Raw genomic sequence first — 57,671 nt, 5'->3', positions numbered from 1 at the left:
GATGGTCTTAACACCAGCCTGAGCGAAGCGTTAGCGCTACCTAATAATGATGTTGAAATCAGTAATGTTAATATTATCGGCAGTCAAGTTGGTAACGAGATCTACCTAAGCTCAGTCATGTCGATTGTACTCGCACTAGCCTGTATGCTTGGATATGTCGCCTTGCGCTTTCAGTTCAAACTGGCGATTGGTGCGGTGTTGTCCTTGTTCCATGATGCTGTCGTGACCATCGGTGTTTTTGCCTTATTTGGCTTCCCATTTGACTTAACGGTACTAGCAGCCATCTTGGCATTGATTGGTTATTCATTGAACGATACCATCGTTGTCTATGACCGTATCCGTGAAAACTTCCGCCGTGTCCGCGGTATTAGTCCGCGTCAAACGATTGATTTGTCATTGACAGAGACACTACGCCGTACGATTATGACTATATCAACCGTACTATTAGTGGTGTTAGCGATGCTATTCTTAGGCGGTGATGGCTTATTCTGGTTCTCAGCGGCGCTGTTTATTGGTTTACTTGCTGGTACTTACTCCTCTACTTATATTGCAAGCTCGATTCCTCTAGCGATGGGTCTGTCACGTGATGACTTTATCGTCAAAGTAAAACCTGAGTTTGAAGAAGAAATCGTGACTTTCAATGATCCAAAAATGTTTGAACAAGATTGATAATGGCACCCCAGCTCACTTGGTAAATTCTCTACTAAGTGAGTAGATAAGCGTAATCATGACAAAAGCACCTAGACTCTAGGTGCTTTTGTCTATATATGCTGGTCAAGATCAAATCAATATAGTCAGTGAAAAGTAATATCGACACATTATGTACTGCGGGTATCAATTTTTCTTGCTTGCTGTGCCTACGCAGACAGAGGCTGCAAAAAATTTATACCCGCAACACCGTAGCGTTTTTAGAGTATTTTGACTATAGCTAAAAATTTAAGCGCTGCTATAAGTTCTTATCCTTAACACTACCTATGAGCATTCTTAATCTGCCTATCTAAGCGATTGCCTTATGTCATCTACCCTACCGCCAAGTGCTATGCCGCCTATCGACACTCGCTATGCACGTATTATCGCTATTGCATTGCCAGTATTATTGGCAAATCTTGCAATGCCACTACAAAGCGTCATTGATACGGCGATTATTGGCAATATGAATGACACAGCAAAACTTGCTGGTATCGGGCTTGCAGTACAACTGCTATCACTATTGCTTGTCAGTTTTAACTTTCTGCAATATGCCTCATCTGGACTTTCGGCGCAAGCATTAGGACAGTTGGCTAATAAAAGCACTAGTCATAGCGATACTCTAAAAAATAATCCTAGTCAGCAATCACCGCTGTTGTCCATCTTGCAGCGGGCATTGGCTTTGGCATTTATTATTGGCATGGTTTTACTACTGACAAAACCTTGGCTCATTGATATTGGTCTACGGGCGCTATCCGCCAACCCTAATAGCGGTATGGCAGCAAAGACGTATTTAGATGTGCGTTTTTGGGGTGTGATTGCTGAGCTGATGAACTTTGCTTTTATCGGCTGGTTTGCCGGTCAAGGCAAGACCCGTTATATGCTGTATCAACAAGGTTTTATCGCCATAATTAATATCATTCTGACGCTATTTTTTGTCTTTGTGATGGATATGGGCTTGATCGGTGTCGCATTGGGTACAACGATTGCCTTTTGGCTGGGCGTGGTATTGGCATTATGGCTCAGTCGTCTACATTTAAAAATCTCTTGGCAGGCGTTATTTACCGCTGACCCGCAGCATTTTAGCAAGAGTAATATGCTTAGGCTATTTTCATTAAATAAAGATATCTTTATTCGTACGCTTATTTTAACCCTAAGCTTTGCTTGGATTACTCGACTCTCTGCCCAAAGCGGCGATGTCATACTGGCGGCCAATGCTATTTTATTACAAGTATTAAGCATCTCAGCCTTTGCCCTTGATGGGGTGGCAGTCTCTGCTGAGACGTTAAGTGGACAAGCAGCAGGTCGACGAGATTGGTCACGCTTTCGTATTGTTGTGCAGCGTACCGGCATCGTGAGCTACGGTCTCGCTATCTTGCTAAGTGCGATATGGTGGCTTGCCATGCCCACATATTTACAGTTTATGACCAATATTGAACCCGTCTTTACGCTCGCCTACGACTATCACCTGTATGCCGTTTTGCTACCACTCGTTGGGGTTGGTGCTTATTGGTTAGATGGGATATTTTTTGGTTTAACGGCAGGTAGTATCATTCGCAATGCCGCTGTTATCTTAGCGGTTATCTTTTTCCCACTGAGTTGGTTGCTTTATCAGCAGTGGGATATGATGGGCATCTGGCTTAGCGTATGGTGTTTATTATTACTAAGAATGCTGATACTCGCTGGGTTCTTATACCGTGCTCATCGGACAGGCAGCTATGAAAAACTCCAGCTTGACCATTGACCGATCAGCGTTACACTATTAAGCTGCCTTTAACATTTAATAATAAATAAAAATGGTAAACACTAGGACGTGACGTGAATACTCAATCAAATGAGATCAATCAAACTCAGGTACAGGGCTATGACTGGGCAGAAGGCTTTAAAAAAAGCTTACCAGTCGCCATGGGTTATTTGCCAGCGGGCATTGCCTTTGGTGTGCTTGCACAAGTTGCTGGTATACCAGTATGGGCAACGATTATGCTCAGTCTGGTGTTGTATGCGGGTGCCGCTCAATATGCCTGCCTACCGATGCTGAGTGCTGGATTACCGATTGGTAGTATCGCGACCAACATCGCCGCCATTAACTTACGTCATGTATTTTATGGCATGCCGTTATTACAATATCTACCAAAAAACAAAATAGCCAAAACCTATTGCTTATTTGCTCTCACCGATGAGACTTTTTCGGTGATGACCAGTTTACCTAATGAATCGAGGCAAGCATTGATAGTGCCCATAAGCTTATTCAACCAAGGCTGGTGGGTACTGGCGAGTGCGATTGGCGTTTTAATTGGCAGCGCTTTAAGCGACTTAGTGCCACATTTAGATTTTGCCTTGGTGTGTTTATTTGCGATTTTGGCGTATGAACAATTTCAAAGCATCAAACGTTACTTCCCTATTGTTATCGCGGTCATTGCTTTAGTCATCGCCTCATTTTTTACCAGTAACTGGTTATTATTGGTAGCGATTACGATTTGTATGCTGATGATTTTAGTCCGTGGATTTTGGGTGCAGCACAGTGTGCAAGGAGGCAGTAATGAGTAGTAGTTATCTGATTTTTGCAACGTTCGCGATGGCAGCAGTGACTTTTATTACCCGTGCCCTACCCGCCTTAATACCTAAAAAAATATTGGATACGCCTTGGCTGCATCGATTAAATGAAAGCTTACCGTTATCGGTCATGGTACTGCTTATTTTGACCAGCTTGTCTTATCAAGATTTATCACAAAGTACCGGTATCAATAGTGCGGAGATGCATTTACTAATGGCACAAATAGGCGCGTTATTATTGGTATTGTTTGTCTATCATATCAGCCGTCAATTACTGGTCAGCATGGTGGTCGGTATCGCCGCGATTAATAGCTTTTTATGGTTATTTAATGCTTTTTTAATTTAAAAAATCACTCTTAGAATTATATATTTCGACAATAAATTTGATAGCAAAAAGGCTGAACTCATTGAGAATCCAGCCTTTTTTTACTTACTTTATTTTAAGATATTAAGTAATTTAAAGTTCTTCTACACCCATCATATCGACTGGCGTATCTGCAACGATTTGCATCCCTTTCTTACCTATTTTAGCCGTTTCACTACGTTGCTCTTGTAGATGATCAAGATAAGCCTCGTTGATTTGACCGGTGATATAGCAGCCATTGAATACCGCACAATCAAAGCCTTCAACTTTGCTATGCTTGGTATCTTTTACCGCTTCAATCAAATCGTCCAAATCTTGGAAGATTAAACGATCAGCGCCAATAATTTCTCGCACCTCTTCAACGCTATGCCCTGACGCGATCAGCTCACTACGTACTGGCATATCAATACCATAAACGTTTGGATACTTAACCGGCGGCGCTGCACTGGCAAAGAATACTTTGCGAGCGCCTGCATCGCGTGCCATTTGGATAATCTCGTGGCAGGTCGTACCGCGAACGATAGAGTCATCAACCAAGAGTACGTTTTTACCTTTAAACTCTAATGGCACTGCACTGAGCTTTTGACGTACTGACTTTTTGCGCTGCTGCTGACCTGGCATAATAAAGGTACGACCGATATAGCGGTTTTTCATAAACCCTTCACGGTACTTGATATTCATCTTCAGCGCCAGCTCCATCGCTGAGGTGCGCGAGGTATCTGGAATAGGAATGACCACATCGATATCATGATCTTCACCCCATTCAGCAAGAATTTTATCAGCCAATTTTTCGCCCATACGTAAGCGCGATTTGTAGACAGAAATATTATCCATAATCGAATCTGGACGGGCAAAATAAACGTATTCAAAAATACATGGCGTGTATTCTTTTTGCTCAACACACTGATGCGTATGCAGTTTATGGTCTAAGTCAATAAAGATAGCCTCACCGGGCTTAACATCACGGACAATACTAAAACCTGAACCTGTTAGCGCAACTGATTCTGATGCCACCATGTATTCTGTACCGCCATTGGCAGCCATACGCTTACCAAAGATAAGCGGACGAATGCCGTTCGGATCACGAAATGCGAGCAACCCATGACCGGTAATGAGTGCAACAACACCGTAAGCGCCTTCAACACGACCATAAACGGCGGTGACTGCTTCAAAGATATCAGCAGGTGTTGGATGGGTTTTGCCTAGATTTTGCATCTCATGCGCAAGCACATTGAGCAACACTTCAGAATCTGAGTCAGTATTTAAATGGCGGCGATCTTCTTGATAAAGCGATTTTGCTAAGCCCTCAGCATTGGTCAAGTTACCATTATGTGCCAGCGTGATACCGTAAGGCGAATTGACATAAAAGGGCTGCGCTTCAGCACTGCTAGAGGTTCCAGCAGTGGGATAACGTACATGTCCGATACCAAACTTACCGACCAGCTTTAACATATGGCGATTCATAAAGACGTCACGTACCATGCCGTTTTCTTTACGTAGATATAAACGTCCATCCTGTAAAGTCACAATACCTGCCGCATCTTGCCCGCGGTGCTGCAACATGGTTAAGGCATCATACAAAATTTGATTGACCGGCTCATGAGCTGCGACCCCAACGACTCCACACATAGTTGTATCCTATTTTGAATTTGAAACACATATTAAAAACACAATAACGGCATCACTACTGACAGAATCGCTTTAGTTTATGATTTGTCACATGCCGCCAAGCTGATGATGTTTGCTGAGATTACAATCTTATTGAGAAGAAAATTATCTATAAGACAAACGGTTGATGGTTGAGTTAATAGTTGACCATTAATAATTGATGGGTGAGATTTTACGAATATGAGATGCGGCCGGATAGCTTTTTATTCAACCTTTATGACTGATTGACTTGATCCCAAGCCATCCCAAACATATCTGAAACCAAGGCTTTGCCAACGGGCGCATAAGGTAATAGCTCAGGTGCCAGTACTGATGTCTGCCATTGCGGCATTTGTACCAATAGTGGCGCACTAATACTCAGGACAACCAGCACCATCAGCACGTTTTTAGCAGCGCCTAATATGCCACCTGCCATCTTATCAAGCACACCCAAACGCAAAGTTTTTAGCACACCTGAAAAGACAAAAGCCACCAAATGCATGATAGCCAATATAGCAATGACCACCAGTAAAAAAGCACTTGCCATCTGTAATACAGGGTTTTGCACAATACCTGATAACTGCGGAGCCACAGAAGCTGCCAACCTGCTCGCTGCAATAAGCGCAATAAACCAACCAACCAGACCAACTGCCGTCTTAATCAAGCCCACTTGAAAGCCGCGCCATAAGCCAATCAAAACCACAACAGCAATGACAATGTCTAAACCACTCATATTTACCGCCTCGTTACTTTACATCTGCCGTGTCAAACGCTGGATTAAGTATTGAATGAAAAGCCATTATATTCTTAATTGAATTCGCTTCGCTTAACCTTCCATAGCATCATAATAGCCGCCAATAGATTGAATGCAAGACTGCACAAGTCCAGGACCGCGATAGATAAGCCCCGAATAAAGCTGAACCAACTCTGCGCCTGCTTCAATCTTTTTGACCGCTTTAGCGCCACTGTCGATACCGCCCACACCAATTAACGCCACTTTACCATTCAGCTGATCAGAGAATTGTTGTAAAATTTGGGTGCTAATGTGGCTGACAGGGCGACCTGATAGCCCGCCTGCTTGTTCGCCATCAGGTAAATCTTCGACACCAACTCGGCTCAAAGTAGTATTGGTCGCAATCAAACCATCAATCTCAAAATCCAGCAGCTGCTGAGAGATATAATCTACCTGTAGCGGATCTAAGTCAGGCGCAACTTTCAATACCAGCGGCACATAAAAGCCATATTCTGTCGCCAACTGACTGTGACGATTTTTGATCGCATCTAATAGATGGGTTAACGCCTCTCCGCTTTGCAAGTCACGTAAGTTTTTAGTATTTGGTGAGGAGATATTAACAGTGACATAAGAGGCATGCGGGTAAACACGCTCTAAGCAGTAAACATAATCATCAGCCGCCTGCTCAACTGGCGTCGCAGCATTTTTGCCGATATTAATACCGATGTTGCCTTTATACTTACAGCGCTTCACGTTTTCAATCAGATAATCAACCCCTTCATTATTAAAACCCATACGGTTAATAATGGCATCTGCTTGCTTAAGTCGAAACAGGCGCGGTCTATCATTACCAGCTTGTGGCTTTGGCGTGACCGTACCCACTTCTATAAAGCCAAAACCAAGCTCAGCTAAGGCGTCAATATAATCGCCGTTTTTATCCAGTCCGGCAGCGAGCCCAACAGGGTTAGAAAACTGCAAACCCATGCAATCCGTTGGCTGCATAGATTGACCATAGACCAAACCTAAAACACGCGCTTTATGAGCTTTATCCAATAACGATAAAGTCATTTCGTGCGCGTGTTCAGGGTCCATATTAAACAAAAAAGGGCGAAGTAAGGCATAAGACATAGTAATGACAGACCTTGCTTGAAAGTGAAAATAAATAAAAAAACCAATGTGGTCAAGCGCAGCGATTATATCAGCTTAGTAGAAATAAGACCAAAGTTTCATCAGCCAATTTTACTATAGAGAATATATAGTGAATTCAGTATTAAAACGATAACGATACAGCGGGACTGGAATAAATTTTACGCAGCCTCTGTCGGCGTAGACACAGCACGCCAGAAAAATTTATTCCAGTCCCGCGTTGCAATATAGCGTATCTATTTTATTTGGAATCGACTATAGATAGCTACTCTCTACAATAAGATGTAGCTCAATTATTAAGGGACAGGTCGACTATCAGCCAAAGCGATCCAACCACGCACGATACGGTATAAATGCCAAATAAAGGTAACGCCCATAATGATAAAACCAAGACTGGCTAGTAATACTGAACCAACAGCGATATTGCCACTGTCTGCCATCATACTAACGCCAAAGCTACCAAGGGCAAAGGTGATGATGCCGATGCCAACGACGAACCACACAATACTGTACCAAAACGTTTTAATCTGCCAGTCAAAATGCGTGGCAAGCCATGTGCCATCAGCTTCACGACGTTTGGCATAATTCATAAAAATAGGCACAATCCACAGCAAACCGGCAGTAAAATAACTGAGTATATATAATAAATAGGTGATGTGGTTATAAGTTGCTAAAGCGCTGCGCTGATTATTATTATTCATATTATTACCCATAGCGTTGTTTATCTGATCACCAGTTGCGGCATATTATGCTTATCGTACAATCCCATACGCAGATGGGGCGTTATTTTTTAACGTGAATCATTTGTTATAGCTGGTTTATGGTGTCTAAGAAGCACTTTTTCAATAAGGTCGGCTGTACAAGTATGTTTGTTAGCATAAAAGCTATTGGCTACTTTTGAGTAAAATTCATCCCAATGCCCTTGCCACTTTATGATGAGGTAACGGTAGCCTGAACCTGAATCGCTTTAGTGAGCAAATCTTGCTGCATAGACAGCTGAGTGAATTGCCAGCCTTGCTGTTCGAGCTTACCAAGGGCAGCACTCACCACTGCTTGACTCGGATTGTTAAAGCTTAGTTGTACCGTATCACCATTAGCAATCACTTGCGCATCTACAATACCTGAGTTAGTTAGCAGCGCGTTGACACTACTAGCAGCAGGTATCACCTCTGCACCATCAGCAGTATTGGCAGCCGCTAACGCATTACTATCGATATTGCCTGCTTGAGCACGCAACCAAAAATAATCAGCAACCTGCTCTTGGTACTCGCTTTTGCTATTATTGGCTGCCTGATGAATACTATAACCGCCATAACCGCCAATAAATAACAGTAAAAAAGCAGACAGTAATAGTAAGGCCAACTGGTCACGGGAAGACAATGCTTGCCAGCGTATAAATAGCAGGTTTTGATAGCCTGTCATTCGCACTGATAATGCACTTGTCTGCAGCATCGTTGTGCTACGTTTGGTACGGCGCTGTAGTATTTTCATCATTACCCTTTATTGCCGACATTGCTGTTATTGTCTACGATACTGACCGTTACTTGACCGCTAAACTGCCCTTGCTCATTGCCAGTCACTTGCTCTAGTTTTGCCGTTAGACCTTGCGCGACAAGTGTGGCAGTAAACTGATCAAGACTGCCGCGATCAGGAGCAATCAACGTAAAGCTAAGTGCCGAAGGCTGCATAACCAATGCTTGCGCCTTTAATGACGACTGTTTAATCAAAGGGGATATACGCGAAAGCACTGCCATGTGTGACGCCGGTGCTTGGCTATCGCTGCGCAATTTTGGTTGCAGTTGAACTTGTAGTTTGGTGCGTGTGCTAAGTGGCTCATTTGGAAACCAAGACCGATATTGTGTGGCAATCTCAGTCTTAGTCGCAGCCGTTGCCTCATTATATTGATACCACTGCACCGCATCGGTCGCCATCTGCAATACCAGTGCCGATAGCGCCACCATCAACGCCACACGAAGATAAGGCGACAACTGCGAATCTGCTGACTTAACGAAAAAGTTCAGCGCATGACGCTCAGGATTATCAAGGGGTTTTGGCGTCATCGCTAGTGTGGTGAGTAACAGTTGATGCTCCGCTATCATCTCCGCTGTAATAGCAGTAAAGGTGCCTGCTGATATACTAGGTTGTTCGACCTCAGTTAGAGTAGCAAACTCATTATCAGTCGTAATGACATCAGTAGCATTAGCATCAGTAGCAATGGCATCAGAAACGTCGCTGGTAACGTAAACAGCGTTATCAATGGCAGGTACTATCAAGACCTCGCTTAAATGCGGAAAACGCTCAAAGATTAACGGTAAATAGCTGACTGCCATCCCTTGATACAAGGATTGGCGAAGCAACACCGTTTCTTTGTCTTGATATAGGGTGATTTGCTGTCCAGCCCCTTCTTCTGGTAGTGGCAACAATAGAAAATCAGGCAGCAAGGCGACGATGTTCATGCCAGCAAGCTTTGCGCTCTGTTGCCATAACTCGATATCACTTTGTGCCAGCGCATATAGATGGTGCGTGTTGTTATGACTCATTTGCCGAATGGCTAATTGCTCAACAGGCGTTAAAGACGTCTCTTCAAACAAGTACTGTTTGCCACTACTGCCCAACTGCTTAAGCTGAGTGCTATTTAACTCCGTATCGACCTGTAACATATGAGTAGATGGGAAATAAAGACAAATGGCTTTTTGGCTATTTGCTTTATAGCGACTATAGGTATCCTGTAGCTGCTGCCAACCATCGACGAATTGCCAGTGTCGACTGTCTTCATGCCAGACTGCTAGTGGACTGTGCTGCGCTCTTAACCAAACATGTAACACCAAATGTGTCCTCAATTATTAAAGCCATAATATCAAAGCTAGCGTTTAGCTAAAATGCAGATAGTCTATGAGCATCGATAGTAGCGCTATTATTAACCATCAATAATCACTTAGGTTAATAATAATCACTTAGGTTAATAAGGCTGATCCGGTACAAAGCGCGCAATCTCGCGTGCCATACCTGCCATCACAAAATCCATCTCAAACACCCGTGCTTCTGCTAAAGAAAAAGACTCAGGATAGTCGTTGGTCAGTAACCCTGCAATATAAGCAATAATAGACATATGACAAACCACCACCAGACACTCGGCTTCAATATCAGCAATCTCATTTAACGCTTGACGCGCCTCATCAGACGGCGTGAGATTGTCTTGTATGCTCGCTGGCACATTAGGCAATCGCGCCTGTAGTTCTGCCAGTGTCTGCTGCGCTCTCACGTAAGGGCTGACCAAGAAATAATCCGGATGATAGTGGTTGCTGATATATTCTGCCGTTTGCTTTGCTTGCTGCTGACCAAAATCTGTCAGCTGGCGGGCGCTATCAGGACGCGTCTCGTCTTCTGCTTGACCATGGCGCATCAAAATAATTTTCATAAGATATCAGCCTTTTTTATTATTGTTATATCACCAATGCAAAATATAAGTAACTTTCTTTTAGTGACACGCTATTGCTATTGCGCCAATATGCGATAACAACCTCTTACTATTTATTACCCTACTTACTGTTATCATCTTTTGCCTGATTGTTTGCGCTTTGCATTTGCGCGGTCAGTGCAGCATTGCTATGGTCATGCTCCATGACAAATTCAACATCACTACGGAAACCTGCTTCCATCAAATGCAAAGCAACACCAAGCGCTGCTTTGTCTTCATAAATAACGGCATGTAGCGCATGAGTAATAGGCATATAGATGCCTTCTTTGGTGGCTTTTTCGTGTACTTGCTGAATGGTATTCACCCCTTCAGCGGTTTGTCCCAATTTTTTGACCGCCGCGTCAATCGTCATACCGCGACCAAGCATATTACCGATGCGATAGTTACGACTTAACTCCGAGCTACAAGTAGCATATAAATCCCCCACACCTGATAGCCCTAAAAAGGTCAACGGATTGGCACCAGCGTGGACACCAAAGCGACTCATCTCTGCCAAGCCGCGGGTCAATATCATCGCTTTGGTATTTTCACCAACCTCGTAAGCGGCCGCCATACCCATGGCAATGGCATAAATATTCTTTAGCGCACCGCCAAGCTCAACGCCGCGGATATCGTCACTAGCAAACACTCTAAAGAACGCACTGTGTAAAGCCGCTTGTACGGCATGACGGAGTGGCTCAGATTCGCTGGCGATTACCGTGGCAGACGGCATGTTTTTCATGATTTCTATAGCAAGATTCGGACCCGACATAACCCCAAAATTCACTTCAGGTAGCTCGTCTTTGATGATGTCACTCATTAAGGCAAAGGTGTCTTTTTCCATCCCTTTGGTCAAAGAAACAATAGATTGCCCACTAATAAAAGGGGCAATACTTTTAAGCGTTTCACGAAATGCCAATCCCGGTACGGCAATGAAGATAATATCCGTATCTTTGACGGCGGCTTGCAAATCGTGACTGTATTTTAGGCGGTCATCAAGCTTATGACCTGGCAGGTATTTTTTATTCATCTGCGATTTTGCCATCGCTTTAACCGTACGCTTGTTGCGTACCCACAGCGTGGTATCGCAGCCATTACGCGCCGCTAAGTTTGCCATTGCCGTACCAAAGCTGCCACCGCCTAATACCACCAAACGTATCTTAGTTGGATTATTATGAATCTCTGCCATGTTTTTTGCCACGGCAGATTCCACCGGATTTGGATTTAACTTTTTACGCCCAATGCCAGATTTGGTGGCACGTTCAATGATACCAGACAACAATTTATTTTGTTTTTCAGCCATTTTTTGCTCAGCTTGAGTACTGTCTACATTGGTATCTGTGCTTTTGTCATTAGCGCTTGTCATATGCTTTATCCGTATTGACTGACTTTGTGATAAATTGATTTATGCTGAGTATACAGTGAGCGCAGCAAAATGTATGAACAATTATTTGTACAAACTAGCAGTATTCTTTACGCTACTCGCTCTGCCAAATAACCGTTTTCGTTAAGTCATTACTTAGCTATGCTCTTGGTTGCCCACTATATTACGCAATAAAGACTTTTATTGCTCAAAGCGCATCAATGGTTGAATATCAATTGGCTTACGCGTTGGCATATCACAAGGACTGCTGCCGGTATAAACAAAAGCCGTGACATAATCATCTGCGCCCACATCGAAATACGCTTTAACAGCAGGCTCATTACAGAGTAACCCAGTACGCCAAACCGTGCTAAAACCCTGTGCTTTTAGCGCTAAAATAAGGTTCTGCACCGCCGCACCCGCACTGAGCATCTGCTCAAAGGGCGGCACTTTTTTATGCGCTTGCATCTGTGTGACGACAGTAATAATAACGGGTGCACGTAATGGCATGTTATACGTTTTTTGTCGGTCTTTTTCAGACAGAGTCTCGCCCTCAGCTGCCGCTTGGGCTTCAGTTGCTGCCAAAAAGGCGCGGCCCAATTCATGACGAGCATTACCCTGTGTGACGATAAAGCGCCACGGTTGTAGCTTCTTATGATCCGGAGCGGTTACTGCGCAATCGATAGCGGCTTTTATTTGGCTTTCTGTCGGCGCAGGGATACTCAGATTACCGATACTGCGCCTCGATTTGATCCAATTGATCAGTTGTTCATCGGTCACTTGTGAGTTGGTTACTATCGGGCTTTCGGTATTGTTTGGCTCATCGTTTTTATGGTTATGACTCTTTTTAGAGGTACTCATGGTCTATCCTTATTCATTATTACATAACAACTGGTTTTTACTATTTTAGGATCGAATACAAGCTATGCTGCATCCGAATCTTCAGTACGATGCTCCATTTTTAGATAATCTTCTGATTGCATCTCAAGCAGGCGCGAACGGGTACGCTCAATCTCAAACGCCAGTTTTTGTCCTTGATATAGCTCAAGAATCGGCTGCTGCGCGCGCACCAGTAATTTGACACGGCGATCATAAAACTCATCAACCAGATAAATAAAGCGCCGTGTGGGGTCACGCAAATCATCATCTAAGGCTGGTACTGCATTGATTAGTACAGTGCTGAACTGCTTGGCAATTTCGATAAAGTCTGATGCCGACCGCGGCTCCATACATAAATGACGGAAATCGCAGAATAAAATATCATCGGTACGCGCATTAATCCTGATTTCACGACCATTGACAGTGATAGGCTCATTGCTGAATTTTTGATTATTAGACAAGCTGGCAAAACGGTTGGCAAGCCAGTGATGATTGGCCTTGGTCATGGGCGACTCGTATAGCTCCGCTTGTTGCAGTACACGCAAGCGATAATCAATACCAGAGTCTATATTCATAACGCTGGTATGATTCTCAACTTCAGCGATAGCCGGCATAAAACGATCACGATGCAAACCATCTTTATAGAGTCCTGATGGCTCAATATTTGACGTCGCCACCAAGGTAATACCGCGATTAAACAGCATGGTGAATAAATCACCTAAAATCATGGCATCAGAGACATTAGAGACAAAAAACTCATCGAAACAGATAATCACTGCTTCAGCATAGATGATATCAGCGACTTTTTCTAACGGATCGCTCTCGCCGTGCAGCTTATGTAACTCTTGATGTACCCGCTGCATAAAATGATGAAAATGTTGGCGCATCTTGCGCTCAATGGTCAATGAATCATAAAACATGTCCATCATCCATGTTTTACCACGTCCTACCCCGCCCCACATATACAAACCTTTGGGTGCAACAGGCTTTGCTTTCAAAAAACTAAAAAAGCCTTTTTTTTGTACCGCGCTATCATTAAGCTGATGGTAAAGACCATCTAAGTAGCTCATCGCCAGATATTGCTGCTCATCACGAGTAAACTCGTCCGTGCTGATGGCTTGCTCATAACGCTGTAAGGGAGATAAACTCATAATACGACTCATCATTAAACGAAATAAATATCAGAATAAAGTGTTGATACCGACAATCATTACTAACTTATGATTTTTACACTGAGATAGTAGTAACTGGTTTATCAGAATGGCTTATCGCGATCATTCTTTAGGTTAACACAGCTTAAGGTCGTACAAATAATCTGTTAAATCTATCAAAATAGTTGAATGCTGCTTAGTTAAAAGCTAGCTTGATCAGATTGAGACTTATCAAGCACTTTCTCGCTGATACTATGTATCGCCGTTATACGTATGCTGCTCCAAAAGCTTTTTCAGCTCAGACAAGCGCCCATGAAAAAAGTGCCCAGCACCATCAACGATACTGACATCGATCCCTAAGCGCTCCGCAAAATCTTGCATATTGCTTGGGTCGATGACCTCATCTGCATTACCATAAATCTCAAAGGTTTTATCAGCGGGTAAATCTATATCACTGCTGTCATTTTTTTCAACTGATGGAGCAATCAGAGCAATCTTTGATATCTCAAAATCATCCAGTCCCCATATGTGCGGCGACACCAGCACTTGCTCAGCCACTCGCGCCGTCACATAACCGCCAAAGGAGAAGCCACCAAGCCACAATTTTCGTGCAGAAGTTTGCTCAGCAATCCATTGTAGCACGGTCATTGCATCGACTACTTCCCCATCAGCATAATCATGCTCCCCAGTCGACTGCCCTACACCGCGAAAGTTAAAACGGACCACGTGCATACCATTGTCACGAGCAAAGCGGTACATGGTCGTCACCACTTTATTATTCATCGTGCCATCGAACAACGGATTGGGATGACAAAGCAGCGCCACAGTATCCGTATTTGGGTCATTAGGATTGTCTTGTTGCCACAGCGCGTCAACTTCTAACACGCCAGCAGGAGCGGGAATCAATTGCATATAATACTTATTTATTAAGGATGAATAATTCAATTATCCTAGATATGGTTTATATTTCAAGTGATTTGCTGTGTATTGCCACCATCTATTAGATTTTGTATGCTTAATGATAGAAAACTGTCAGCAAAATATAGTAGACAGACATTGGTTATGACTTTTGGGCAAACTCGACCTCTATGACCCTTGACCTCTATGACCCTCTATCGCGGTAGGTAATACAAGCGCAATATCGAACACAATAACCGCCTAGACACTCAATACTTGAATAGGGTAAATTCATCGATTGATAAAAGTTTTAACGTATCTATCTGTCACTTTTAGGTTCACGCTTTCATTTTTAATTTATTGTCATTAGGAATCATTTATGAAGACTTTTAATAAAACCGCCACTTTAGCGGCAACTTTAGTCGCAGCACTTGCGTTAAGCGCCTGTCAATCAACGCCTTCCTCACCAGTTATCCAGCGTGCCAACTCTCTTTATGAGACGACCGGTATCGCTAAGACTAAAGTAGAAGCTCAGAAAAATGCACTGGATAGCGCTAAGAATACTTGCCGAAGCAAACAAGTCATTATCGTTGAGGACCAAGTGAAATATAATGGCATTTTAAATGAGAGTACAGGGCGTATGATTGGTCAAGCGACTGCCGTTCTCGGCACCATCCTTGGTACGGGCTCACCGAATTTATCACGTGATGATGACTATGAATACATGATCAGTTTCCGCTGTCAGTAAGTTATGGCGTAAAGCTGCAATTATATAGTTAAAATATCTCAAAAACGCTACAGTGCTGCTGGTATAAATTTTTTGTAGCCTCTGTCTGCGTAGGCACATCTGAGTAGGCACAGCAAGCAAGAAAAATTAATATCAGCAGTACTTGATGTATCTATATTACTTTTCCCTGACTATAGATAGGCAGTGTATTGACGACAATCTAGAGCCAATAAGCTTGCGATAAAGATACAATATCAATCGCTGCTTGTTGGCTTTGCTTTTTGTGCAGAGCCTTTTGGGTTAAACTACCCTATCTTGTCTTTTACGTCACCTAGCCGGTCTCTAAGTCCTCATTATCTTTGGTCTACTATTATGCGCAAACCCAACCTGTCAAATATTAAACAAGCGAGCACTGAAAAATCTAAGGTATTAGCGCCTGCCAAAGATTTAGCGACCTTGGAGGCGGAGTTGGCAGAGCAAGAAAACAGTCTAGAGGGCAACTTAGAAGATACCGTCCTGCGACTTAGTGATTACTTATCAGCGGTCGATATGGTGATCAAGCAAACCTTTAATCACCGTGTTTGGGTCAAAGCTGAGATTCGAAATTTATCCAGCAAAGGTGGGCACTATTACTTTGAGTTAGCGGAAAAAGATGACGACGGTAAAGTCATTGCCAGCTGCCGTGGCAATCTATGGCGCTTTAAAGCCGCGCGCGTCTTAGCCAAGTTTGAGCGGGCGACGGGTATGCCACTGGATCGTGATTTAACGGTTTTATTAAAAGTATCGGCAGGCTTCCACGCTCAATATGGCTTCTCGCTCACGATTGAGGATATTGACCCCAGCTATACCTTAGGCGATTTGGCGCGTCAATATGCTGAAATGGTCGACCGCTTGGCAGGTGAAGGACTATTGCACCTGAATCAGCAGCTGCCGATACCGTTTGATATCGAGCATGTATTGGTCATCGCGCCTGAAAAAGCCGCAGGGCTAGGCGATTTTCAAGCTGATGCCGATAGACTCGCTAGTACAGGCGCTTGTCATTTCCATTATCATAACGCCACTTTTCAAGGCAATCATGCCCCCGCAGAAATACGCCAAGCCATCATCAGTGCCCAGCAGCAGTTTGAAGCTACCTATCAGCGTCTACCAGATTTGTTAGTGATTATTCGTGGTGGCGGCGCTGTCGGTGACTTGGCTTATCTTAACGATTATGAGCTTGCCGCTTTGGTTGCTGAACAGCCTATCCCTGTTTGGGTTGGGATTGGTCATGAGCGTGACAAAGTTATCTTAGATGAGGTGGCTCATACTAGCTTTGATACGCCATCAAAAGTCATTGCGGCTATCATGGCACATTTAGCACAGCTGGTCACTCAGACACTGCAATATCAAGCGCAAATCAAACAAGCGTCTCAGCGTCAATTAAATAGCGCTGAACAACAAACTGCGCGCCAATTGAGCCAAATACAGTCACAAACCATTGGTCAATTAACGGCGCTACAAAAAGACAGTGCTTATGCATGGCGTAGTATTCAGCAAAGTACTCAGCGCCAAGTAAAGCAAGCTGCAAGGCAAACAAGCGAGCTGCGCACACAAATTCAAGCCTTTGCCTATCAACAGTTCACAGTAGCTGCTAACGGCTGTGAAAAAAACAAAAAAGCGATCATGCAAAGTGCTCAGCAACAAGTGATACAAGCGCAGCGCGACAGCGCACATCTGCGTGATATCGTACTTTTGCATCGACCGTCTCACGTACTGAAGCAAGGTTATAGTATGCTGACTGATGAACAAGACAAACAAATACTGACCAGTAGTCATCAGCTGCATCCTCAGCAAACCGTTCATATCGTCTTAAAAGACGGTAAAGCAAAAGCGCAGATTATTGATGTTAATATTAATGAGAAAACCATAGCATCGGCAGACGTTTCGACCTAACACCATAATATAGTTAAAATGCCCTAAAAACGCTACGGTATCGATATTACTTTTCACTAACTATGATATTGCACAATTACTTAGCTACTTACTTTCACTTTAGATATTAGGAAACCTTATGAGCACCCCTACTCGCAAACGCAAAAAAGCCGCCCCAAAAACTTTTAAGGCGGCTTATGATATTTTAAAAACCAATGCGGCGCAATTGCAGCAACAAGATGAACCTGATATTGATAATCTAATGACCACCGTTGAAGAGTCGATTGCCGCTTATCGTATTTGCGAGACTCGTATCAAGGCGGTACAACAAGCATTAGATGCCGCCTTTGCTGAAGAAGATAAAACCGAAAACACCCACAGCTAAGCTATTTTTCTACTCTGGCTCATCGACGTCAAACACTTGGCGCAGATAGGCAAGATAGGTGTCATTATTGATCATCGTCTTGCCTGGGCTATCAGACAGCTTAGCGACTGGCTGACCGTTACATTCAACCAGTTTTAGGACAATATTTAACGGTGTAATGCCCATGTCATTGGTGAGATTGGTGCCAATACCAAAGCTGGTTTTGATTTGACCTTTAAAATACTGATGCAAATCCCACGCCTTATTCAGATCTAAGCCATCACTAAAGGTCAATACCTTGGTTCTTGGGTCTATTTTTAGCTTTTTATAATGGGCAATCGCCTTATCACCCCAAAGATACGGGTCGCCGCTATCATGGCGCAGACCATCAAAGAGCTTGGCAAAGTACAAGTCAAAATCGCGTAAAAACGCATCCATGCCAACGACATCGGTCAGCGCAATACCCAAATCACCGCGATACTCGTGTACCCAAGCCTCAAGCGCCGCTTTTTGTGAATCACGTAGGCGCACATCCAATGCTTGAAATGCCTGCATAAACTCATGTGCCATCGTACCAATTGGGGTCATGCCAAGCTTTTTTGCCAAATATACGTTGGACGTGCCGCCCACTATATTTGGCTCAGCTTTGTGCAAAGTCTCAACCACATGGGCTTGCCAGTCTTTATTAAACCGTCTACGTGTACCAAAATCAGCGACGATAAAAGGTGGAATATCATGGCTGTTGCCTGCTTGTTCGGCAGCATAACGATGCAATAATTCAACCTTTTTATCTAAGCGGCGCTGCCCCTCTTCAAGCACACTAGCATCCGTTAATGCTTTGAAATATAGCTCATTGACAATGGCTAATACAAATACTTCGAAGAACATCGCCTGAATCATCGGACCTTCGATATCGATAAATAGACGACCTTTGTCATCGGTAGTCACCGTGATAAAACGACGTTTTAACTTAAATAACTCCAAGTAATCAACGAAATCTGACCGCATAAAGCGCAAGCCACGCAGGTATTCTAATTCATCTTCTAAAAATCGCAATTCACATAAGCTGTCTAGTTGCTGCTCTAATTGCTCTTTGATATCAGCAAGTGAATAAGCGGCATCTTTATTATTACGGCAGCGAAAGCGATAGACACCATGGGTCTGCGGAAACTGATGTAGCATGGCTTGCAGCATGGTAAATTTGTACAAGTCGTTATCAAGTAACGAGGTGATAATAGGCTCAAAAGTGGTAGAAGTATGGGTAACGGTCATGTTACAGCCTTAAATACAAAAATGAAAAATCGCTAAACGAAGCAAGCGACAAATAGGTGGACATAACGATATAGTCAATGAAAAGTAATATCGACACATTATGTACTGTTGGTATCAATTTTTCTTGCTTGCTGTGCCTACGCAGACAGAGGCTGCAAAAAATTTGTACCAACAGTACCGTAGCGTTTCTAGAGTATTTTGACTATATATATTACTGATAGATAAATCACAAGCGTTTGAGTATAACGAACTTTAGATTATTTTTCAGAGTTCACTATGGATTGCAGCAAAATTACTACGCTTCATAGCAGTATTCATCACATGATTAGCCGCCTATAGTCAGAGAAAAGTAATATCGATACATCAAGTACTGCTGATATTAATTTTTCTTGCTTGCTGTGCCTATGCAGACAGAGGCTGCAAAAAATTTATACCAGCAGCACTGTAGCGTTTTTGAGATATTTTAACTATATCACCTATAAAAAAGACGCTAGGAATATTCTTAACGTCTTTTTATAAAACTATTAAACCCTATTATTTACTAAAGTTTCGCAGGTTTGACCAGTTTGACCAATGGCGCATAGCCTGATTGCGGCATCACACTGACTGGAATAAATTGCAATGCGCCGCCATTGATACAGTAACGCAGACCGCCACGGTCTTTTGGACCATCAGGGAATACATGACCCAGATGCGAATCCGCCACTCGTGAACGAATCTCAGTACGTACCATATTAAATGCCGTATCGTCATGCTGAGTAATCACTTGCTTATCAATTGGCTTGGTAAAACTTGGCCAACCGCAGCCTGAGGCATATTTATCGGTTGATAAGAATAAAGGCTCACCGCTGACCACATCGACATACACACCGGGTGCAAACAGGTTGTCATATTCATGACTGAACGCCCGCTCAGTGCCTGCATCTTGAGTGATATCATATTGTGCTTTGGTCAAAGTGTTTTTCAGCGCGCCTTTATCAAACCCAGCATAACGTTTAGGATCCAACGTCTCAGCAACAGTAGTTACCGGTGCAAGCTTAGTACGTACCGTGTCTTCAGGCTTATCATCAGCAAGGCTTAAATCCACATGACAATAGCCATTTGGATTTTTCGCTAGATAATCTTGATGATACATCTCAGCTAAGTAGAAGTTGTCCAATATTTTGTTTTCAACGACTACCTTTTGCTTATATTGACTTTGCACACGCTTGATTGCGGCATCAACTACCGCTTTATCTGCTTTGTCCGTGTAATAAACGCCTGAACGATACTGTACACCGCGATCATTACCTTGCTTGTTTAAACTGGTTGGATCAACCACGCGGAAATAATACTTTAAAATCGTATCCAGATCCGTTTTATCAGCATCATAAGTGACTTTGACTGCTTCGGCATGCCCTGAGCCACGAATCACTTGCTCATAGCTTGGGTTGACTGTGTCGCCATTGGCATAACCTGATACAGCATCTACGACACCATCGACCCGTTCCATATAGGCTTCTACGCCCCAGAAACAGCCACCTGCTAGGTAGATTGAGCGGGTATTAATCGCTTTACCTTTGTCATTATAATAAACGCCATCTTTTTGCTTAATGGTTTCAATTTTACTGTTGTTATCCAATGTTTGCACATTTGCAGGCTTAGCACTGCCAGCTTTGAGTTCAGCAAAACCATTATCGGCATTCTCAGCGAGGGCATAGGCTTGCTCTGCTGACATATTACCTTTGACCAAATGTACCAAATTACCGTTTTTATCGAGTATGGCCCAACTTGGATAAACTTGCACGCCAAGCTTATTAATCAACTCGCCTGAGGCATCAATCAATACTGGCAGCTTAGGATAATCGGCTTGCACGCCAGCATACCAAGTGCTGAATTCGCCATCAGCTTTTTCATTCAGATGACCGGGGCTTGCCACAGTGACGACATTTAAACCAGAAAATTTAGGATCAGTGCGCCATTCTTCAGTTTCTGCTAGCGTCCCTAAGCATAGTGGGCACCAGCTCGCCCAAAACTTAACCAAGGTGGGTTTACTAGGGTCAATCACAGCAGCGCCATTTTTGCCCAAACCTTTAGTCAACTGCGGCAATGCTTGCATTGTTTTGAGCATATCGGATGGCAACATATCACGTGAGCTTTTCACGCCACTATTTTGCTTGCTTGTGCTACTACTGACGTTATTCTCTGCACTACTCATCTGCCCACAAGCGACCAATATACCGGCACTCAAGACCGTTGTGACGCCAAACGCACTGATATTCTTGAGCCAACGTGACGCAGCATGCGGTGAGGCTGTCGCTAAATCATTAGCGTTCTTATTTTCATGACTATTAGCGTTATAACTATTAGTGTCATGATTATTAGTGTCATGGTGGTTTTTTTTATGTGGCATGAGATATCCTTTTTACGAAGTCTTACGACCATAAGCTAAAGATTATAGGGCAGCTTATGCTCTTCTTGCGCTATTGAGTAAAGTGAATGAGTAAAGATTTTGAAGAGATAAACATACTGTAAAAGGGCGAGCTAGGCTTATTAAAAGTAATAAGGCAAAATCCTAACAGCACTAGAGGCGAGAGTTAAAACCTCATGCGGTATTTATACTTGCAGTGGCTGTATTTATAGAAGAGACACTGCTCTAAGCATTACTTCCATATTAGAGCATCTTAATAGTATATACCGATGATGGAGTTTTTTTTAATAGTAAAAGGCGCCCTGCTACACTTTTTTAACAGCATGGAAACAGTAGAGTGATAGATTACTTTAGCAAAAACCTACCTTTTAGAAAATAAGAACGATGACATAAGTCGCTATATAGTCAGTTCAAAATAAAAGCGATACGATTGTAATAACGTGCTATTGGCTATAATTTTTTCTGGCTTGCTGTTCGCAGGCATGACAGAGGCTGCAAAAAATTTATAGCCAATAGCACTGTATCGTTTTTAAAATGAATCGACTATATATACCTACTGCTTAGCACCTATAAATCTCGCGACATACTCATCAGCGGGATTATGACGTAAGTCGCTTGGCGTGCCTGTTTGCACCAAACGTCCACCATTCAAAATACTAATACGCTGACCTACCTTGATAGCTTCGTCAATATCATGGGTAATAAACACGATCGTCTTATTCAATCGTGCTTGTAGCTCTAATAACTGATCCTGTAGCTGAGCGCGAATCAAAGGATCGAGCGCCGAAAAGGCTTCATCCATGAGCAATATAGGATTGTCCATTGCCAAAGCACGTGCCAGCCCAACGCGCTGCTGCATACCGCCTGACAGCTCATCAGGATAGCTACGCTCTAGATTGGATAGACCAACTTCATTGAGCCAGTGCCGAGCCACCTCATGACGCTCCTTGAGACTCATTTTTCGCACCCGCAAGCCGTAGGCGACGTTTTGGATGACAGTCATATGAGGCACCAGACCAAAATGCTGAAACACCATACTGACCGTTTGCTGACGATAGTGCTGAAGCTCTTGATCATTGAGCGCTAAGATATTGATAGCAGAAGATGGTTTTCCTTTCTCTATCGGCAGTGCCTCTTTATCTGTAACCCCTGAGTTAAATGCTGTTTTGGTCACAGAGCCTTTAGCATTGATAGCCGTATCTACCCATATCTTACCGATACTTGGGTCAATCAAACGATTGATATGACGTATCAAGGTTGACTTGCCGGAGCCTGACAACCCCATGATACAATGCAGCTCACCCGCTTTGACCGCTAAGTTAATATCATAAAGTCCGACCGAGTAGCCGGTTTGTTCCTTTACCGCAATACTATCCATACCTTCAGCCAGCAATGCCAATGCTGTTTTTGCTTGCGCGTGACTGGCGTTATATATCTTACTGATACTTTCGAGCTGGATATGATTCATTGTCGTTCTCTTTGTTTTTATTTTTAGAATTGTTATTTATCAAAGTTGATTGATGTAGCCGAGTTATTTTAAAACCAACACAAGGCATCATTACGTCTGCACATAACTGCTAACCAATCGGGCGTCTACCAGCTTCAATAGTTTTTTGGCGCGCACGCTTGCCTTGCCCAAACGCTTGAGTGATGCGGTCAATGATAATCGCCACAATGACAATCGCCGTACCCGCTTGTAAGCCTTGACCAATATTGAGCGTTTGAATAGATTGCAATACGTCTTCGCCAAGACCTGGCGCCCCAATCATGGACGCCAATACCACCATAGAGAGCGACATCATGATAGCTTGATTTACCCCCGCCATGATACTGGGCAGTGCTTGTGGTAGCTTAATCCAAATAAGCAATTGCAGATGCGTACTGCCAAACGAGCGCCCTGCTTCCACCATCTCATGATTCACTTGAGTAATACCCAAGGTCGTCAGACGAATAAGCGGCGGTAATGCATAAATAATGGTGGCAAACAGCGCTGGCACTTTACCGATTCCAAACAGCATCAGTACCGGTATCAGATAGACAAAGCTTGGCATGGTTTGCATCACATCTAATATAGGCGTCACAACCTTACGCAATAGCTTACTTCCTGACATGGCAATGCCGATAGGAATACCAATAACTATCGTCACCCATACTGAAACGATGAGCAGTGCCAAGGTATCAATTAACGCGCCCCATAATCCAAATGCCCCAATCAAGAACAACCCAGCGCCGCATGCTAAAGCAAACCAAATCTTGCGTACAGCAAACCATGCCAATACCGTCACAAGTGCAATGATGAGCCATGGTGGAATAAGCGTTAATAAACGCTCAATAGGAAGCAATAAATACGTTAAGGCGACGGTACTAATAGCACGGAATACGTCGCCATAATTGCGAACGACACTGGCTAAGCTATCATTTAGTGGCGATTCAAGTGACCATGAAGGGAAAAAATTTGATGATAAACCTAATGAATTCTTACTAGATGCTGTTGTATCAGTCGCAATAGTAGCGCCTGTTAGACTAATACCTAACTTAGCCGCAAGATTCGTCGCCGCTTCATCGGATACCCATTCTTGCCACACATTCGGGTTTTCACGTAAAAACGCCAACGCTTGCTCTTCCCCGCTACGTTTGCTTTCACTCATCTCTAAGATAGCACCGTTTAGCTCAGCAGGGCTAAATTGGATTTTTTTGAAAACATCTGCAAGCTCAGGATTGGCATCGATAAATGGGGTAGATACTGCGATACCTAAAGGGGATACGGGGAATCCAGACACGCAATCAGCTGTGCCATCAGCGAGTAGTAAATCTTGCCAACAAGCGTCATCATGGGCAGGAAACTCTAATGCGGCAAAATCGTATTTTGCCATCAAACCTGTCGGCTGCCAGTAATAAAATAGGAGTGGCTTATGCTGCTCAAAAGCGGAAGCAATCTCAGCATCAAGGGCAGCACCTGTGCCAGGATGAGCATTATTAAAAACACTCTCCAAGCCCGTATTTTTAAGCAATCGCGTATTAAAAATCTCACAAGTCCAACCAGATGGACAGTTCATAAAGCGTGACTTACTGGGGTTTTCAGGGTCTTTAAACAGCTCAGCGTATTTAGGCAGGTCTTGATAACGGCGTAGACCCGGGTTTTCGTCCAGTACATATTGAGGAACATACCAACCTTGGGTTGCACCGCCCTTAAGCGTGTCACCAATGACAGCGACTTTATTCTGCTCAATAGCTTGTGTCATGATGGGCGAGCGCCCTACCCACTGCTCTCCAATGACTTGGATATCATCTTGCGACAATGCCGTTTCAAGTGCAGGACCTGCTCCTGGCACCTCCTCTACCTGACAGCCGTAGCCGCTCTCAATAATGTACTTTAAAACACCGCTTGTAAACTGACCACTCTCCCATGTCAATGCCCCAAATTTAATCGGCGATTGACACATTGGCACGGCAGCTGATACTGGCAACGACAGTAATAGCGAGCTTATGAGCAATAAGCTAAATGCAATCCATTGGCGCACGGCGTTATCCTATTTATTGTCTTTATTATGGAAATGGCTGTCTTTAACCTCATCTAAGCAATGAATAAGCCTAGCATCTACTACTGATTTTTATCTAAAATGAACAAAACTATCGTTTAGTGTCATGACAAAGTGTAGCGATTTATAACACTGATAACAAATGATTCTTTAGACAAAAAAATAGCACCTACCCTAGTAGATGCTATTGATTAAATACGATCTCTTCAATAAGGCAAATATTTTAAACTGCTATTTCAAAAACAGCGCCATCGCCTTTTTAAACAAGCCACCATAGGGCGGTAGCAAGATATTTAGACCATTCAATTTTGATTGTACAAAGATAGGTTTCATATGGCTCAAACGCTCAAAGCCAGCTTTACCATGGTAAGCACCTGTACCTGAATCACCAACACCGCCGAATGGCAAGTCATGCTGCGCCACATGCATAATAACCTCATTAATACATAGACCGCCCGATACCGTATTGGTGCGTACCTTGTCGATATCACGGTTATTATCGCCAAAGACATATAATGCCAATGGGCGTGGACGGGCGTTAACAAACGCAATCGCATTATCAAGAGTGTCATAGTGCATGAGCGGTAAAACGGGTGCAAATATCTCGTTTTGCATCACATCACTCTCAGGCGCAGGCTCGCTGATGATGACCGGTGGCATAAGGCGAGTTTCAATACTGGCTTCTGCATCCGTTAAGCGGTGGATACCCTCGCCTGACAAACTGTCCAAATAGCCTTTGACACGCTTGAACTGCTGAACGTTAATAATGCGCGAGTAATCAGTATTGCTTTCAATATTGGGATAGTGTTTCTGCATCCACTCTCTTGCCAGACGAACAAATTCATCATGATATTGGCGCTGAATCAGTACATAGTCAGGCGCGATACAAGTCTGACCAGCATTCAAGGTCTTGCCCATCATCACACGATTGACAGCATTTTCTAGGTTAGCACCCTCTAGTACTATGACTGGTGACTTGCCACCGAGCTCAAGCGTGACCGGTGTCAGATTCGGTGCTGCCGCTGCCATCACCTTTTTGCCAACGGCGGTAGAGCCGGTATAGAGCAGGTGATCAAAGGGCAGCTCACTGAAGGCTGCTGCAATCTCAACTTCACCTGTGACCACACAAACCATATCTGGTGAAAAATAGCGCGAAATGGTTTCTGCAAAGGTTTGCGCAAATTGCGGCGCCGCTTCACTCATTTTAACCATGATGCGGTTGCCAGCGGTAAGCGCATCAATCATCGGTCCTATCGCTAAAAACAAAGGATAGTTCCAAGGCACCATAATACCGACCACACCCAGTGGCTGCGGCAAAATCTCATTATGTGCTGGCATATATAGTGCTGAGATTGATACTCGCTGCGCCTTCATCCATCTTTTACCGTGCTTTTTGGCATGGCTGATACCCGTAAAGCTCGGAAACAGCTCGGCAAATTGGGTTTCTGATTCACTACGATAGCCAAAATCAGCGCTGATAGCATTAGCAAGCAGCTGTTGATTGTCACTCAGCATCAGCTCTAGATTGTCGAGTTGGTCTTTACGCGTTGCCCAATCATTAATCGGCTGAGTACGGCTTAAATTTTGCATACGTGAAAACTGTGACTGCATATCTGCCACGGTTTTAATGATACTGAGCCCTTCGTGCTCATCGTATCTAGGATGTATCGTTTGAAGCTGATTGTTTTGATCGCTGTCTGTCATATATCTTCCTTGTCATATACGTGAGAGTCGGCACGCTTCGTTAAATTTAAGACTCTATAGCTATTATTAGATGCTAAACCGCCTCTAATATCCCTTATTATCGGTATAAACGTACTATTTATACAATAAAACCTAATAGAGAAAACAGCCAAAACTCCATATTATAGAATACCACTCTCTTACATATTACTTTTGTTTAGTGCCATTTAATGTAGCGCATCAATCTCTGAATGAACAGCATCTTTGATGCACCCATGGGTTTGTATACGATGCGTATCTGCTCAGTGCAAGGTGGCTTTTTTTGGATATTTTATCTCTCAATACTCTTACAACTTAAGATAATCAAAATTAAAATTTGGGCGACAATATGAAAACTGCTACACTCAAGGACAGCAATATTAACAATAGATAGCCCTTTCTACATAACAAAAATATAAGACAGCCACTCTCATGCCAAATACTATGCAGGCGCTTAATACGCCACCGCTCAATGATGCCATCATCACAAAATCAATCATAGCCGCTGACTATGTGCCTACCCTCGATGCCATGCTATCACGTACATTAGCGCGCATCGCTCTCAAAAAAGAGCAAGGGCTGCGTACGCCTGATGAGCTATGGATTGTCGATCACAATGACGTTTATACCCTTGGGCAAGCAGGTAAAGAAGAGCATATATTGCAGCGTACCAATACCCCTATCATCAAAACAGATCGGGGTGGTCAGGTGACGTGGCATGGACATGGTCAATTGGTGATGTATTGGCTGTTTGATTTGGACAGTATCGGCTGGAGTGTGCGCAATATGGTCTCTCACGCTGAGCAAGCGATTGAGGATGTGGTCAATGACTGCCTCAAGAGCACAGCATCGAATGATACCATCCATATCAGCGCCCGTGCCCGCCGTGATGCGCCTGGTGTCTATCTATATGCTGATACGGCTGCAGAAATTGACAGCGCTACTTCTACTGATGAGATAGAAATTGACAATACCATTATGATTGGCAAAATTGCATCGCTTGGCTTTAAAATCAAGCATGGTTTTAGCTACCATGGTATTGCTATTAATTTAGATTGTGATTTATCGGCATTTAACGCCATCAATCCTTGCGGTTATGCTGGCATGCAAATGTTGCGTTTGGCGGACTTTGTTAATATGAACCAAGCGACCAATACACAGCCAAACAATTTGCCGCTTACCGATGACAAAAAAACACTTACCTATGAGCAATTTACGCAACAGCTCATTGACAATATTGCACAGCGTCATGCAGGAGAAATCCCACTGCGTGAGTTAGCGCCAAAACAGGATCGTTGAGTCTTTTTTTGCATAATCCTTTTTTGCATAATATCGTGCGCGCTTAGACTTAAGCATTGTGAGAAAATTTGATTCAAACTTGTTATAATCGAAAACGGCACAAATTGGGCGCAGTAACAAACCTTGTACGCCGACTTTAACCCTTTACGACTCAAACATTCATAACAAAAGTAAATTGGAGTATTTTATGGCAGATTTTAACAAAATTTTGGACGCAGGCGATGTCGACGGCGGCATCATCAATGTCGTAATAGAAATCCCAGCTGGTAGTAGCCATAAAATTGAGTGGAATCGCGAGTTGGCCGTATTTGAGCTTGATCGTGTTGACCCACAGATTTTTGCCAAGCCTTGCAACTATGGTTTTATCCCGCAAACCCTTGATGAAGATGGTGATGAGCTTGATGCCCTAATCCTCACTGAACAGCCTTTGCCGACTGGTATTTTCTTAAAAGCGAAAGTCATCGGTGTGATGAAGTTCGTTGATGATGGCGAAGTCGATGACAAAATCGTCGTCGTACCTGCTGACGACCGTGATACAGGCAATGCTTATAACAGTCTGGCGGACTTACCAAAGCAGCTGATCAACCAGTTACAGTTCCATTTTAGCCATTATAAAGACCTTAAAAAACCAGGGACGACGGTGGTTGAATCTTGGGGTGATGTGAGCGAGGCCAAAGAAGTGATTAAAGAGTCTATCCAGCGCTGGAAAGATCTATAAATTAAAGCAAAGTAACATTAATGAAAATACCGCAGACATGATGACTGCGGTATTTTTTTGCTTGAATTTTGCCTGCATAACAGGGTTATAATACCCAAATCTACTTATTATTATGCTCAAATAAGGACCGTCATGTTTGACTCTGATTCAGGCTCAAAGCCTGCCAAAATAAGATTACCAAAGACCGTTATTATGATGGTCGAAAAAGGCAATCTGGTCATGGCGATTAAGACGTTAGCCACTGATGAAAATATCAGCATGGATGCTGCAAAATCTCGTATAGATGCGTACGAGCTTGCTATCAAAAACGAACAGCAGCAAAAATTAAACAGTATCGCCAATAAACAAGGGATTCCCAGTCAAGCATTTAGCTTTGACAGAGAACAGGCCGAGGACGATACTGAGCGCTTAATTAAGAGTAAAGTCAAAAGCACACCGTCCGAACAAGGCTTTCAAAGCTTACAAGATGGTCTTGATAATCAGCTTAATGATTTGGGCTATAAAAAACCCTTACTGCCCTACTGGGCAAAGCGACTACTCATCATTGCTATCATCATGGCAGGGTTATTTTGGATATTATGGCGTGTGTTTGGCTAGTCTATTATAAGTGGTTCCATTATACCAGTCTGTTTTAAGTGGTCTATTAATAGGTTTAGAGGGTAAAATAACTGGTTCCCTTGGGGTATACCTAAAATTTTACAATAATTATAGGACAGATAACAATTGGTATGTTACTCCGTTGCTTAATTTGAATGATTATTTTAGCTTCTTAACGAGGCATTAGTTTTTACAAGGAAGTCAAATGAGAATTAAAGAAGAATTGAAAAAATCTGGTTACTTTTTGCTTCCTGAAAACGAAGATAAAAAAATTCCAGGAAACTTATCTATACTAGATGGTGGAGAAATTGAACTTGAGGTAGTTGGCCTATTTGATGAAAGTATTGAAGCTCTTAATGGAAATGATGATCTAAGAAGAATTGTTGGTCACGTAGAAAAAGATGGTTTTGTTACTCTAGAGAACTGTTTCTACAGAAAGAAGAATTTTGCATTTGGCGGTATAAGCAAATCAACAGTTCATGTCAATAAAGTCATTAGCGGGGTTCGCTATGGTAAAGACGAAGCTATTACATTTAATACTGTTACTTTCACAGTAGAAGGTATAAACGAGTGGGTAGGGATAACCGGAATAGGAATTTCCTATAGCAGCGACTACAAAACAGCAACTATAAGTTATGTTCCTCAGGAAGAAATAGTCTACAACTTACAAACAGGATTTAAGTTGCATATCCTTTTCGGATATACGCTTCCAGGATCTGGTAATACAACAGAAGCTAAAATAACTCATCGAACGTACTTCAGATTATCATCTGATGATGCAAAGGAGTTTGTAGAGTTCAGCAAGATTATACATCAACTTACGTATTTACTTGGTTTTGCGGTTGATTCTACAGTCACGATTAGTGACGTATCTGCAACATCAAATGAGATAGTCAGGGAAATTTCACAAGGGAAAACAATACCTGTGACTATGAAACTATACTACCCCAGTCTACCTTTTTCAGATAATGTACCAAAAATTGACACACATAAAATGCTATTTCGTTTTGCAGACATTCATGAAAATGCTGAACATGTATTTAATCAATGGTTTAGTACCTACTCGATAATACGCCCGTCTCTTGGGCTGTATTTCTCTGCAGTATCTGGAGACTACAAGTACTTGGATGGAAAATTCTTGGCACTTGCACAAGCTCTAGAAACGTATCATAGAAGAACATCAAATGAGACCTTGAAAGATGAAGCAGAGTTTAGGGCAATGATCGCATCTATTCTATGGAATTGCCCAAAACAACATAGGAGATGGTTGCGGGGGCGGTTGTATCATGGCAATGAAATTAATCTTGGTCAAAGGATTAAACGGATTATTGAGCCTTACAAGTCTTATATCGGAAGTTCAAAGCAGCGAAATAAGTTTATTAGAAACGTAGTCAACACTAGAAATTATCTTACTCACTATAGTGAGGATCTTGAAAAAGACTCTCTTAAAGGCTCGGAACTATGGAGACTATGTCAAAAAATGGAAGCTGTCTTTCAGCTTCATCTTCTACAGCAGTTGGGTTTCGAAGAGCTTGATATTCAAAGAATACTGAGTAATAACTACAAGCTAAAACAGAAGTTTGATGAAATATAACAAGTTAATTAACTATGCGTTTTTGGCGCCGAGCGCAGCAAAGATGCGCCTGCTATTGAGGTTTTGCCACTGTCTGCTATTCCCATAACGGGCTTTATGGTAAATAGAAATCCACTTCCTACCTATTTACATGAGTATCAGTAATCTTTTATGCATTAAAAAAGGATACCGTAGTATCCTCTTTTATTTTAGATCAAAGCTAATAGAATACTATTCTAGTGATGCTCACCCGGTAAGATTCTAGCAAAGGCACGCTGGGCAAGGTTTGGTTTTTTATCAGTAGTCAGTCCAGCACGAGTGCTTGGAAAAATACGATAACCTATCGATTGAATACCAACGTTAATCGCTGGTGCCAATGAATAAGTAGCTGAGGCAAATTTACCCATGTTGCTGGCAATACTGTTTGGTTTATGAACAATCGCTTTGGCGACCATCATTGCTGCCTCATCTGGCATAAGCGCCGGCATGTAACGGTATAACTTAGTCGGCTCAATCATAGGCGTGCGTACCAATGGCATAAAGATATTGGTTATCGTCACATTATCGCCTTTGACTTCAGCAGCTAAACAACGACTAAAAGCATCTAATGCCGATTTTGAGGCGACATACGCGGCAAAACGCGGACTGTTTGCCAATACACCAATCGATGAGATATTAACAATTTGACCTGTTTGACGTTCAATCATCGTCGGCAAAAATCCAAGGACGATTTTGACTGCGCCAAAGTAATTGATATCCATGGTGCGCTCAAAATCATGGAAGCGCTCAGTAGACTCATGAACCGAGCGTCGAATTGAACGCCCCGCATTATTTACCAATACATCAACATGACCAAAATCCGCCAAAATTTGCGTGCTGACTTTTTCAATTTCATCCATGTTGGTCAAATCACAAGGGTAATAACTGGCCTTACCACCAAGCTCCTCAATACTTTCTTTAACGGCTTTTAGCTTATCTTCAGTTCGTGCTAATAAAATGACATGAGCGCCGCATTCACTGAGTAAATAGGCAGTCCGCTCACCAATACCGCTTGATGCCCCCGTTATAATGATATTCTTGTCTTGAACTGCTTTATTGATTGCTTTTTTTGAGGGGTTAGCCATAAAACATCCTTTTTGTTTATTATATTCCCAATAATGTGCAGCTCTAGAGTAGCAAAATTACATTGTAATTACTCGAAAAATTATCAGTAAAATTTTATAAAAATAATATTGCGAACCGATAACAAAGGGGCAGCAAATCTTCCCTGCTGCTATGCCCAGTTTTTTAGCTATAATTGCCTTTATAGGTTACGCCTCTTAAAGGAGAATGTCTTTTGATAGAAATGCTAGCTCATTATGTTGATCTGATTGCCAAATTCGTTGAAGTCGTTGGTGTTCTTATTATGCTTTTTGGACTATTTTATGCTTTTTATAGAGCCATTCGTTTAACGGGTCGCTTTACCCATGACTCCTATGTCGAAATCCGGCAGACGGTTGGTAAGTCTATTTTATTAGGGCTCGAAGTGCTCATCGCTGCTGATATTATGGCTACCGTAGTCACAGAGCCCACGTTGCGTAGCGTTTTGGTCTTGGGATTTATTGTACTCATTCGAACTTTTTTAAGCTTGTCTTTACAAGTTGAACTAGAAGGCCGCTTTCCTTGGCAACACCCCAAATCTGCGCCTGAACAAAAGTCGAAAGCCGAGCATGCTGATGAGTTGTAATATGTGTTTCATTGTAAATATAGTTAAAATATCTCAAAAACGCTACAGTGCTGCTGGTATAAATTTTTTGCAGCCTCTGTCTGCATAGGCACAGCAAGCAAGAAAAATTAATATCAGCAGTACTTGATGTATCGATATTACTTTTCTCTGACTATAGCTATTCATGCCTTACTCATGAGCCTGCAAAAAAGCTTCAACCACGCGAAACTGTCCAGCGGTACTCTCCTCGCCATACATGGCTTGACGAAAGGCATTAGAGTTCGGAATACCGGTGGTATACCAAGCGATATGCTTGCGCGCAATACGGCAGCCTGAATATTCACCATAAAACTCATACAGCTCCTCTAAATGCGTCAGTACAATCTTTTTTATCTCGCTAACACTTGGGTGCGCCAGCGTCTCCCCTGTGCGCAAAAAATGCTCAATATCACGAAATATCCATGGTTGTCCTTGTGCCGCACGTCCAATCATTACCGCATCGCAACCGGTCAGCTCATAGACGCGCTGCGCTTTTTGTGCACTATCGATGTCGCCATTTGCGATAACTGGAATGCTAATACTTTCTTTGACCTCACGTATCAGCTCATAACGCGCCTCGCCAGTGTACATATCTTCGCGCGTGCGACCATGTATAGCAATAGCAGCAATGCCCGCTTGTTCTGCTCGCTTTGCAACGCGCAAAATGTTCTCACGCCCATTCTCATAGCCCAATCGTGTTTTTAACGTCACAGGCGCATCGACGGCATTCACCGCAGCATCTAGCAAGCGCGCCACTAAATCCTCATCTTGTAGTAATGCAGAGCCTGCCAGCTTACGACAAACCTTTTTGGCAGGGCAGCCCATATTAATATCAATAATCTGTGCACCATTATCAATCTGATAACGGGCCGCTGCTGCCAATTTATCAGGTTCTGCGCCCGCTATCTGTGCAGAAATAGGCGCAATCTCATTATCGAAATTGGCACGATAAAGCGATTTTTTGCGCGCATACAATGCCGTATCAGCGATAATCATCTCACTGACGGCATGACCTGCACCAAAGGATTTACATAACCTGCGAAAAGGATTGTCAGTGACCCCTGCCATCGGCGCGACTATCAGACGGTTTTCAATCGTCAAGCCGCCAATCATTAATGGTTGCAATAGAGGATGGTCAGACGCTAGAAAATTCGAAGGTGAAACTGGAGAATTAGTAGACATAAAAGACGGCTTGCTGTTGATTAAAATTAGTCAATAAAAACAAGCCGTTATTCTAAGGATTCGTACGTATAATGCAAGCGATTAACGTGAATAACTTGCATTGATAAACCCTTCTTTTTGAACAGTAAGCCCTTATTTATCAAACACACTGCCCTGCTCTAGCGTTATATCTTCATCATGCTCCTGCATACGCCATGGCAAAATATTTGGCGAGACATTGACAAAGTGTAGATATTTCTCAAACTGATCAATAATGTCATTGATGATTGACTCTGGTTGATAACCATATAAATCATAAGTTTGACCACCACGGCGCAAATATACCTCAGCACGATAATGGTGCTCTTGTGGTAATTCACTGGCTTTATCATTCGTATAATAGTCAGGAACCTCATGCTCTGACAAACGCACTTCATACCAAAATTCAACATTATCGCCACGTCTTAATTCCAATACAGCACGGTTATTGACCTCATCATAATTAACATCCGGCAGCCAGCCCGTTTCGGCAAATTTTGCGGCCACTTCATTCATCGATGATAAAACTGTGCCTTTGATATAACTTAGCACTTTGTCGCGCGTTGGTTGATTGGTCATATAGTCAATACGATCACGCCATGCGTCTAACTTTAATAAATGTGGTGGTAGGTGATTGTCATTGGCTAAGCTCTGATTGCGATGCCCTTCAATACGTAGCGCACGCCACATGCCAAATATCGAAATCAATATAATAACAGCAAAGGGTAAAGCGCTGACAATAGCGGCAGTTTGCAAAGCAGTCAGTCCACCAGCTACCAGTAGAGCCGCGGCAACCGCGCCTTCGGTCACTACCCAAAACGTACGTTGCCACCATGGCGTATCACTACGTCCACCCGCTGCAAGAGAATCAATAACCAGCGAACCTGAATCTGACGAGGTCACAAAAAAGGTAATAATCAATAATACGGTCAATGACGACACTATCTGAGTGAAAGGCAAGTTCTCCAATAATTTAAATAACGCAATTGCTTGGTTATTTTGTACCTCAGTGATGAGCCCATCGTAACCATCAACCATAATCATATGTAGTGCAGTATCACCAAAAACTGCGAACCAAAAGAACGTAAAGAATGTTGGCACCAACATTACGCCCAATACGAATTCACGGATAGTACGGCCCCGACTGATTTTGGCAATAAACAATCCGACAAAGGGTGCCCAAGCAATCGTCCATGCAAAGATAAAGAGCGTCCAACTGCCAATCCAATCACTCGACTGATAGGCTTGCAAGCTAAAAGTACGCTCAACGATATTGCCTAAATAGCTGCCTGTATTTTCCATAAAGGCATTGAGAATAAATATGGTCGGACCCACAATAAAGACAAACAGCATCAGCCCCGTTGCTAACAGCATGTTTAAAATCGACAGTCGCTTTACGCCTTTGTCCATGCCAGCGAGGACGGATACTAAAGCTGCTAGTGTCACCAGCGCAATAATAATCACCTGAACTGTCATGCTGACCGGTACCGTATTTGGTAGTAGATAATTTAGGCCTGCGTTGATTTGCGATACAGAAATCCCTAAACTGGTTGCGATACCGAACATCGTGCCCACAATGGCAAATACATCAACAGTGTGTCCAATCGGGCCATAAATTTTATCACCAATTAACGGATATAGTGTTGAGCGCATTGACAGGGGTAAGCCATGACGAAAAGAGAAGTACGCCAGTGACAAACCGACCACACCATAAATCGCCCAAATATGAAAGCCCCAGTGGAAATAGGCAATTTGCATTGCTTCTTTGGCGGCCTCGATAGTCTGCGGCGTTGAGAGTGGCGGACTGGCAAAGTGTATCACTGGCTCTGCTACGCCGTAAAATAGTAAAGCGATGCCGTACCCTGCTGAAAACAGCATGGCAAACCATTCAAGAAAATTATACTCTGCCACCGCATGATCTGGACCCAGCTTGATACTGCCATAAGACGAGAACGCCAAGACAATAATAAACATCAAAAATATGGCCACTGCCAACATATAGAACCAACCGAAGGTTTCGGTGGTAAAATTCAGAACAGTGCTAAACAACTCACCAGCAGACTCCGGATTAATAGCTGTACCAATCACTAATAGCAGCATAATGACTGCTGCCGGCACAAAGACTGGCAATAAAATAGTAGAACGGGAGGATTTGTTCTTCATAAGCAGATTCTTATTAACGAGCAAGTAGAGCTACTGTTTATCATAAACGCCTTACAAACCCCAGCATTGCTGCTCATTTGTCACATTACTTGAACTATTGTTACAGCACTATTACCTAAAAACAAAAAAGGCACCTTGTTAGTTGCTCTTTTATTGTTATTTAAAACATAACTGATATTTATTATTTTGACTCAGAACGCCAATCAGCTCTCTCAAAATTCCGCATTAATAATCGCTGCCAATTGCGCAGCTGTTTTTGCAAGCTCTGCATGATCTGCTTGGGTGACGGCATGGCGACCAAGCTCATGGATGCTCGAAGGAATCAGATGCACATGGTAATGGAATACCGTTTGCCCGGCTTCTGCGCCATTGAGCTGCATTTGAATAATGCCTTCTCGCTCAAATACTTGACGCTGGGCTTGCATGACTTTTTTGGCCGTCATCAGTACAGCAGAAGCGTACTCAGGTTCAAGCTCAGCCAAATCCACCGCTTTTTGCTTAGGAATGACCAAAACATGTCCTGCTGCTTGCGGCATAATATCCATAAAAGCAAGAGTCTTGTCATCTTCATAAACTTTATGATAAGGGATATCGCCATCGAGCATTTTGGCAAAAATATTATCGTCTTTATAAGTAGTTTGCTGATTGGCTTGGCTCATTATTTTATTCCTTAAACGTTTATGATAGTCAGCCCTAAATAAAAGAAATACGAATATCATCAAGCACTACTGGGGTTAATTTTTCTTGCTTGCTGTGTCTACGCAGACAGAGGCTGCGAATCATTAACCCCGGTAGTGCTGTACTCTTTTAAAAGTAGATCAACTATTATAGTATCGAATCGAAGTTAGTATTAAGTGGATAGCAAGTATTAAACGGATACTTACATCAGAAAATATAGTGGACGAAATCTGCTTTAAGTACAAGTACCGGATAATCATTGATTCATCTTAATCACCAACCCGCTGCTTTCATTGATGATGAATTTATTGACGAGCCACGCGCGATAAATGTTATATTAATCTACTCTCTTAATGACCTCATATTTATGGATTTGACTGCCTTGCCAACTCAATTATCGAATAATACTGATACTGATACACAGTCTATCAATGACGCTATGACCCATAATGCTACTGCAAACCATGGTGAGCATCAGCAAACACTTGGGAAGAGCAGCCCGACAACGATTGCCCCAAATGCCATTATTTTGGCGCACGCACTGACCGATAAGGCAATCAGTTGGCATATTCATAACTGTAAAATCAGTCAAAAGACCGTTACCCAAGACTTGCCGCTGCCGTTTTTATATCACTATGACAGCTTAGAAGATGCCATTAAGCAGGCCCATCCTTTGACGCCAAAGCTACTGGCACAATTTAATACGCTGATGACAGCGCAAGAAGCTGCCAAGCTAATTGGTATTGACGAGGCGTTATTATCAATACCGTGGCATGTCAAGGTGGTTGGCTCATTGGTGGTGTTTAGCGAAGCATTACAACTCGCTGTCCGCTTGCATTGGACCAATACCGGCAAAGAGACGCAGCAAATTTATACCCAAGATAAAGACGATGCTGTTGTTGCCGCCTTTAAAGACTGGCAGTTCTTTGGTCGTATTGATATCCTATATAAAAACAACAACCAACCACTGATTAGTATTGACGAACAAAGCATTGATACAGAAACCAATAAGCCGCTGCCATTGACGATACAGGCCGATATCGACTATCAATACCTACCAGCAACTCATGCCTTAGTCGTGATTGCCAAGCTAGAAGCCGATAAAGGCGAGCTCCCTTGGTTTGAAAGCGCTATTTTGGAGCGCATTGCATAAATTATTGACCCTTAAGTCTTGCTCGTTATAGGTTAATTATTTTCAGTTACTCATATCTAATGGTATGGTAACGACTTAGTATTATTCACTAGTACTCTCCTGGTATAAAAAGCACACTATCATTATCACAACCACTATCGCAGCGGATGCTGCACATATTAATAAATCTCGCTCATTTGTAAGGAATACCACATGGATTATAATTCAAAAACCTCTACCGGCGGTCGCAATATGGCAGGTGCTCGTGCCTTATGGCGCGCAACCGGCATGACTGATGGCGACTTTGGCAAACCGATTATTGCCATTGCCAACTCCTTTACTCAGTTTGTACCCGGCCATGTGCATCTAAAAGACTTGGGGCAAATGGTTGCACGTGAAATTGAAAAAGCAGGCGGCGTTGCAAAAGAGTTTAATACTATTGCCGTTGATGATGGTATTGCCATGGGTCATAGCGGCATGTTGTACTCCTTGCCGAGTCGCGATTTGATTGCTGATTCTGTTGAGTATATGGTCAATGCCCACTGCGCCGATGCGCTAGTATGTATTTCTAACTGCGATAAAATCACCCCTGGTATGTTAATGGCAGCTCTGCGCCTCAATATTCCGGTAGTATTTATTTCAGGTGGACCGATGGAAGCGGGCAAAATTATCGCCAGTACCGTGGCACACAGCCATAATAATGATGGTGGTAGCGACGTCCATAGCACTGACAGTAAAGGCAATGCCATTCGCAAGCTTGACCTCGTCGATGCGATGATGGATGCCGCTGATGACAGCATTAGTGATGAAGATGTTGCCGCTATTGAAGCCTCAGCCTGTCCTACCTGTGGGTCGTGCTCTGGTATGTTCACCGCCAACTCTATGAACTGCTTGACCGAAGCATTAGGATTGGCATTACCGGGTAATGGCTCGCTGTTGGCAACTCACTCACTGCGCCGCGAGCTATTCTTAGAAGCGGGTCGCACGATTGTGTCACTAGCCAAACGCCGCTACGAGCAAGATGACGATTCGGTACTACCGCGCTCTATCGCCACTAAAGCCGCCTTTGAAAACGCCATGACTTTAGACATCGCCATGGGAGGCTCGACCAACACTATTTTGCATCTGCTTGCTGCTGCACATGAAGCTGAAGTTGATTTTAAAATGCATGATATTGACCGTCTAAGCCGTGGCGTCCCTTGTTTGGCTAAAGTTGCCCCTGCGTCACAAAAGTATCATATGGAAGATGTGCATCGTGCTGGCGGTGTCTTTGCGCTATTGGCCGAGCTTGACCGTGCTGGCTTGCTGCACACCGATTTGCCGACTATTCATAGTGCCACGATGAAAGAAGCGATTGATAAATGGGATATTATGAATCCTGACAATCTTGAAGCACGAGCACGCTATATCGCAGCGCCTGGTGGCGTACGGACGACTGAGGCGTTTTCACAATCAAAAGAGTGGTCAAATCTGGATGTGAACCGTGAGTCAGGTTGTATCCGTAGTGCCCAGCATGCTTATTCAACAGATGGCGGTCTTGCCGTACTATACGGTAATATTGCTGAGCGCGGCTGTGTGGTCAAAACCGCCGGCGTTGATGACAGCATTCTAGTTTTCACTGGACGTGCACGCATATTTGAATCACAAGACGATGCGGTAGCAGCGGTACTTGACGATCAAATCGTCGCAGGCGATGTGGTTATCATTCGTTTTGAGGGTCCAAAAGGCGGTCCTGGTATGCAAGAGATGCTCTATCCAACCACTTATCTAAAATCAAAAGGTTTGGGTAAAGAATGTGCGCTGCTCACCGATGGCCGCTTCTCTGGTGGTACCTCAGGTCTATCGATTGGTCATGCCAGCCCTGAAGCCGCTGAAGGCGGTGCCATTGGTCTGGTGCAAGAAGGCGATACTATTCATATTGATATCCCAAACCGTACCATCAATATGCAAGTCAGCACCGAAGAGTTAGCCGCTCGCCGCGCAGAAATGGAAAATCGTGGTCGTGACGCTTGGAAACCCGTCAACCGTGAGCGTCATGTCTCTCCGGCTCTACGTGCCTATGCAGCAATGACCACCAGTGCCGATACGGGTGCCGTACGTGATGTCAGCCAAGTTGAGCGTTAAACGTTAGTTCTTAATTACCGCTCTTAAGCCAAATCTATCAAACGATATCTAGCATATTCTACTAAGCCTGCGCGATGCAGGCTTTTTTTTCACCAAAAAACAACGTATCTGTCTATTTAATCACTGTCTGATAACGATTTTTTGCGATATTTATATGGATTTACCGTCATTATAAATGGCTATTACATATGAGATTATTTTAACCTCTGCAGCCAAATATAATGAATACACCTTAAAAATACCGTGCTGCTAGGATGAATTTTGCTCACTGTGTAGACAAGAGGCTTTGAGAAATTAATCCTAGTAGCGCACTGCTTAACTTATACTTTCTTTAAACTGACCATATAACAGCGTGCACCAACCTTATGATTGAAAATTATAATTTATTCTTATTGGTCTGCGGCATTGCCTTTTTATTTGGTGCGCTGTTTCCGATTATCTTTAAACGCACGCCCATCTCCTTGCCCATGCTGCAATTAAGCTTTGGTTTGCTGATGGGCTATTTTTGGACAAGTTTGGCATTTTTGAACCCTATCGATAATGGACTGATTATCGAAAAACTGACAGAAATTGTGGTATTGGTTTCTTTGGTTGGTGCTGGCATAAAGATTGATACCGGACTATCGTGGCAACTATGGCGCCCAACGATGCGTCTATTGCTCATCACTATGCCGGTCGGCATTTTTGCGATGGCAATGTTAGGCTACTACGCCTTTGGTATGACGCTGGGCGCGGCAATTTTGCTAGGTGCTGTACTTGCGCCGACCGATCCCGTGCTGGCTTCAAGCATCCAAGTTGGACCACCTAACACTGGTGGCGAAGATACGACACGCTTTACGTTAACGTCAGAAGCTGGATTGAATGATGGTTTGGCGTTTCCTTTTGTCTATCTCGCGATTAAGATAGCGGAAGCCTATAGTGGAGGACAGCGTTTTACGGGCGAGATGCTTTGGTCATGGTTCACCCACGATGTACTATGGAAAATTGGTGCAGGTTTAGTGGTTGGAGTTATCGTTGGTAAAGTGATGGCAAAACTGGTATTTTCAAAATACAGCCGTGAGACGACTATTTCTCAAGGCTATGTCGTTATTGCCATTACCCTGCTGGCATATGGACTGGCAGAATATGTGCATAGCTATGGCTTTATTGCGGTATTCGTCGCCGCATTTGCATTTCGGCGCTCAGAGTGTGAGCACACCTATCATGCGAAGTTACATGACTTCGCTGAACAGTCAGAAGGGCTACTGATGTCGTTGGTACTCGTCATATTTGGTATGTTTCTTGGTCAAGGTCTACAAGCTGGCGTCGAGCTGACATGGCGCGTTTATATTGTCAGCTTTACTTTCTTATTGCTGATACGTCCGCTTGGCGCGATGGTTGCCCTATCTGGCCTCAAAATGCATCATACTGAAAAATATGCTATTTCCGCATTGGGCATTCGTGGCATTGGCACCTTATACTATTTGTCTTATGCGCTCAACCAAGGATTTTTTAATGATGAAGATGCTCTTAAACTTTGGATAGTGTGCTCAATTGTGATTTTAGCTTCTATCTTTGTCCATGGCTTAAGTGCACCATGGTTGCTTAAAATGACACCAAATAAGCCACATTGATGACATATGTTTTGTATAAAAACTGATACTTATAAAAATTTATGCCTATTACATCTCAGCATCAATCAAACCTAATACCGCTTCCGTCAGCGCAAACTGACGAATATCATTGAGCATGGTCACATCAAAGTTATGAATAAAGGCAAATGACAATTGACGCGCAGGATCACACCAAGCAACCGAGCCGTTATAGCCCATATGCCCAAAACTTTGCGACATCCAAGATTTGGTATCTTTAGCACTTACCTCAGAACTCTCATTATCACAAATGCTAAAGCGACGATGATAACCCAAGCGCCATTCCATATGAGCGGGCATGACAGCATCCATACCCGTGAGTTGCGGCGTTGATAACTGCTTAAAGGTTGCTTCATTAATAAGCGTCTGCCCTTGCCACACGCCACCATTAGCCAGCATCGCATAAATTGTCGCCAGTGCATGTGCTGATGCGACGCCATTGGCGGCAGGGATAGCCGCTTGTAAGGTCTGCTGATGGTAATAGTCGATCGGCTCTTTGCTCGCAAGTAGCAGAGCTGCTTTGTAGTTTTTAAGATTAAGCTGGCTGTTATCGAAGTACAAACGGTTGATTTGTGCCGTATCCAATGTTGGCAATGCTTCAACTACTTGATTGTTATCATCTGTTTCTGATTGGCTTGCGGACTGATTGGCTACTTGTTGTTGCCAGCAAGCATAGCTCGGTAAACGGCTATAAGTCTGCAGGGTATTTAAGGAATCTGGTTTTAAAACTGGTTTATGGCGACGAGAGCCTGGCTGCGGTTGTACATTCTCTGGTGCTTCTTCTGCCGGCTCAAAGTTTTTGACCAATCGCGCAACCTTGTTGACCTGATTGTCTGGTACGCCAAAAGAGCAGCTGTCTGCAATACCTAACGGCTCCGTAAGATAATGGCGTAATGCTTGAGCCAGTGGCATAGCAGTGACGGCTTCTATCACACCGCCTAGTACCCAACCATAGACCAAGGCACTATAAGCACTGTCGTATAACTGCGCCTGTTCAGGCATAGTAATCGACATTGCAGCAATTTTCTCTAGCATAATATCCCAGTCAAGCACGGTTTCATTATCGGCATCGATACTCTGAATCGAAAATAAATTGGCTTGATGCGACATCACACTGCGTAAAGTTATCTTATCCTTATTTTGTGCAGCAAATGCTGACCAGTAATGCGCAATCGGTAGGTCATAATCAAGTAACTGCTGTGAAACCAATACATGAACCAGTGTCGCCAAAATACCTTTACCGGTCGAAAAGTTCAAAGACAAAGTATCCGGACTCCATGATAAGTCGGCACGTGCCAGTCCCACACTTGCTTTTGCGATACAGTGACCAGCTTGGTAAACCACCAACGCGCCACCTGCTGGCGCATCATCAAGCTGTAACTCTGTTAGCAACTGCTGCAAGCGATGTTGAATATCAGTCTCTGCGGCAGTGTTTTGATGAGGGGTTTGATGATTGGCTTGATAGTTATCTTCATTATTATTTATCATAAGTGCTCTACTTGATTCTATATTTATGGGACTATCTACAGTTAAAATATCTCAAAAACCCTACAGTGCTGCTGGTATAAATTTTTTGCAGCCTCTGTCTACGTAGGCACAGCAAGCAAGAAAAATGAATATCAGCAGTACTTGATATATCGATATTACTTTTCCCTGACTATATATTAAACACTGTCATGCGTCATGCTATCAGCCTAATAGGCATCTATAAATATCTTTAGCAATAAAAAAGGCAACTCCATGGTCGCCTTTTTTATTGCTAAAGATATTTATAATTTAACGCGGTACTAATAAACGATTATGAACCTCTTCTGCAAGCTTAGTCAAACCATGACTGCGTCCACGTTCCATGGCCGTATCCATTTTACGTCCACGTAACCAACCGGCGCGCAGTGCCATTGCCGCACCAACGCGATTACCAGAGCCACAATGCATAGCTATTTTTTTGCCATGATATTGACGCAACATATTATCAAATGCCAAGATTTTAAGCTGCTTTAAATCTTGAGTACCGCTTATGGGCAACTGCTCATAATGCATACCTGCGCGCTCTACAGCCGCTCTTTCATCAAAGCTCAATTCATCATCAGGTTGTAAGTTAAGCACCAATTCAACCCCAGCGGCAGCCAATGCAGTCACCTTTTCATTATTAAGCGCGCCGCACACGATGGTATTTTCATCAGGACGAAAATAAGGTTCAAAAATGGTTGCTAGATTGATGCCATTATCAGAGACAGTAACGTCAATGTCTTTATGGTCATTGGTATCATTAGCCGCTGTTTGTTCTATAACGGCTGAGTTATCAGAGGGCACGATACTTTTTGCATTTTCAGGTAAAATCATAATTATAAATTTGTTCGTTAGCTATGCTGGTTAAGATAAAGGATGTCGTGATTTATTTGTTCTCATCCTGCAATGTAATCACTCCTGCAAGATGCGGCTTGTCATTTTTAGCACTGAATAACCCGAACTCGCAAGTATCTTCTGCGTTTTCTAACTGCGCGAGCGGATCAGCGATAAGCTCTACCTCAGATGGCAAAAAGATAGGCAGCTTAAAGGACACCTCAACCGTACAGGCATCCGGTAGCTCGTCCATCATTGCCAAACACTTGGCTTTTGACCACATACCATGAGCGATGGCTTTTGGAAAACCAAAGGCACGCGCTGATAGTGGATGTAGATGAATTAGGTTAAAGTCACCAGAGACAAACGCATAACGACGACCGATATCTTCTGGTACTTCAAAGATGCTATGTACGCCTTCTTCATTGACTGTTGGCTTAACCGTCACTGGACGCGGGCTGCTTTTTTTATCCTTAGTGCTGGCAGGTTTTTTGCCACGTGATAAATACGTAGATGTCCCTTCCCAAACAATCTCATCTTTTGATTTAACAGTAGTCACAAAATCAAACTGTTGACCTTGAGCATGGTCACGTAAATTATCAAACGTCACTGACATGGCAACCGTTTCACCCTCACCAATAGGACGATACTGGGTGACGCTATTATCCACATGTACAAGACCTAGCATGGCAAATGGAAACGGCTCTTTGACCATCATATTCATCTGCAAAGTCTGTGATAGTACAGAAAAATACGTAATAGGCACTTTGCCGTTATCAGCAAAGCCACAAATTTTACGATAGTCGTTTAGATTGTTTTGTTCGATGTGCAAGTCATCCACATAATAAGTCGCTTGCGGCAACTGATCGCGACTGACTTTACCACTATTACCGATAGGCAATAAACTTTTGACAATATTGGCGTAAGTGGTATGCGCTTTTGGCAACGCATCATAATGTTTGTCTGACATAATAAATCCTAAGTGGGGCTTGAGCAAATTTTATGGCTGCATCTAAAAAGTTATAAATTTGTTGATTGAAATAAAATGTATGATCAAACAATCAAATAAGTGTAAATTTTAATCAACATAACAGCAATCCAATAAAGCGAAAAAATATTTAATTTCCAGTTACTGTGTTTTTATCATAAAAAAGCCACCCATGGGCAGCTTTATTACAATTTATTAGCAATTTTTTCGTAAGCATATGTGAAGTAAATTTCATGTCATCGTTAATAACAGCTATTTACCATAGACTTTACTGGTCACAGATACCTAGCTGTCACTCGGCATTATGATGATTATGCGCCTAGTAAGCTTTGACCACAAACGCGAACTGTATTGCCATTTAGACCACCAGAAGCCGGTGATGCAAACCATGCGATGGTTTCTGCGACGTCTACTGGTAAGCCACCTTGGCTCATTGAGTTCATACGGCGACCCGCTTCACGAATGGCAAATGGAATCGCTTCAGTCATTTGTGTTTCGATAAATCCTGGAGCAACGGCGTTGATCGTCATGCCTTTTGCATTGTCTTCTAAATGCTTGGCAGTTGCATTGACTAAACCAATGACACCAGCTTTTGAGGTCGCATAGTTGGTCTGACCCAAGTTACCAGCGATACCTGAGATCGATGACACACAGACAATACGAGCGTTGTCTTTTAACACGTCATTATCGAGCAAGTAGCGGTTAAGCTTGGCAATACTGCCCAAGTTGATATTGATAACCATATCCCACTTCTGCTCATCCATATTGGCAAGCGTCTTATCACGAGTCACGCCAGCGTTATGGACAATTGAATCTAGACCACCACGTTTTTTCGCCGCTTCTGCGATTTCTGCGCCTGCCTCTTCACTGGTGATATCTACTGTCAAAGCAGAACCACTGATCTCGCTAGCCACTTTTTGCAAGTCCGCTTGCTGCTGCGGTACATCCAAACAAATCACATGCGCGCCTTCACGAGCTAAGACACGGGCGATTGCTTCACCAATGCCGCGACTTGCACCAGTGACCAACATGGTTTTCCCGCCTAAAGGTTGTGTCCAATCAACATCAACTGAGTCACCTTTACTAACACGTACAACCTGTCCTGAAACATACGCTGAACGTGCTGAGGTGAAAAAGCGTAACGTTGAATCTAGGTTTTGCTCTGCGCCTTCTTCAACATAGATAAGCTGTGCGGTAATACCGCGCTTAAACTCTTTACCGACAGATTTCACAAACCCTTCAAGCGCACGCTGAGCCAATGCTTCTTCGATATCAGTCAACGCTTCTGGTGGACGACCAATCACGATTACTCGGCCCGATTTTTCTACACGGCGAGCGACTGTATGGAAGAATTCATACATCTGTTTAAGCTCATCAGCATTACTGATATTACTGGCATCAAACAATAAAACCTTGAATTTATCATCACCACCAGTATTGGCTTTTGCTTTAACGCCAGCAGCAGAGAGCGCATCTTTTACGTCATCGCGGCTGTTCACAAATACCTCGGCGTGAAGTTCTGCCAAAATACGAGCCACTGACGCACTAACTGCATTATCGTCACCATTAGCGCGACCAACCAATACACTACCGCGTACCAAAGGTTGACCACTATCAAAACGATCAAGATCTACTGGCATAGGCAAGCCTAAATTCTTCGCCACTTTTTTGCCAATAGAAGACTGAACAAAATCACCATAACGGTCTGACATAATATAATCCTATAATTAACGGGTAAAATGATAGTCAATAAAAATGCAATGCGCCTATTATAAAGGCTCATCGTCATTGTCATCGATAAAAATTATTAGTATTTAGTAAATAAGTATAAAGCGGCTTTAACTATACACGTCCGTGCTAAACAAGTCCAAAAGCCACTAATGTCTACAAAAATCTGTAAACAAGCCAGTATACAAGATAGTGATTTTTTCTAGCGTCAAAAAGCCTTAGCTTGTGCTAGAATCAGACCTATAAGTTATGGCAAACTCATTTATTGATAACAATATATTATCAAACGCGCGGTTATGCAATGCTTTTAATCAATACTAGCCAGTTTATAAAGCTTGTATTTATCCCTTTAAATGCTGCAATCTCCACAGTTAAGCGTCACCGCGTTTGCTAAAGATATACAGTAAGGCTATAAAAAGCGCCTTATGATAAGCGACGATGTTATGTAATATGTACGGCAATAAATGATAATATATGCATACTTTTTTAAGATAATTTGAGCTTGATAGAAATATTTTAAGTGTCTCTTTTATTGATATCTCCCTTTTCTTCTACCCATACTTTTTAAGGATAATATTATGAGTAACAAAAACAATCATCCAGATAGTCCTGTTATCGAAACCACTGTAGTAAAAGCCAGTGATGCAAAAACTACAGATACTGCTAAAGCCGCCACTGAAGAAGCAAGTAAGCCGACTGTATCTGATACTGCTGTAAAATCAAACGCCACTGATGCTAAAAAAACAGATACCAAAGCAGTAGAGCCAAAAGCTGCCAGCACTAAAAAAGAAACGCCAGCTAAAGTCACTGAAACCACTGCTACTAAAGATGATAACGTATCTAAAGAAAATGCAGCACAAAATAGTAGTGAGAAAAAAGAAGCGACTAAAAAGCCTGAAGCGGCACCTGCTAAGAAAACAAACACCACGGCTAAAAAAGCCAGTACGACCAAGCCTAGCTCAGGTCAGCATCGCGTGGCTATCTTAGGCGGTAACCGTATTCCATTTGCACGCTCAAACGGCTCATACGCTGATGTTAGCAACACTGATATGCTAACGGCTGCGTTAGATGGTCTGATTGAGCGCTTTAATCTACAAGACGAAAAAGTCGGTGAAGTGGTGGCTGGTGCCGTTATGAAATTAAGCCGCGACATCAACCTAACTCGTGAAGCGACACTAAACACGGCGCTTAACCCACATACTCCAACTTATGATATCTCACAAGCTTGTGGTACTGGCTTGCAAGCAACATTTGCCTCTGCCAATAAAATCGCCCTTGGCATTATTGATTCAGCCATTACTGGCGGGGTTGATACAACCTCTGACGCTCCTATCGCGGTCGGCGATGGCTTACGTAAAGTATTGATCAAATTGGGCGCGGCTAAAAACAACAAACAACGCCTAAAAGCATTGATGGGTCTAAATCCAAAAGACTTGCTTGATAGCCCGAAAAATGGTGAGCCACGTACTGGTTTATCAATGGGTGACCATCAAGCGATTACCACGCTTGAGTGGAACATCAGCCGTGAAGCACAAGACGAACTTGCCTTTAACAGTCATCAAAACCTAGCACGCGCTTATGAAGAAGGTTTCTTTGATGACCTAATTACGCCATATAAAGGTCTGACCCGTGATAATAACTTGCGTCCAGACACCACTTTGGAAAAACTTGCTAAGCTAAAGCCTGTATTTGGTAAAAAGAATGCTAAGCCAACCATGACCGCTGCTAACTCTACCCCGTTAACAGATGGTGCATCTTGCATCCTATTGGGTACTGATGAGTGGGCTGCAGCACATGGCCTAAAACCATTGGCATATATCGTTCATCAAGAAACAGCTGCTGTCGACTTCATTGGTAAGTCTGGCGATACAGAAGGCTTGCTCATGGCACCAGCTTATGCTGTACCACGTATGCTTGAGCGCGCTGGTTTGACGTTACAGGATTTCGATTTTTATGAAATCCATGAAGCTTTTGCCTCACAAGTATTGTCAACGCTTGCTGCATGGGAAGATGACTCTTTCTGCCAAGAGCGTTTAGGTCTTGATGCGCCACTAGGCTCTATCGATCGTAGCAAGTTAAACGTCAATGGCTCATCACTTGCTGCCGGACATCCATTTGCTGCAACGGGTGGTCGTATCCTAGCTACTGCTGCAAAACTATTAGATCAAAAAGGTTCAGGTCGTGCGCTAATCTCTATCTGCGCTGCTGGTGGTCAAGGTGTGACTTGTATTCTAGAGAAGTAATCTTAAAAATATCAAGAATAGCCATGTGCAATAAGTGCGCTGGTTGATCCGTTCAGCCAACACATCAACTTCAATAAAAACACCCTTTAATTAATAAATTAAAGGGTGTTTTTTTGTCGATTGTATTTGTTATTATAAGGAAGCTCTAATAACAAGGTTCTGAAAAAACCATTTAGCCGATCAAAGGTAATGTTTATGGGTATAATAAAGTATTGGTTACAAAAGCTTAAGCAAGCCATTTTTAGCCCTGAGGAATTTAATGTGACAAAAACATTCTTAACGATTGACCCCCAACCTTTAAGAACGGAAGAACGCAGTGATCAGAACCAGCTAGAACAGACCATTATTGTTGAACGTATCGACAAAGAAGTCTTTGACGATGAGTTGCGTCGCAAAATGCATGAAGACTTAATTGATACCTATGATGAAGAGCTTGAAAACGAGATTGATGATTATATGCGCGATTTTCGTTTTGATGGCCGTGAGATGACTGAGCAAGAAAAGCTCGATCGGCGTACTTATTTTCAAGAGTTGGTGCGCTTGCAACGCGAGCTCATCAAATTACAAGATTGGGTGGTTGATCGCGGTGAACGTATTGTTGTCATATTTGAAGGCCGTGATTCTGCGGGTAAAGGTGGCGCTATTAAACGTATTACTCAGCGATTAAACCCTCGTGTGTGTCGAGTTGCTGCTCTACCCGCACCTACTGAACGTGAGCAATCACAATGGTATTTTCAGCGTTATGTGGCGCATTTACCTGCGGCTGGCGAGATTGTGTTATTTGATCGTAGCTGGTATAACCGCGGGGGCGTTGAGCGAGTGATGGGTTTTTGTACCGATGCGCAGTACGAGGAGTTTTTTCAGTCAGTACCAGAGTTTGAGCGCATGCTAGTACGCTCAGGCATTCGTTTGGTAAAATATTGGTTTTCGATTACTGATGGTGAGCAACATTCGCGCTTTATGAGCCGGATTCATGATCCGCTTAAGCAGTGGAAACTCTCGCCGATGGACTTACAGTCACGGCGACGCTGGGAGGATTACACTAAGGCGAAAGAGACCATGTTTGAGCGTACCCATATTCCTGAAGCCCCCTGGTGGGTAGTCGAGGGCAATAATAAGAAACGTGCGCGTCTCAATTGTATTGCCCATTTACTCGAACAAATTCCCTATAAAGAAGTGCCGCGCGATGAAGTAGAACTGCCTGATCGCAAGCGCGATGATGAATACTATCGCGAGCCTATCCCAGATGATATGTATGTACCGCCGCGTTATTAGCAGTTATAGTCAGTGAAAAGTCATATCGACACATTATGCACTGCTGGTATCAATTTTTCTTGCTTGCTGTGCCCATGCAGACAATGCAGACAATGCAGACAGAGACTGGAAAAAATTTGTACCAGCAGTACCGTAGCGTTTTTAGAGTATTTTGACTATATATTGCCTGGAGATTACAGATAATAAAAAAAGCCTTATGAATTCATAAGGCTTTTTTTATTATCTGGTTATTATGATACTGACTACTACCTGTATGGTTGTTATTGCTGCCAAATATAGAAGCTACATGGTATAAGTAGACTGTAAGCTATCAATCTTACCCGCCAATAAACGTTCGACTTCATTTTTGATTCTGAGTCCAGACATATCAGTGCCAATCTGTACGGCAAAACCTGCTGGTCGACCACTTTGGGCTTTGGAATTAACCCAAACTACCTTGCCATTCATGGGTAGACGCTCGCTAGAATTGGGCAAAGTCACGGCAATAAAAACTTCATCACCCAGTTTCTGTACTCGCTCAGAGGACACAAACAACGCGCCATTGGTAACAAAGGATAGATAGCTTGCATATAACATCTCCATACTTTCAATATGACAGGTTAAAATCCCGCCACGTCCTGGCATTGCCATAGTCAGCTTCCTTTATCAATGAGGTTTACTGTATTTTCCAATACATCGTTAATAGTATTTGAGCGCAAACCATAAATTTTAAACATGAATTTGACACCGCTAATTGTATTTTTTGGGTTTGCTAACTGTTATAAATCAGCCAACTCTTGCATCAGCTTATCATAGGCAAATTTTTCTTGCACATTTTGTTGTAGCGCTATTTTTGTCTGTTGCAAACTATGCGCAAATGCCTCTAACGCAGTATCGATGGGTTTGTAATCGTTCAAAGCTGTCAAAAAATTAATGTCTTTTTGCTGTGCTCCAAAGCCCACACCAACACGGCGCATATCGATTATCATGAGTTCAGACAGCTCGATAAATTCTGCGATACTGAGCTGTGTTTGCCAATAATCGCTTGCTGCCACGCTACTACGCTTGCCACTACGTAATGCCTGCCATGTCGTGAGCCACAGCGCACGCTTGCTATACCACGACGCCTGAGCAAGCGCTATTGCCGCTAAAGGTGCGCCATTCGCTAATTGTATGAGCTGCTTAATCGCATCCGTACCAACCGCCTCACGATTGGCTGTACTACCCAACGTCTCGGTTACATAGTCTAATGAAATAGCCCGGTCTATCGTTTGTAATGCCAGTTGCTGAACGCGGCTTTTAATCGTCGGTAGCAACTGCGCAGGTACATCACTAATCAATAATAAATACACTTGTGATTGTGGTTCTTCTAAGGTTTTAAGTAGCGCATTGGCGGCAGCAATCGTCATTTTTTCAGCATGATCGAGCACACAAATCCGCATACCTTGTCCACCTTGATAAATAAAAGGCTGTAAGGCACGGATATCATCGACTTTTATTTTTAGCGCTGCGTTACTAGCTGCTTTGGCAGATTTTTTTTCTTTAGCCGTGCTGCTGGCCGCTTCTTTATGATGAGCACTATCAGCACTGACTGGCATACTGACGATTGGTAAAACTTGTAAGCTCGGATGCGTACCCGATCTGAGCCATTGGCAGCTCTCACAATGACCGCAAGCGCCGAGTGGATGCTCATCACGCGTGCGGCATAATAACCATGCGACCAAACGCCATACAAAAGCACGCTTGCCCATGCCTTGCATACCAGCTGCCAATAGCGCGTGAGGCAAAGACTGCTGCGGCGTTGATACTCGCATTGTCAGCTGCGACCAAAGTCCGTGTTGCCATGGTAATAGCGGTGCAAAATAAATATCATCTGTCATGTCACTCATAGCCATCGCTCAATACTTTTGAATAAGGAATAATAATTTAGTACTTAACCAAAAACCATGTTATTTTTACTTAGGCTATTTGATATCAGCTATGTTTGAAAGCTGACAAACTCATGGCATTCAAGCGATCCAAATCTTCTTGTGTATCAACACCTGCTGGTAATGGGCAGGCAGCTTTAGCAATCGCAATATGTCCACCATTTTCCAACACCCGTAATTGCTCTAGACTCTCTAGTATCTCAAGCGGCGTTTGTGGCCAATGGACAAACTTCTGTAATAGACTGACGCGATAAGCGTATAGCCCTAAATGTCGAAAGGCATTTTTTGGTGGCTGTTTATTACTGTCAGTTGCTAATACGACATCACGGTCGCAAGGAATCGCTGCCCGACTAAAATAAAGTGCCCGCTGCAGGCTATTAGAAGTCTGACTGACCACTTTGACGACCGATGGACGCATAAAAGTATCGTAGTCTTCAATCGGTTCACATAAGGTTGCCATCACGCTATCAGTATCTTGGACCAACAATGCTTTGACTTGCTCTAACAATAGCGGCGGCACCAGTGGCTCATCACCTTGCATATTGACCACAATATCATGCGCGGACCAGCCTTTAATAGCAGCCACTTCAGCCAAACGATCAGTACCTGAAGCGTGCTCGCTACTAGTCATCACCACATCAAAGCCTGCATCCGTACAAATTTTGGCAATCGTCTCATCGTCAGTAGCAATACACATATCATCAGCAAAATCTGCTAATTGCGCTTTTTCAGCCACCCAAAGTATCATAGGTTTACCATGAATATTTAACAATGGCTTGTCAGGTAATCGCGTACTTTTGAGCCGTGCGGGAATGACAATATGAGTTTTGACAGGCATAAGGGCTGATGACATGATTGATTCCTAAAAAATTATCCAAAGTTTTTAATTATAAGCTTTAGACGTTTGCTCTTCCGGGATTTCTGCTATTCATAGCAATATTCACAGCTTTTAATTGCTGCTGTAATTGGTGATAGCAACTATCGGATAGTACTGCTGTTACTGGCAATACCCATAATCTACTGAGCAGCTTTCTATACTCATCACTCAGCGTTTGATGGACAGTCGCTTGCATTATCAAAGTGCTTATTTTCACGGCATCTTTACTGGTTACAATAATAGGATGCTCCGTATATTGTAAAAGCTCAGATAAACTAAAATCATAATGATCAGGATAAGCATGACCATCGACATCGAAGCCAATCGATATTAAAGTATCAAAAAAACGCTGAGGATAGCCAATACCACTTACCGCGTGTACCTGAGTGCCTTTCTCAGGTGGCATAGCCTTTATTATAAAACCACCTATTTGATCATGACCTGACCATAACAGTGCCAAATCATCTGGCTTTAGGTGCATCGTTAAACGCTCAGCTACAGAGTCATATTCATTATGTATTGATGATGCGTTTGGCTTTTTATGATAAATGACATTTGCATCCTTTAGGCGTGATATGGGTTCACGTAAAAACCCTGCCGGTAGCAACTGTTTATTACCAAACCCTCGCGCCGCATCTACCACCACCCATTCGATATCACGTTGCAGTGCATAATGCTGTAAGCCATCATCAGCGATAATCAATTGTAGGTCAGGATAAGCCTCTAGCAAAATAGCAATCGCTTGCTGACGATTCGGACATACGGCCATTGCAGCCCCTGTCATATTGACAATGAGGCATGGCTCATCACCGACGACATTAGGGACGCTCTTTGTATTAACCAATGCTGGCATCTGGCTGCTATCGCCACCATAACCACGGCTAATGACCCCTACTTTTATACCTTGCTGCTGTAAATGACGGACCAAAGCAATGATCAGTGGTGTCTTTCCGCTGCCACCCACAGTGATATTACCGATGACCATGACTGGAATAGGCGCACGGTAACTGGCAAAAACACCTGACGTATAAGCTTGACGGCGCAGTAGCATCAGCAGTGCATATAGCCAACTAATAGGCAGCAGTAACCAAAGCCAAATGGCTTGACGTTGCCATGCACGCGTTATAGTCGTTTCAATATTCATGACTCATAATTACTCAAAATCACGCGCATACATCTGCGCATAATGACCATGCAATTGCATCAGCTCAGCATGAGTGCCAAGCTCAACAATCTGACCACCATCTAGTACAGCTATGCGATCAGCGGACTCAATCGTCGTCAATCGGTGCGCAATAACCAGTGTCGTGCGATTTCTCATAATATTATCAAGCGCTTTTTGAATGTAGTACTCCGACTCATTATCCAAAGCACTGGTGGCTTCATCCAATATCAGAATTGGCGCATCTTTTAGCAGAGCACGTGCAATCGATAAACGCTGACGCTGACCGCCAGAGAGCTGCAGACCTTCAGCACCGATTTCACTTTGATAACCCTTTGGCATTTGCATAATAAAGTCATGAGCAAAGGCATCTTTTGCTGCTTGCTCAACTTCAGCTGGTGTTTTGTGAGCCAAACTGCCATAAGCAATATTATTAAAAACGGTGGTATTAAAAAGCACCACTTGCTGATTGACCATCGCAATCTGAGCACGCAAGCTTTCGAGCTTAATGTCTTCGATGGGCATACCGTCTAGTGTAATCTGCCCTGAAGAAGTGGTTAACGTACGCGTGAGCAAATTGACTAAAGATGACTTACCTGCGCCACTACGTCCAACGAGCGCCACTGTCTCACCTGCACGTATATCCAAATTAAAGTTACGTAGTGCCACGGTTGAGTCTGGATAAACCAAGCTGACGTTATCCAGTTTAATCTCACCTGCCAAAGCAGGACTAAGCACACCAGTGTCTTCCTCTTCCGGCTCATCTAATAAAGCAAATATCGACTCGCCGGCCGCAAGCCCTTTTTGCAGCTTTTGATTGACATCCGTCAATGAACGCACAGGCTTACTCAAGAGTCCCGCCGCAGCGATATAAGAGATAAACTGACCTGCTGAGATATCGTCTATGACCGCAGGACGTAGTGCTAACCAAACCACCACTGCCATTGCTATCGCCATCAATAACTGTACCGCTGGGGTATTGATACTATTGGTGACAACCACTTTCATGCCTTGGCGAAGGTTTTTCTTAGACGTTATATCAAAGCGTTTAGATTCGTAGGCTTGTCCGCCATAATTCTTGACGACCTGATAGCCATTGATGACTTCATTGGTGATATGACTGACATCCCCCATCGTTTCCTGGATGCCTTTGGAAAGCTTCAGATAACGCTTTGACGCCACACGGATAAGCCATAAAATCGGTGGCAGCACGACAAATAAAATCAACGTCAAACGCCAGTTGCTATAAAGCAAAAAGCCCATCAAGGCAACCACGGTCAGACCGTCACGTAATAACGTTTTCATCGAATCGGTGCTAGCAGCGGTCACCTGTTCAACATCAAAAATAAGCTTCGATGAAATCGTCCCTGCCGGATTGGCCAAATAGAACGAGCTTGGCAGACGCAGCAGCTTATTAAACACCTCTACCCGTAGCTCATAGACCAAATTTCGTGACACCAATGCCGTATAGTAATTACCCAAAAAGCTGCCCACACCGCGCACAAAGAACAACATCACAATAATAAACGGAAATAAATCTTGCTTACTTTGGTCATTCTGATTGATGGCATCGGTGATGTACTGTAATAATCTGGCAATCCAAATCTCGGTTGCGGCATTGATAGCAAAACCAATAATGGTAAGCAATATTGCCCACCAGTATGGTTTTAAATAAGCCAATAAACGCATGAGGGTCTTGCTTTTAGGCAGATTCAACGTCGCTGCTGTTGCTATTTTAGCAGAAGTTTTTGTAGAGTCAGGTTGATAAGCTTGGCTCATAAAAGCCTCAATTTAGGTATAAGAACAAGAGTAAATGGCACTGATAAAGCAGTAACGTGTAGTGATGTATGAGGTATATGACCATAAAAAAGTGATAGCGCTTAATACTTAGAGCAGTCTATATAGTCAGATGAAAATAAAAATGTTATGAAAATCTAAACGCGCTATTGGTATAAATTTTACTGGCGTGCTGCCGTTCCCAGAGGCTGCGCAAAATTCATACCAATAGCGCTATAACACTTTTGTAATAAACTCACTATAGCACCACTCAGATTTATTGCGGTAATGCCTGACCAAGTGGCACAACGGTACTGATGTTTATATTTAAAAAGCCCAATTTTCCAGCGATATCCATGACCCTTACCACTGACTGATGCGTGGCGTTGGCATCGGCGGCAATCACAAACAGCATATCACGATTACTGCCCGCCTCTTGCTGCAAAATACTGGTGAGTTCCGCTTCATTGCTACTGGCAAGGGTAATACCATTGACCAAATAGCTGCCATCTTCTTGCACAGCTACCTCGATACTGTTTTTGTCTTCAGTCAGCGCCACCCCTTCAGCTTCAGGCAAAATAATGTTTAAGCGGCTAAAGTGATTGAATGAGGTTGCCAGTAGCAAAAACACGATTAAAAATAATAAACAATCAATCATCGGGGTCAGATTAATTTCAAGCGGCTCAACAGTCGGTTTTCTAAAGCGCATATCACTCTCTTCAATATACTTGATATTCGACACTCAATGCTCATGTGCTCGATACATGATTCTCATAACGCTAATATCTTGATGTAAAGGATACTCAAAAAAATAACTATAAAATAGCGGTCGCGGCTTTATCTAAACCTAAGCCATCAATTGAACGCTCGCCTTCTACAAAATCATCAACCACTATATTTTGCACAGGCGTATTGAGCGCATAATTATGCTCTAACAATTGATAGTCATACAGCTCTTGAACCATCAGTCCTGCTTGGGTTTCAAACTGTGCATTGATATCGATGATACGGCGCTGGAAATATCGATAGGCTACCAGCGCTGGGATAGCAACTATCATACCAGCTGCTGTGGTAATCAGGGCTTGCGACACCCCTGCAGCAAGCATCGTCGGGTCTTGCATGGCGCCATCAGTAATGGCCAAAAACGAAGAGATAATACCTAGTACCGTACCCAATAAGCCAAGCAGAGGCGCAATCGCTCCGATCGTACCAAGCATATTGATGTTTTTTTCTAATTGATGCACCTGTACACTGGCGCGGTTTTGCATATGCATCGTCATCGACTCTAAGCCGTATTGACGATAAAGCAAACCCGTCGCTAGGATATCACCCAATGCTGTCTTTTCTTTGACATTCATTAGCTGCGTACGACCAATATCGCCATTTTCACGAAGACGTGTTATCAGCTGCTCACGCAATCTATTTGGGGCAACTTTGTTAAACTGTAAAGTATGACTACGCTCTATAATAATCACTAATGCCAAAATAGAGCACAACACGATAGGTGTCATCAGCCAACCACCCGCTTTTACCAACTCCCACATACGAACTCTCTTTCATATTTCTTAGATTAACACACCAAGTGCAACGCTAATTGATATTATAGAACACCTGATTGGGCGTCTTGAATCCCAGCCGTTTTCTCGGTCTGTTGTTTAGTTTGTTCTCAATGTGCTGTATCTCATCATCAC

48 protein-coding genes and 1 pseudogene (1 of these 49 running past the window's edge) are annotated in these 57,671 nt (G+C 43.1%); 17 read left to right on the top strand and 32 right to left on the bottom strand.

Going from position 1 to position 57,671, the window contains the following annotated elements; translation table 11 throughout:
• The 4 genes from secF to JMW90_RS10720 all read left to right on the top strand — a co-directional run.
• A protein-coding gene (gene secF, locus JMW90_RS10735) for a protein translocase subunit SecF (RefSeq protein ID WP_201564045.1) crosses the window boundary here: on the top strand, nt 1-669 show its 3' portion. The gene continues 576 nt to the left of window position 1, outside the view; the window shows 669 of its 1,245 coding nt (coding positions 577-1,245); its start codon lies beyond the left edge, outside the window; its stop codon occupies nt 667-669.
• A 343-nt stretch (nt 670-1,012) separates the two neighbouring features.
• Nucleotides 1,013-2,431 (top strand): MATE family efflux transporter, encoded by a 1,419-nt coding sequence (locus JMW90_RS10730; RefSeq protein WP_201564043.1) that lies wholly within the window; start codon nt 1,013-1,015, stop codon nt 2,429-2,431.
• Between the two features lie 74 nt (nt 2,432-2,505).
• Nucleotides 2,506-3,234, top strand: coding sequence for an AzlC family ABC transporter permease (locus JMW90_RS10725; protein WP_201564041.1), 729 nt, complete (start codon nt 2,506-2,508; stop codon nt 3,232-3,234).
• On the top strand, nt 3,227-3,586 hold the full coding sequence (locus JMW90_RS10720; protein WP_201564039.1) for an AzlD domain-containing protein: 360 nt from the start codon (nt 3,227-3,229) through the stop codon (nt 3,584-3,586). Before JMW90_RS10725 ends, JMW90_RS10720 begins: the two co-directional genes overlap by 8 nt.
• Before the next feature lie 111 nt (nt 3,587-3,697).
• Here JMW90_RS10720 and purF read toward each other — a convergent pair whose 3' ends face one another.
• The 11 genes from purF to JMW90_RS10665 all read right to left on the bottom strand — a co-directional run bounded on the left by purF (nt 3,698) and on the right by JMW90_RS10665 (nt 14,892).
• The gene (gene purF / locus JMW90_RS10715; protein ID WP_201564037.1) at nt 3,698-5,233 is read right to left on the bottom strand and encodes an amidophosphoribosyltransferase; all 1,536 of its coding nucleotides are present in this window, start codon (nt 5,231-5,233) and stop codon (nt 3,698-3,700) included.
• A gap of 253 nt (nt 5,234-5,486) precedes the next feature.
• The gene (locus JMW90_RS10710; RefSeq protein WP_201564035.1) at nt 5,487-5,984 is read right to left on the bottom strand and encodes a CvpA family protein; all 498 of its coding nucleotides are present in this window, start codon (nt 5,982-5,984) and stop codon (nt 5,487-5,489) included.
• Between the two features lie 93 nt (nt 5,985-6,077).
• Nucleotides 6,078-7,112 (bottom strand): quinone-dependent dihydroorotate dehydrogenase, encoded by a 1,035-nt coding sequence (locus tag JMW90_RS10705; RefSeq protein WP_201564032.1) that lies wholly within the window; start codon nt 7,110-7,112, stop codon nt 6,078-6,080.
• 314 nt (nt 7,113-7,426) lie between these two features.
• Nucleotides 7,427-7,831, bottom strand: coding sequence for a DUF4870 family protein (locus JMW90_RS10700; RefSeq protein WP_227691940.1), 405 nt, complete (start codon nt 7,829-7,831; stop codon nt 7,427-7,429).
• Between the two features lie 229 nt (nt 7,832-8,060).
• Complete coding sequence (gene gspM, locus JMW90_RS10695; protein ID WP_227691939.1) at nt 8,061-8,624, bottom strand: type II secretion system protein GspM; 564 nt, start codon at nt 8,622-8,624, stop codon at nt 8,061-8,063.
• Entirely contained in the window at nt 8,624-9,955 is a 1,332-nt protein-coding gene (gene gspL / locus JMW90_RS10690) for a type II secretion system protein GspL (protein ID WP_201564028.1), read from the bottom strand. The genes gspM and gspL overlap by 1 nt, the downstream gene beginning before the upstream one ends.
• A gap of 134 nt (nt 9,956-10,089) precedes the next feature.
• Nucleotides 10,090-10,548 carry a phosphohistidine phosphatase SixA gene (sixA, locus tag JMW90_RS10685; protein WP_201564026.1) on the bottom strand — a complete coding sequence of 153 codons (459 nt, stop codon included), beginning with the start codon at nt 10,546-10,548 and terminating at the stop codon, nt 10,090-10,092.
• 121 nt (nt 10,549-10,669) lie between these two features.
• Entirely contained in the window at nt 10,670-11,953 is a 1,284-nt protein-coding gene (locus JMW90_RS10680; protein ID WP_201564024.1) for an NAD(P)H-dependent glycerol-3-phosphate dehydrogenase, read from the bottom strand.
• A gap of 198 nt (nt 11,954-12,151) precedes the next feature.
• Nucleotides 12,152-12,811, bottom strand: coding sequence for a nitroreductase family protein (locus tag JMW90_RS10675; RefSeq protein WP_201564022.1), 660 nt, complete (start codon nt 12,809-12,811; stop codon nt 12,152-12,154).
• 62 nt (nt 12,812-12,873) lie between these two features.
• Nucleotides 12,874-13,980 carry a cell division protein ZapE gene (gene zapE, locus JMW90_RS10670; RefSeq protein ID WP_201564020.1) on the bottom strand — a complete coding sequence of 369 codons (1,107 nt, stop codon included), beginning with the start codon at nt 13,978-13,980 and terminating at the stop codon, nt 12,874-12,876.
• A gap of 252 nt (nt 13,981-14,232) precedes the next feature.
• Nucleotides 14,233-14,892: an alpha/beta hydrolase gene (locus JMW90_RS10665; RefSeq protein WP_201564018.1), complete on the bottom strand. Its 660-nt coding sequence runs from the start codon at nt 14,890-14,892 to the stop codon at nt 14,233-14,235.
• A 364-nt stretch (nt 14,893-15,256) separates the two neighbouring features.
• Here JMW90_RS10665 and JMW90_RS10660 point away from each other — a divergent pair, with 364 nt between their 5' ends.
• The 3 genes from JMW90_RS10660 (at nt 15,257) to xseB (ending at nt 17,900) form a co-directional block, all read left to right on the top strand.
• Complete coding sequence (locus JMW90_RS10660) at nt 15,257-15,625, top strand: hypothetical protein (protein ID WP_201564016.1); 369 nt, start codon at nt 15,257-15,259, stop codon at nt 15,623-15,625.
• 351 nt (nt 15,626-15,976) lie between these two features.
• On the top strand, nt 15,977-17,536 hold the full coding sequence (xseA, locus tag JMW90_RS10655) for an exodeoxyribonuclease VII large subunit (RefSeq protein ID WP_201564014.1): 1,560 nt from the start codon (nt 15,977-15,979) through the stop codon (nt 17,534-17,536).
• Nucleotides 17,537-17,654: 118 nt separating this feature from the next.
• Nucleotides 17,655-17,900, top strand: a complete 246-nt coding sequence (gene xseB, locus JMW90_RS10650; RefSeq protein ID WP_201564012.1) for an exodeoxyribonuclease VII small subunit — start codon at nt 17,655-17,657, stop codon at nt 17,898-17,900.
• A 9-nt stretch (nt 17,901-17,909) separates the two neighbouring features.
• Here the strand turns inward: xseB and pncB are convergent, their stop codons facing one another.
• The 5 genes from pncB to JMW90_RS10625 form a co-directional block, all read right to left on the bottom strand.
• Nucleotides 17,910-19,151: a nicotinate phosphoribosyltransferase gene (pncB, locus tag JMW90_RS10645; protein ID WP_201564010.1), complete on the bottom strand. Its 1,242-nt coding sequence runs from the start codon at nt 19,149-19,151 to the stop codon at nt 17,910-17,912.
• 541 nt (nt 19,152-19,692) lie between these two features.
• Complete coding sequence (gene msrAB, locus JMW90_RS10640; RefSeq protein WP_201564008.1) at nt 19,693-21,543, bottom strand: bifunctional peptide-methionine (S)-S-oxide reductase MsrA/peptide-methionine (R)-S-oxide reductase MsrB; 1,851 nt, start codon at nt 21,541-21,543, stop codon at nt 19,693-19,695.
• Between the two features lie 571 nt (nt 21,544-22,114).
• Complete coding sequence (locus tag JMW90_RS10635) at nt 22,115-23,029, bottom strand: ATP-binding cassette domain-containing protein (RefSeq protein ID WP_201564006.1); 915 nt, start codon at nt 23,027-23,029, stop codon at nt 22,115-22,117.
• 109 nt (nt 23,030-23,138) lie between these two features.
• The gene (locus tag JMW90_RS10630) at nt 23,139-25,082 is read right to left on the bottom strand and encodes a glycine betaine ABC transporter substrate-binding protein (protein ID WP_201564004.1); all 1,944 of its coding nucleotides are present in this window, start codon (nt 25,080-25,082) and stop codon (nt 23,139-23,141) included.
• 249 nt (nt 25,083-25,331) lie between these two features.
• Nucleotides 25,332-26,804 carry a coniferyl aldehyde dehydrogenase gene (locus JMW90_RS10625; protein ID WP_201564002.1) on the bottom strand — a complete coding sequence of 491 codons (1,473 nt, stop codon included), beginning with the start codon at nt 26,802-26,804 and terminating at the stop codon, nt 25,332-25,334.
• Nucleotides 26,805-27,254: 450 nt separating this feature from the next.
• On the opposite strand from JMW90_RS10625, the gene lipB reads away from it, so the two are divergent.
• The 4 genes from lipB to JMW90_RS10605 all read left to right on the top strand — a co-directional run bounded on the left by lipB (nt 27,255) and on the right by JMW90_RS10605 (nt 31,030).
• Nucleotides 27,255-28,121, top strand: coding sequence for a lipoyl(octanoyl) transferase LipB (gene lipB / locus JMW90_RS10620; RefSeq protein ID WP_201564000.1), 867 nt, complete (start codon nt 27,255-27,257; stop codon nt 28,119-28,121).
• Nucleotides 28,122-28,308: 187 nt separating this feature from the next.
• A complete protein-coding gene (locus JMW90_RS10615; protein WP_201563998.1) occupies nt 28,309-28,839 on the top strand; it encodes an inorganic diphosphatase in 531 nt (176 codons plus the stop codon).
• 132 nt (nt 28,840-28,971) lie between these two features.
• Nucleotides 28,972-29,436: a hypothetical protein gene (locus JMW90_RS10610; RefSeq protein ID WP_201563996.1), complete on the top strand. Its 465-nt coding sequence runs from the start codon at nt 28,972-28,974 to the stop codon at nt 29,434-29,436.
• 205 nt (nt 29,437-29,641) lie between these two features.
• Nucleotides 29,642-31,030, top strand: a complete 1,389-nt coding sequence (locus JMW90_RS10605) for an ApeA N-terminal domain 1-containing protein (RefSeq protein WP_201563994.1) — start codon at nt 29,642-29,644, stop codon at nt 31,028-31,030.
• A 215-nt stretch (nt 31,031-31,245) separates the two neighbouring features.
• On the opposite strand, the gene JMW90_RS10600 is transcribed toward JMW90_RS10605, so the two are convergent.
• Complete coding sequence (locus JMW90_RS10600; RefSeq protein ID WP_201563992.1) at nt 31,246-32,133, bottom strand: SDR family NAD(P)-dependent oxidoreductase; 888 nt, start codon at nt 32,131-32,133, stop codon at nt 31,246-31,248.
• A 221-nt stretch (nt 32,134-32,354) separates the two neighbouring features.
• Here JMW90_RS10600 and JMW90_RS10595 point away from each other — a divergent pair, with 221 nt between their 5' ends.
• Nucleotides 32,355-32,735 (top strand): DUF1622 domain-containing protein, encoded by a 381-nt coding sequence (locus tag JMW90_RS10595; protein ID WP_227691941.1) that lies wholly within the window; start codon nt 32,355-32,357, stop codon nt 32,733-32,735.
• A gap of 168 nt (nt 32,736-32,903) precedes the next feature.
• Here the strand turns inward: JMW90_RS10595 and dusB are convergent, their stop codons facing one another.
• From dusB to JMW90_RS10580, 3 genes are all read right to left on the bottom strand, one after another.
• On the bottom strand, nt 32,904-33,935 hold the full coding sequence (dusB, locus tag JMW90_RS10590; RefSeq protein ID WP_201563988.1) for a tRNA dihydrouridine synthase DusB: 1,032 nt from the start codon (nt 33,933-33,935) through the stop codon (nt 32,904-32,906).
• A gap of 132 nt (nt 33,936-34,067) precedes the next feature.
• Complete coding sequence (locus tag JMW90_RS10585; protein ID WP_201563986.1) at nt 34,068-36,116, bottom strand: BCCT family transporter; 2,049 nt, start codon at nt 36,114-36,116, stop codon at nt 34,068-34,070.
• Between the two features lie 212 nt (nt 36,117-36,328).
• Nucleotides 36,329-36,775 carry an HIT family protein gene (locus tag JMW90_RS10580; RefSeq protein WP_201563984.1) on the bottom strand — a complete coding sequence of 149 codons (447 nt, stop codon included), beginning with the start codon at nt 36,773-36,775 and terminating at the stop codon, nt 36,329-36,331.
• A 386-nt stretch (nt 36,776-37,161) separates the two neighbouring features.
• Here JMW90_RS10580 and JMW90_RS10575 point away from each other — a divergent pair, with 386 nt between their 5' ends.
• From JMW90_RS10575 to JMW90_RS10565, 3 genes are all read left to right on the top strand, one after another.
• On the top strand, nt 37,162-37,947 hold the full coding sequence (locus JMW90_RS10575; RefSeq protein ID WP_201563982.1) for a hypothetical protein: 786 nt from the start codon (nt 37,162-37,164) through the stop codon (nt 37,945-37,947).
• 192 nt (nt 37,948-38,139) lie between these two features.
• Complete coding sequence (gene ilvD / locus JMW90_RS10570) at nt 38,140-40,050, top strand: dihydroxy-acid dehydratase (protein WP_201563980.1); 1,911 nt, start codon at nt 38,140-38,142, stop codon at nt 40,048-40,050.
• A gap of 365 nt (nt 40,051-40,415) precedes the next feature.
• Nucleotides 40,416-41,663 carry a cation:proton antiporter gene (locus JMW90_RS10565; protein WP_201563978.1) on the top strand — a complete coding sequence of 416 codons (1,248 nt, stop codon included), beginning with the start codon at nt 40,416-40,418 and terminating at the stop codon, nt 41,661-41,663.
• Between the two features lie 48 nt (nt 41,664-41,711).
• Here JMW90_RS10565 and JMW90_RS10560 read toward each other — a convergent pair whose 3' ends face one another.
• The 4 genes from JMW90_RS10560 to JMW90_RS10545 form a co-directional block, all read right to left on the bottom strand.
• Complete coding sequence (locus tag JMW90_RS10560) at nt 41,712-43,169, bottom strand: serine hydrolase domain-containing protein (protein ID WP_201563976.1); 1,458 nt, start codon at nt 43,167-43,169, stop codon at nt 41,712-41,714.
• 288 nt (nt 43,170-43,457) lie between these two features.
• The gene (locus JMW90_RS10555) at nt 43,458-44,024 is read right to left on the bottom strand and encodes a protein tyrosine phosphatase family protein (protein ID WP_201563974.1); all 567 of its coding nucleotides are present in this window, start codon (nt 44,022-44,024) and stop codon (nt 43,458-43,460) included.
• A 52-nt stretch (nt 44,025-44,076) separates the two neighbouring features.
• Nucleotides 44,077-44,994, bottom strand: coding sequence for a MaoC family dehydratase (locus JMW90_RS10550; RefSeq protein WP_201563972.1), 918 nt, complete (start codon nt 44,992-44,994; stop codon nt 44,077-44,079).
• 329 nt (nt 44,995-45,323) lie between these two features.
• Nucleotides 45,324-46,724: a 3-oxoacyl-ACP reductase gene (locus JMW90_RS10545; protein ID WP_201563970.1), complete on the bottom strand. Its 1,401-nt coding sequence runs from the start codon at nt 46,722-46,724 to the stop codon at nt 45,324-45,326.
• A 594-nt stretch (nt 46,725-47,318) separates the two neighbouring features.
• Between JMW90_RS10545 and JMW90_RS10540 the strand changes: the two genes are divergently transcribed.
• A complete protein-coding gene (locus tag JMW90_RS10540) occupies nt 47,319-48,983 on the top strand; it encodes an acetyl-CoA C-acetyltransferase (protein WP_201563968.1) in 1,665 nt (554 codons plus the stop codon).
• 195 nt (nt 48,984-49,178) lie between these two features.
• Complete coding sequence (gene ppk2 / locus JMW90_RS10535) at nt 49,179-50,258, top strand: polyphosphate kinase 2 (RefSeq protein ID WP_265089240.1); 1,080 nt, start codon at nt 49,179-49,181, stop codon at nt 50,256-50,258.
• A gap of 282 nt (nt 50,259-50,540) precedes the next feature.
• On the opposite strand, the gene JMW90_RS10530 is transcribed toward ppk2, so the two are convergent.
• From JMW90_RS10530 to JMW90_RS14095, 8 genes and pseudogenes are all read right to left on the bottom strand, one after another.
• Entirely contained in the window at nt 50,541-50,888 is a 348-nt protein-coding gene (locus tag JMW90_RS10530) for a PilZ domain-containing protein (RefSeq protein ID WP_201563966.1), read from the bottom strand.
• Nucleotides 50,889-51,016: 128 nt separating this feature from the next.
• Nucleotides 51,017-52,117: a DNA polymerase III subunit delta' gene (locus JMW90_RS10525; protein ID WP_201564053.1), complete on the bottom strand. Its 1,101-nt coding sequence runs from the start codon at nt 52,115-52,117 to the stop codon at nt 51,017-51,019.
• A 94-nt stretch (nt 52,118-52,211) separates the two neighbouring features.
• On the bottom strand, nt 52,212-53,018 hold the full coding sequence (gene kdsB / locus JMW90_RS10520; protein ID WP_201563964.1) for a 3-deoxy-manno-octulosonate cytidylyltransferase: 807 nt from the start codon (nt 53,016-53,018) through the stop codon (nt 52,212-52,214).
• Between the two features lie 43 nt (nt 53,019-53,061).
• Entirely contained in the window at nt 53,062-54,186 is a 1,125-nt protein-coding gene (gene lpxK, locus JMW90_RS10515; protein ID WP_201563962.1) for a tetraacyldisaccharide 4'-kinase, read from the bottom strand.
• 9 nt (nt 54,187-54,195) lie between these two features.
• The gene (gene msbA / locus JMW90_RS10510) at nt 54,196-55,983 is read right to left on the bottom strand and encodes a lipid A export permease/ATP-binding protein MsbA (RefSeq protein ID WP_201563960.1); all 1,788 of its coding nucleotides are present in this window, start codon (nt 55,981-55,983) and stop codon (nt 54,196-54,198) included.
• Between the two features lie 274 nt (nt 55,984-56,257).
• Nucleotides 56,258-56,689, bottom strand: coding sequence for an ExbD/TolR family protein (locus tag JMW90_RS10505; RefSeq protein WP_011280589.1), 432 nt, complete (start codon nt 56,687-56,689; stop codon nt 56,258-56,260).
• A gap of 106 nt (nt 56,690-56,795) precedes the next feature.
• Nucleotides 56,796-57,524 (bottom strand): MotA/TolQ/ExbB proton channel family protein, encoded by a 729-nt coding sequence (locus JMW90_RS10500; RefSeq protein WP_201563958.1) that lies wholly within the window; start codon nt 57,522-57,524, stop codon nt 56,796-56,798.
• 46 nt (nt 57,525-57,570) lie between these two features.
• Nucleotides 57,571-57,671: pseudogene (locus JMW90_RS14095) on the bottom strand (IS30 family transposase); the annotation flags it as partial.

Origin of the sequence: Psychrobacter glacincola, from assembly GCF_904846215.1 — a bacterium.
Taxonomy (GTDB): domain Bacteria; phylum Pseudomonadota; class Gammaproteobacteria; order Pseudomonadales; family Moraxellaceae; genus Psychrobacter; species Psychrobacter glacincola.
The sequence above is the reverse complement of the archived record's forward strand: the minus strand, read 5'-3'. Positions and strand labels throughout refer to the sequence as shown.

Coding starts and splice junctions, on each gene's coding strand:
- pncB (WP_201564010.1), bottom strand. CDS start 19,151: ATGACCGTTACCCATACTTCTACCACTTTTGAGCCTATTATCACCTCG.
- purF (WP_201564037.1), bottom strand. CDS start 5,233: ATGTGTGGAGTCGTTGGGGTCGCAGCTCATGAGCCGGTCAATCAAATT.
- dusB (WP_201563988.1), bottom strand. CDS start 33,935: ATGTCTACTAATTCTCCAGTTTCACCTTCGAATTTTCTAGCGTCTGAC.
- zapE (WP_201564020.1), bottom strand. CDS start 13,980: ATGAGTTTATCTCCCTTACAGCGTTATGAGCAAGCCATCAGCACGGAC.
- JMW90_RS10580 (WP_201563984.1), bottom strand. CDS start 36,775: ATGAGCCAAGCCAATCAGCAAACTACTTATAAAGACGATAATATTTTT.
- xseA (WP_201564014.1), top strand. CDS start 15,977: ATGCGCAAACCCAACCTGTCAAATATTAAACAAGCGAGCACTGAAAAA.
- JMW90_RS10720 (WP_201564039.1), top strand. CDS start 3,227: ATGAGTAGTAGTTATCTGATTTTTGCAACGTTCGCGATGGCAGCAGTG.
- JMW90_RS10530 (WP_201563966.1), bottom strand. CDS start 50,888: ATGGCAATGCCAGGACGTGGCGGGATTTTAACCTGTCATATTGAAAGT.
- JMW90_RS10555 (WP_201563974.1), bottom strand. CDS start 44,024: ATGATTTTACCTGAAAATGCAAAAAGTATCGTGCCCTCTGATAACTCA.
- JMW90_RS10575 (WP_201563982.1), top strand. CDS start 37,162: ATGGATTTGACTGCCTTGCCAACTCAATTATCGAATAATACTGATACT.
- JMW90_RS10705 (WP_201564032.1), bottom strand. CDS start 7,112: ATGTCTTATGCCTTACTTCGCCCTTTTTTGTTTAATATGGACCCTGAA.
- JMW90_RS10610 (WP_201563996.1), top strand. CDS start 28,972: ATGTTTGACTCTGATTCAGGCTCAAAGCCTGCCAAAATAAGATTACCA.
- ppk2 (WP_265089240.1), top strand. CDS start 49,179: ATGGGTATAATAAAGTATTGGTTACAAAAGCTTAAGCAAGCCATTTTT.
- JMW90_RS10545 (WP_201563970.1), bottom strand. CDS start 46,724: ATGTCAGACCGTTATGGTGATTTTGTTCAGTCTTCTATTGGCAAAAAA.
- JMW90_RS10595 (WP_227691941.1), top strand. CDS start 32,355: ATGCTAGCTCATTATGTTGATCTGATTGCCAAATTCGTTGAAGTCGTT.
- ilvD (WP_201563980.1), top strand. CDS start 38,140: ATGGATTATAATTCAAAAACCTCTACCGGCGGTCGCAATATGGCAGGT.
- JMW90_RS10560 (WP_201563976.1), bottom strand. CDS start 43,169: ATGATAAATAATAATGAAGATAACTATCAAGCCAATCATCAAACCCCT.
- JMW90_RS10550 (WP_201563972.1), bottom strand. CDS start 44,994: ATGTCAGACAAACATTATGATGCGTTGCCAAAAGCGCATACCACTTAC.
- JMW90_RS10565 (WP_201563978.1), top strand. CDS start 40,416: ATGATTGAAAATTATAATTTATTCTTATTGGTCTGCGGCATTGCCTTT.
- JMW90_RS10585 (WP_201563986.1), bottom strand. CDS start 36,116: ATGAAGAACAAATCCTCCCGTTCTACTATTTTATTGCCAGTCTTTGTG.
- JMW90_RS10700 (WP_227691940.1), bottom strand. CDS start 7,831: ATGAATAATAATAATCAGCGCAGCGCTTTAGCAACTTATAACCACATC.
- JMW90_RS10710 (WP_201564035.1), bottom strand. CDS start 5,984: ATGAGTGGTTTAGACATTGTCATTGCTGTTGTGGTTTTGATTGGCTTA.
- JMW90_RS10600 (WP_201563992.1), bottom strand. CDS start 32,133: ATGGCTAACCCCTCAAAAAAAGCAATCAATAAAGCAGTTCAAGACAAG.
- lpxK (WP_201563962.1), bottom strand. CDS start 54,186: ATGAATATTGAAACGACTATAACGCGTGCATGGCAACGTCAAGCCATT.
- JMW90_RS10675 (WP_201564022.1), bottom strand. CDS start 12,811: ATGAGTACCTCTAAAAAGAGTCATAACCATAAAAACGATGAGCCAAAC.
- JMW90_RS10635 (WP_201564006.1), bottom strand. CDS start 23,029: ATGAATCATATCCAGCTCGAAAGTATCAGTAAGATATATAACGCCAGT.
- JMW90_RS10680 (WP_201564024.1), bottom strand. CDS start 11,953: ATGACAAGCGCTAATGACAAAAGCACAGATACCAATGTAGACAGTACT.
- JMW90_RS10525 (WP_201564053.1), bottom strand. CDS start 52,117: ATGACAGATGATATTTATTTTGCACCGCTATTACCATGGCAACACGGA.
- JMW90_RS10615 (WP_201563998.1), top strand. CDS start 28,309: ATGGCAGATTTTAACAAAATTTTGGACGCAGGCGATGTCGACGGCGGC.
- gspM (WP_227691939.1), bottom strand. CDS start 8,624: ATGATGAAAATACTACAGCGCCGTACCAAACGTAGCACAACGATGCTG.
- lipB (WP_201564000.1), top strand. CDS start 27,255: ATGCCAAATACTATGCAGGCGCTTAATACGCCACCGCTCAATGATGCC.
- kdsB (WP_201563964.1), bottom strand. CDS start 53,018: ATGTCATCAGCCCTTATGCCTGTCAAAACTCATATTGTCATTCCCGCA.
- JMW90_RS10665 (WP_201564018.1), bottom strand. CDS start 14,892: ATGCAATTGATTCCCGCTCCTGCTGGCGTGTTAGAAGTTGACGCGCTG.
- JMW90_RS10500 (WP_201563958.1), bottom strand. CDS start 57,524: ATGTGGGAGTTGGTAAAAGCGGGTGGTTGGCTGATGACACCTATCGTG.
- xseB (WP_201564012.1), top strand. CDS start 17,655: ATGAGCACCCCTACTCGCAAACGCAAAAAAGCCGCCCCAAAAACTTTT.
- JMW90_RS10625 (WP_201564002.1), bottom strand. CDS start 26,804: ATGACAGACAGCGATCAAAACAATCAGCTTCAAACGATACATCCTAGA.
- msrAB (WP_201564008.1), bottom strand. CDS start 21,543: ATGCCACATAAAAAAAACCACCATGACACTAATAATCATGACACTAAT.
- JMW90_RS10605 (WP_201563994.1), top strand. CDS start 29,642: ATGAGAATTAAAGAAGAATTGAAAAAATCTGGTTACTTTTTGCTTCCT.
- JMW90_RS10540 (WP_201563968.1), top strand. CDS start 47,319: ATGAGTAACAAAAACAATCATCCAGATAGTCCTGTTATCGAAACCACT.
- msbA (WP_201563960.1), bottom strand. CDS start 55,983: ATGAGCCAAGCTTATCAACCTGACTCTACAAAAACTTCTGCTAAAATA.
- JMW90_RS10660 (WP_201564016.1), top strand. CDS start 15,257: ATGAAGACTTTTAATAAAACCGCCACTTTAGCGGCAACTTTAGTCGCA.
- JMW90_RS10505 (WP_011280589.1), bottom strand. CDS start 56,689: ATGCGCTTTAGAAAACCGACTGTTGAGCCGCTTGAAATTAATCTGACC.
- sixA (WP_201564026.1), bottom strand. CDS start 10,548: ATGAAAATTATTTTGATGCGCCATGGTCAAGCAGAAGACGAGACGCGT.
- JMW90_RS10730 (WP_201564043.1), top strand. CDS start 1,013: ATGTCATCTACCCTACCGCCAAGTGCTATGCCGCCTATCGACACTCGC.